The 57671-nt window shown below is 44.6% G+C and carries 51 protein-coding genes and 1 tRNA gene (1 of these 52 running past the window's edge); 44 read left to right on the top strand and 8 right to left on the bottom strand.

What is annotated here, in order from left to right:
- The 5 genes from dnaN to ASD24_RS16315 all read right to left on the bottom strand — a co-directional run.
- Positions 1-817, bottom strand: the 5' portion of a protein-coding gene (gene dnaN / locus ASD24_RS16335) for a DNA polymerase III subunit beta (RefSeq protein WP_056697577.1). It extends 326 nt beyond the left edge of the window; the window shows 817 of its 1143 coding nt (coding positions 1-817); its start codon is at positions 815-817; its stop codon lies off the left edge, out of view.
- Between the two features lie 221 nt (positions 818-1038).
- Positions 1039-2385, bottom strand: coding sequence for a chromosomal replication initiator protein DnaA (dnaA, locus tag ASD24_RS16330; protein WP_056697575.1), 1347 nt, complete (start codon positions 2383-2385; stop codon positions 1039-1041).
- 822 nt (positions 2386-3207) lie between these two features.
- Positions 3208-4743, bottom strand: a complete 1536-nt coding sequence (gntK, locus tag ASD24_RS16325; RefSeq protein ID WP_442952595.1) for a gluconokinase — start codon at positions 4741-4743, stop codon at positions 3208-3210.
- Between the two features lie 76 nt (positions 4744-4819).
- Positions 4820-6181 carry a GntT/GntP/DsdX family permease gene (locus ASD24_RS16320; protein WP_056697567.1) on the bottom strand — a complete coding sequence of 454 codons (1362 nt, stop codon included), beginning with the start codon at positions 6179-6181 and terminating at the stop codon, positions 4820-4822.
- A 297-nt stretch (positions 6182-6478) separates the two neighbouring features.
- On the bottom strand, positions 6479-7153 hold the full coding sequence (locus ASD24_RS16315) for a GntR family transcriptional regulator (protein ID WP_056697564.1): 675 nt from the start codon (positions 7151-7153) through the stop codon (positions 6479-6481).
- 683 nt (positions 7154-7836) lie between these two features.
- Here ASD24_RS16315 and rpmH point away from each other — a divergent pair.
- The 12 genes from rpmH (at position 7837) to ASD24_RS16255 (ending at position 20106) form a co-directional block, all read left to right on the top strand.
- The gene (gene rpmH, locus ASD24_RS16310) at positions 7837-7971 is read left to right on the top strand and encodes a 50S ribosomal protein L34 (protein WP_024629517.1); all 135 of its coding nucleotides are present in this window, start codon (positions 7837-7839) and stop codon (positions 7969-7971) included.
- A gap of 419 nt (positions 7972-8390) precedes the next feature.
- Entirely contained in the window at positions 8391-8741 is a 351-nt protein-coding gene (gene rnpA / locus ASD24_RS16305; RefSeq protein WP_056697560.1) for a ribonuclease P protein component, read from the top strand.
- A 74-nt stretch (positions 8742-8815) separates the two neighbouring features.
- A complete protein-coding gene (locus ASD24_RS16300) occupies positions 8816-9694 on the top strand; it encodes a YidC/Oxa1 family membrane protein insertase (RefSeq protein ID WP_056697557.1) in 879 nt (292 codons plus the stop codon).
- Positions 9691-10392 (top strand): RNA-binding cell elongation regulator Jag/EloR, encoded by a 702-nt coding sequence (gene jag, locus ASD24_RS16295; RefSeq protein WP_056697556.1) that lies wholly within the window; start codon positions 9691-9693, stop codon positions 10390-10392. The genes ASD24_RS16300 and jag overlap by 4 nt, the downstream gene beginning before the upstream one ends.
- 171 nt (positions 10393-10563) lie before the next feature.
- Positions 10564-11940, top strand: a complete 1377-nt coding sequence (gene mnmE, locus ASD24_RS16290) for a tRNA uridine-5-carboxymethylaminomethyl(34) synthesis GTPase MnmE (protein ID WP_056697555.1) — start codon at positions 10564-10566, stop codon at positions 11938-11940.
- A gap of 223 nt (positions 11941-12163) precedes the next feature.
- Positions 12164-14053 carry a tRNA uridine-5-carboxymethylaminomethyl(34) synthesis enzyme MnmG gene (gene mnmG / locus ASD24_RS16285; RefSeq protein WP_056697554.1) on the top strand — a complete coding sequence of 630 codons (1890 nt, stop codon included), beginning with the start codon at positions 12164-12166 and terminating at the stop codon, positions 14051-14053.
- Complete coding sequence (gene rsmG, locus ASD24_RS16280; RefSeq protein ID WP_056697552.1) at positions 14053-14775, top strand: 16S rRNA (guanine(527)-N(7))-methyltransferase RsmG; 723 nt, start codon at positions 14053-14055, stop codon at positions 14773-14775. Before mnmG ends, rsmG begins: the two co-directional genes overlap by 1 nt.
- A 710-nt stretch (positions 14776-15485) precedes the next feature.
- Positions 15486-16304, top strand: coding sequence for a nucleoid occlusion protein (gene noc, locus ASD24_RS16275; protein WP_056697550.1), 819 nt, complete (start codon positions 15486-15488; stop codon positions 16302-16304).
- 167 nt (positions 16305-16471) lie between these two features.
- Positions 16472-17233: a ParA family protein gene (locus ASD24_RS16270; RefSeq protein ID WP_056697605.1), complete on the top strand. Its 762-nt coding sequence runs from the start codon at positions 16472-16474 to the stop codon at positions 17231-17233.
- Positions 17226-18074, top strand: a complete 849-nt coding sequence (locus ASD24_RS16265) for a ParB/RepB/Spo0J family partition protein (RefSeq protein WP_056697549.1) — start codon at positions 17226-17228, stop codon at positions 18072-18074. The genes ASD24_RS16270 and ASD24_RS16265 overlap by 8 nt, the downstream gene beginning before the upstream one ends.
- Before the next feature lie 148 nt (positions 18075-18222).
- On the top strand, positions 18223-19377 hold the full coding sequence (locus ASD24_RS16260; RefSeq protein WP_056697548.1) for an aminotransferase class V-fold PLP-dependent enzyme: 1155 nt from the start codon (positions 18223-18225) through the stop codon (positions 19375-19377).
- Positions 19378-19605: 228 nt separating this feature from the next.
- Positions 19606-20106, top strand: coding sequence for a DUF4446 family protein (locus tag ASD24_RS16255; protein ID WP_056697546.1), 501 nt, complete (start codon positions 19606-19608; stop codon positions 20104-20106).
- Here ASD24_RS16255 and yyaC read toward each other — a convergent pair.
- Positions 20081-20686 (bottom strand): spore protease YyaC, encoded by a 606-nt coding sequence (gene yyaC / locus ASD24_RS16250; protein ID WP_056697544.1) that lies wholly within the window; start codon positions 20684-20686, stop codon positions 20081-20083. The two genes, ASD24_RS16255 and yyaC, sit on opposite strands and share 26 nt — an antisense overlap.
- A gap of 151 nt (positions 20687-20837) precedes the next feature.
- Here yyaC and ASD24_RS16245 point away from each other — a divergent pair, with 151 nt between their 5' ends.
- From ASD24_RS16245 to ASD24_RS16230, 4 genes are all read left to right on the top strand, one after another.
- On the top strand, positions 20838-21101 hold the full coding sequence (locus ASD24_RS16245; protein WP_056697542.1) for a DUF3343 domain-containing protein: 264 nt from the start codon (positions 20838-20840) through the stop codon (positions 21099-21101).
- A 14-nt stretch (positions 21102-21115) separates the two neighbouring features.
- On the top strand, positions 21116-22036 hold the full coding sequence (locus ASD24_RS16240; RefSeq protein WP_056697540.1) for a mechanosensitive ion channel family protein: 921 nt from the start codon (positions 21116-21118) through the stop codon (positions 22034-22036).
- Positions 22026-22235, top strand: a complete 210-nt coding sequence (locus tag ASD24_RS16235; RefSeq protein WP_056697538.1) for a DUF951 domain-containing protein — start codon at positions 22026-22028, stop codon at positions 22233-22235. The genes ASD24_RS16240 and ASD24_RS16235 overlap by 11 nt, the downstream gene beginning before the upstream one ends.
- Positions 22236-22379: 144 nt before the next feature.
- Positions 22380-22470 (top strand) — tRNA-Ser (locus tag ASD24_RS16230).
- A 447-nt stretch (positions 22471-22917) separates the two neighbouring features.
- On the opposite strand, the gene ASD24_RS16225 is transcribed toward ASD24_RS16230, so the two are convergent.
- Positions 22918-23112, bottom strand: coding sequence for a YjzC family protein (locus ASD24_RS16225; protein ID WP_056697536.1), 195 nt, complete (start codon positions 23110-23112; stop codon positions 22918-22920).
- A 204-nt stretch (positions 23113-23316) separates the two neighbouring features.
- Here ASD24_RS16225 and rpsF point away from each other — a divergent pair, with 204 nt between their 5' ends.
- The 27 genes from rpsF to ASD24_RS16090 all read left to right on the top strand — a co-directional run bounded on the left by rpsF (position 23317) and on the right by ASD24_RS16090 (position 55197).
- Positions 23317-23610: a 30S ribosomal protein S6 gene (rpsF, locus tag ASD24_RS16220; protein WP_024629534.1), complete on the top strand. Its 294-nt coding sequence runs from the start codon at positions 23317-23319 to the stop codon at positions 23608-23610.
- A gap of 50 nt (positions 23611-23660) precedes the next feature.
- Complete coding sequence (gene ssb, locus ASD24_RS16215; protein ID WP_017691432.1) at positions 23661-24146, top strand: single-stranded DNA-binding protein; 486 nt, start codon at positions 23661-23663, stop codon at positions 24144-24146.
- A 56-nt stretch (positions 24147-24202) separates the two neighbouring features.
- Positions 24203-24475 (top strand): 30S ribosomal protein S18, encoded by a 273-nt coding sequence (gene rpsR / locus ASD24_RS16210; RefSeq protein WP_056697535.1) that lies wholly within the window; start codon positions 24203-24205, stop codon positions 24473-24475.
- Positions 24476-24722: 247 nt separating this feature from the next.
- Complete coding sequence (locus tag ASD24_RS16205; protein WP_056697533.1) at positions 24723-25313, top strand: M15 family metallopeptidase; 591 nt, start codon at positions 24723-24725, stop codon at positions 25311-25313.
- Between the two features lie 737 nt (positions 25314-26050).
- On the top strand, positions 26051-27046 hold the full coding sequence (locus tag ASD24_RS16200) for an ABC transporter ATP-binding protein (RefSeq protein ID WP_056697602.1): 996 nt from the start codon (positions 26051-26053) through the stop codon (positions 27044-27046).
- A 14-nt stretch (positions 27047-27060) separates the two neighbouring features.
- The gene (locus tag ASD24_RS16195) at positions 27061-27993 is read left to right on the top strand and encodes an ABC transporter ATP-binding protein (RefSeq protein ID WP_056697531.1); all 933 of its coding nucleotides are present in this window, start codon (positions 27061-27063) and stop codon (positions 27991-27993) included.
- Between the two features lie 5 nt (positions 27994-27998).
- Entirely contained in the window at positions 27999-28961 is a 963-nt protein-coding gene (gene opp4B, locus ASD24_RS16190) for an oligopeptide ABC transporter permease (protein ID WP_056697529.1), read from the top strand.
- Between the two features lie 27 nt (positions 28962-28988).
- Positions 28989-29894 carry an ABC transporter permease gene (locus ASD24_RS16185; RefSeq protein WP_056697527.1) on the top strand — a complete coding sequence of 302 codons (906 nt, stop codon included), beginning with the start codon at positions 28989-28991 and terminating at the stop codon, positions 29892-29894.
- A gap of 19 nt (positions 29895-29913) precedes the next feature.
- Positions 29914-31740 carry an oligopeptide ABC transporter substrate-binding protein gene (locus ASD24_RS16180; RefSeq protein ID WP_056697524.1) on the top strand — a complete coding sequence of 609 codons (1827 nt, stop codon included), beginning with the start codon at positions 29914-29916 and terminating at the stop codon, positions 31738-31740.
- Positions 31741-32041: 301 nt separating this feature from the next.
- On the top strand, positions 32042-32932 hold the full coding sequence (locus ASD24_RS16175; protein ID WP_056697522.1) for a D-alanyl-D-alanine carboxypeptidase family protein: 891 nt from the start codon (positions 32042-32044) through the stop codon (positions 32930-32932).
- A gap of 154 nt (positions 32933-33086) precedes the next feature.
- Positions 33087-35501: a S9 family peptidase gene (locus ASD24_RS16170; RefSeq protein ID WP_056697520.1), complete on the top strand. Its 2415-nt coding sequence runs from the start codon at positions 33087-33089 to the stop codon at positions 35499-35501.
- 325 nt (positions 35502-35826) lie between these two features.
- Positions 35827-37401 (top strand): MFS transporter, encoded by a 1575-nt coding sequence (locus tag ASD24_RS16165; protein WP_056697518.1) that lies wholly within the window; start codon positions 35827-35829, stop codon positions 37399-37401.
- A 265-nt stretch (positions 37402-37666) separates the two neighbouring features.
- On the top strand, positions 37667-38701 hold the full coding sequence (locus ASD24_RS16160; protein ID WP_056697517.1) for an LCP family protein: 1035 nt from the start codon (positions 37667-37669) through the stop codon (positions 38699-38701).
- A gap of 176 nt (positions 38702-38877) precedes the next feature.
- Entirely contained in the window at positions 38878-39303 is a 426-nt protein-coding gene (locus ASD24_RS16155; protein WP_056697515.1) for a CBS domain-containing protein, read from the top strand.
- A 175-nt stretch (positions 39304-39478) separates the two neighbouring features.
- Positions 39479-39781, top strand: a complete 303-nt coding sequence (locus ASD24_RS16150; protein WP_056697513.1) for a MazG-like family protein — start codon at positions 39479-39481, stop codon at positions 39779-39781.
- A gap of 5 nt (positions 39782-39786) precedes the next feature.
- Complete coding sequence (locus tag ASD24_RS16145; RefSeq protein WP_056697599.1) at positions 39787-40695, top strand: DUF2232 domain-containing protein; 909 nt, start codon at positions 39787-39789, stop codon at positions 40693-40695.
- Positions 40696-40706: 11 nt separating this feature from the next.
- Complete coding sequence (locus ASD24_RS16140; RefSeq protein WP_056697511.1) at positions 40707-42695, top strand: DHH family phosphoesterase; 1989 nt, start codon at positions 40707-40709, stop codon at positions 42693-42695.
- Positions 42692-43135 carry a 50S ribosomal protein L9 gene (gene rplI / locus ASD24_RS16135; protein WP_056697509.1) on the top strand — a complete coding sequence of 148 codons (444 nt, stop codon included), beginning with the start codon at positions 42692-42694 and terminating at the stop codon, positions 43133-43135. The genes ASD24_RS16140 and rplI overlap by 4 nt, the downstream gene beginning before the upstream one ends.
- A gap of 1 nt (position 43136) precedes the next feature.
- A complete protein-coding gene (dnaB, locus tag ASD24_RS16130) occupies positions 43137-44498 on the top strand; it encodes a replicative DNA helicase (protein ID WP_056697507.1) in 1362 nt (453 codons plus the stop codon).
- Positions 44499-44834: 336 nt separating this feature from the next.
- Positions 44835-46121, top strand: a complete 1287-nt coding sequence (locus tag ASD24_RS16125) for an adenylosuccinate synthase (protein WP_056697506.1) — start codon at positions 44835-44837, stop codon at positions 46119-46121.
- 186 nt (positions 46122-46307) lie between these two features.
- A complete protein-coding gene (locus tag ASD24_RS16120) occupies positions 46308-47072 on the top strand; it encodes a hypothetical protein (RefSeq protein ID WP_056697504.1) in 765 nt (254 codons plus the stop codon).
- Positions 47073-47706: 634 nt separating this feature from the next.
- The gene (locus ASD24_RS16115) at positions 47707-49239 is read left to right on the top strand and encodes a M23 family metallopeptidase (protein ID WP_056697503.1); all 1533 of its coding nucleotides are present in this window, start codon (positions 47707-47709) and stop codon (positions 49237-49239) included.
- Positions 49240-49544: 305 nt separating this feature from the next.
- Positions 49545-50264 carry a response regulator YycF gene (yycF, locus tag ASD24_RS16110; protein WP_056697501.1) on the top strand — a complete coding sequence of 240 codons (720 nt, stop codon included), beginning with the start codon at positions 49545-49547 and terminating at the stop codon, positions 50262-50264.
- Positions 50264-52114 (top strand): cell wall metabolism sensor histidine kinase WalK, encoded by a 1851-nt coding sequence (walK, locus tag ASD24_RS16105; protein WP_056697499.1) that lies wholly within the window; start codon positions 50264-50266, stop codon positions 52112-52114. The genes yycF and walK overlap by 1 nt, the downstream gene beginning before the upstream one ends.
- Positions 52098-53378: a YycH family regulatory protein gene (locus tag ASD24_RS16100; protein WP_056697497.1), complete on the top strand. Its 1281-nt coding sequence runs from the start codon at positions 52098-52100 to the stop codon at positions 53376-53378. The genes walK and ASD24_RS16100 overlap by 17 nt, the downstream gene beginning before the upstream one ends.
- A 262-nt stretch (positions 53379-53640) precedes the next feature.
- Positions 53641-54384: a two-component system regulatory protein YycI gene (yycI, locus tag ASD24_RS16095; RefSeq protein ID WP_056697495.1), complete on the top strand. Its 744-nt coding sequence runs from the start codon at positions 53641-53643 to the stop codon at positions 54382-54384.
- A gap of 6 nt (positions 54385-54390) precedes the next feature.
- Positions 54391-55197, top strand: a complete 807-nt coding sequence (locus ASD24_RS16090) for an MBL fold metallo-hydrolase (protein WP_056697493.1) — start codon at positions 54391-54393, stop codon at positions 55195-55197.
- Here ASD24_RS16090 and ASD24_RS16085 read toward each other — a convergent pair.
- Positions 55166-55378, bottom strand: coding sequence for a hypothetical protein (locus tag ASD24_RS16085; protein ID WP_056697491.1), 213 nt, complete (start codon positions 55376-55378; stop codon positions 55166-55168). The two genes, ASD24_RS16090 and ASD24_RS16085, sit on opposite strands and share 32 nt — an antisense overlap.
- Positions 55379-56238: 860 nt before the next feature.
- Here ASD24_RS16085 and ASD24_RS16075 point away from each other — a divergent pair.
- Positions 56239-57507: a S1C family serine protease gene (locus tag ASD24_RS16075; RefSeq protein ID WP_056697487.1), complete on the top strand. Its 1269-nt coding sequence runs from the start codon at positions 56239-56241 to the stop codon at positions 57505-57507.
- Positions 57508-57671 lie beyond the last annotated feature (164 nt).

Below are 57671 nucleotides of genomic sequence, written 5' to 3'. Positions count from 1 at the left end.
TTAATTTTTTGGTATCCAAAACCAGTTCTGTTTTGTACGACGTTGGAATAATTCTAGAAGTATCCGGATATGTGCCATCCAGAATACGGGAGTAGAACAATACGCGGTCAATTTTGAACAAAACTTGATTGTCAGCTACAACGATATCAACAAGCGTGTTTTGGTCAGGTACGATTTTGCTAAGTTCGTTTAGCGTTTTACCTGAAATTACGACATTGTTAAAACGGATACCCTCTGCATTATCCAGCATAGCTGAACGAGTAGCAAGACGGTGGCGGTCTGTTGCCACAAATTTCAACTCATTATCAACTAAACTCCACAGTACACCTGTCAAGATTGGAGTCGTTTCATGTGTGGAAATGGAGAATACCGTTTGCTTGATCATATTTTTCAGTAAATCTCCAGGGATGGAGACCGTTTGATTTTCTTCGATGCTCGGCAAAACAGGGAATTCTTCTGGATCAAGACCTACGAGCTGAATCTCGGTAGCCCCTGCTGAGATAAAGGTGTTGAAGTTATCTTTGACTTCCATGTGTACTTCTTGGGAAGGCAATTTCTTGATAATTTCGACAAAGAATTTGGCTGGCAATACGACGCTGCCGGGTTGATCAACTTGAACAACACTTTTATCACCATCTTCCAGAGGGATAAATGATTGGATGGAGATGTCAGTGTCGCTTGCTGTCAACGTTACACCCTGATGATTCACATCAAATTTGATACCGCTCAGGATGGGGATTGTTGTTCGACTGGAGATTGCTTTAGACACATGCTGAATGGACTCGTTTAAATAGCTTTTCATTATGCTGATTTTCATGGTTTCACTCCTAGCGAGTTTTTTGGGATGTTGAGGTATTGATTTGTGTTTTTCAAAAGCCGAAGGCGATGGTTCGAAAAAGCGTATTTGTAGATGATATCTTTAAGATCTTTTTAGTAATAATAGTAATAGGGGCACTGAATATGTGGATAAGTGGGGTTAAACCCATAAAATTAAGCCTATCCACATGTGTACACGTTGTGCATAGGCTTGGGACTTGTTCAGGTTGGATTCTTTATTTTTTCGGTTAAGTTGTTGATAACTTTATAGAGATCCTGATCGTTTTTAATCGATTGGGATATTTTTTCGTGCGCATGAATGACTGTGGTGTGATCTCGTCCTCCGAATGCTTCCCCGATCTTGGGCAGAGAAAAATCAGTCAATTCACGTGAAAGATACATGGCAATCTGTCTTGGAAAAGCAACGGCTTTTGTACGCTTCCGTGCTTTGAAATCTTCTAGCTTAAGGCTGTAATACTCGCCGACCTTTTGTTGGATGTCTTGAATAGTGATCATTTTAGGACGGCTGGAAGGAATAATATCCTTCAGCGCTTCAGCAGCCAGATGAGATGATACATCTTGGTTTGTTAACGAAGAATAGGCTACAACCCGAATCAGGGCACCTTCGAGCTCACGAATGTTGGTGTCAATCTGATTGGCGATGTACATCATCGCTTCATTTGGAATATCGAGATTCTCTGCACGGGCCTTTTTACGCAAAATGGCAATCCGCGTCTCCAGATCTGGAGGCTGAATATCTGTAATTAACCCCCACTCAAAGCGGGAGCGAAGCCGTTCTTCCAGCGTTGGAATTTCCTTAGGTGGTCTATCGCTTGAGATAATAATCTGTTTCCGTTCCTCATGCAGCGCATTAAACGTATGGAAAAATTCCTCTTGTGTCGATTCTTTTCCCGCTAGGAACTGAATATCATCAATAAGTAGAATATCGACGTTACGATATTTGTTACGGAAGTTCTCCCCACGGTTATCACGGATGGAGTTGATGAACTCGTTCGTGAATTTCTCAGACGACAAATAAACAACCTTGCTACTTGGGTCATGCTCCAGAACATAGTGTCCAATAGCATGCATCAAGTGGGTTTTGCCAAGTCCTACTCCTCCGTATAGGAAAAGAGGGTTATATGCTTTTGCGGGCGCTTCAGCGACCGCAAGCGATGCGGCATGGGCAAAACGGTTGCCAGGGCCAATGACAAAAGTATCGAATGTATATTTTGGATTCAGCATGCTCAGTACCGCTTCTTCTTGCACAACCTTAGGGGTTGGTGCCGGCAGTTGCGGATCCGGTTCAGCAGGCTTGTTCTCCTCAATGACAAATTTCACATCGACTTGCTTGCCGAGTAGCTCATATACCGTCGAACCTACCAGTTTGGTATAGCGACTCTCCAGCCATTCGACGGCAAACGTTGTCGGTGCGGAAATGACGATGGAACGGTCATTAAGCTTCGTCGCTTTGGTTGCTTTGAACCAGGTATCGAAGCTTGGTTTGCTGAGTTTGTTTTGTATGATTGATAAAATTTGCTGCCATAAATCAGAAGTATGGCTGTCCACAGACTGTCACTCCTTTTACATGTTCCAAGTGTGGCTTAAGCCATGTTGCAGTGTCGAAATACGAGATATATTGCCTGAATTTATCCCCAAACCCCCGCAGGTCGAAAACAAAAAAAGAATGAACAACGGAAAATTGTTCACAACTTTATCCACAGGCTGTTGATAATATTATGGGTCAGATCACATATTCACATCCAAAAGTAATACAATCATAGCAAAAGAAGCCCCGCATTTCAACGTATCGCGTGATTTTATCCACAAATTCAATAACTTGTGTATAATTTTTAACCACAACACAATATATTGTTTATAAATTGTTTAAGTTTCGACATGGCAACCCCAAAGTCGAAATTATTTTATACACAGGTTATCCGTCAAATGATGCCAAAATGTGTGCAAAATTATTCTTCCTTTGTGAATAACATGATTGTGGATAACTACAAAGTGAATTTGGGTTGTTCCAGACGCCGAAACTAATTAGGGTTGTTCCTCGCAGATGTTGCTGCTCTTTAAGAGGCTTATTGATTATTGAAAAGAAGGTATCTGTAAGGTGGAATTCCTTATCATGATTGCTGAGTTAATCAGATAGAGATCCGACATGAGGATGTACATATAAATGAGGCCAAAAAGAGGCAGAAGAGGGTTGCCTGTATAAGATGTTCTTTAGATAGAAGTTGATCGAAATTGCGACAAAAAGCGATGGAGACAGTAATAGAGGAAGAAGAGATATCATTTACATATTGTAAAAGAGGAAGAGCCAACAACCGATCGGTTGTTGGCTCTTCCTTTTAGAATGCGAAATAAGTCAGATCAGCGAACCATCTATAGATGAGCAGCAGGCATCTTACGCTGGAATTCAGCAATATCGGCATATTCCTCTTCTAGCTTGCGAGAGATGCGAATATAGATGGGCAGCAGCTCTTGATAGAGGGTGGCATGTTCTTTAATTGGTGTATGACGATGGGTTGTACCCACCATTGAAGAAACGGCATGAAGTGACTTGATTCGACCTGTTGCGTAAAGGCCAAGGACAACAGCCCCAAGACAGGAGCTTTCGAAGCTCTCAGGCACGACCACTTCTTGATTGAATATGTCAGACATCATCTGGCGCCATAGCGGAGAGCGCGCAAAGCCACCTGTAGCCTGAATAGAGGTAGGCTGTCCAATCTGTTCTTCCATCGCGAGCAGAACGGTGTAGAGGTTGAAAATAACCCCTTCAAGCACTGCACGTATCATATGCTCTTTCTGATGGTGGAGGGTTAAGCCAAAAAATGATCCACGAGCGTCTGGATTCCATAATGGGGCGCGTTCGCCCGAAAGGTACGGATGGAAGAGAAGCCCTTCAGACCCAGGAGTAACACGTTCAGCAATTTTAGTTAGCACGTCATAGGAGTTAATGCCGAGCCGCTTCGCGGTTTCTACTTCTGACGCTGCGAATTCATCGCGCACCCAACGGAACAGCATGCCACCGTTATTGACGGGACCACCGATAACCCACAGATTCTCTGTGAGTGCGTAACAGAACGTCCGACCTTTGGGGTCGGTAACTGGGCGGTCAACGACCGTTCGAATAGCACCACTGGTGCCGATGGTTGCAGCGACAACACCAGGCTCAATGGCATTTACGCCGAGGTTGGACAATACCCCATCACTTGCCCCAATTACAAAGGGGGTAGAGGGGGAGAGAGCCATTTTTTCAGCCCATTCTTGATGCATTCCCTCTATTGTATGTGTGGTAGGTACGAGTGTGGATAAATGACCTGGCGTAATGCCTGCCATTGCAAGAGCCTCCGCATCCCAGTCCAGTTGCTCTAAATTGAGTAGTCCGGTGCAGGAAGCGATAGAGTGATCGACGATATATTGTCCGAATAAACGGAAGAATAAATACTCTTTTATAGATATAAATTTAGCTGTGCGCTGAAAAAGATCGGGTTCGTCATGACGTAGCCACATTAATTTGGTGAGGGGAGACATCGGATGAATGGGTGTACCTGTCCGAAGGTAAATACGATGTCCCACTCCGTTCTCTTGCAGCTTGGCTGACCAAGCTGCACTTCGATTATCAGCCCAGGTGATGCAACGGGTTAGCGGTTTGTCGTCTTGTCCCATCGCAATGACACTATGCATAGCTGAGCTGCAGGACACAAATAAGACTTGCTCGGCCGGAACACCGCTTAGATCCATGACTCCACGCACAGAGCGGATGGCAGCCTGCACGATCTCCTCAGGATCTTGCTCAGCAACATCAGGGGCAGGTGTATAGAGTGGGTATTCTTGCGTCGAGGTACTAACGACTTCACCCTGTTCCGTGAATAATACGGACTTGGTACTGGTTGTACCGATATCTATTCCAATCATATAGTTGGTCACGTTGATCTAACCTTCTTTCTCCGGTTACGGAATTGAATCTAAACTCTCTATAATGAATTTTCATTTATACCACTGTACTTAGCAGCAAAATAAAGATCAGTCCCACGACGGATAATAGTGTTTCCATAACAGTCCACGTCTTGAGCGTCTGTGCGACACTCATATTGAAGAATTCCTTGATCATCCAAAAGCCTGCATCATTCACATGAGACAATACAAGGGAACCTGCGCCAGTGGCGAGTACGACCAGTTCGATGTTGGCACCTGGCGTAAGTGCAAGAACCGGAGCCACAATGCCAGCTGCAGTTGTCATCGCAACGGTCGCTGAACCAGTAGCTACACGAATCAGGGCTGCAACAAGCCAAGCGAACAGGATCACATTAATGTTGGCATGGGTAGCAACCTCGGCAATTGCATTACCTACACCACTGTTGATTAGTACCTGTTTGAAGGCACCACCGCCACCAATAATGAGAATAATGGTCGCCGTAGGCGCCAGACATTCGCTGGTGAAGCGGGAAAGATCGTGCTTGGTGAAACCACGTGCAAAGCCGAGTGAAAAGAGGGCGAAGACAACAGAAATAAGTAGGGCAATGATCTCATTGCCGATAAACTCACTAAACACTGTGAAGCCACTTGTAACATTGGGGTCAATGATACTTGCTATTGAACCGATCAGCATTAGAATAACCGGCAGCAAAATGGTAAAGAGCGTAATGCCAAATCCGGGCAGGTTATTGCTTGTTTTGGTAGCAAACTGCTCAGCCAGCTCTGCGGGTGGTTCAGTGTGTACCCTTTTGCCGATAAACTTACCAAACAAGGGTCCTGCAATAATCGCTGTCGGAATACCTACTATGAGGGAATACAAAATCGTCTTTCCCAGATCTGCGCTGAACGCTTCAATTGCAATCATAGGCGCCGGATGAGGGGGAACGAGACCATGTACTGTGGATAAACCAGCCAAAATAGGAATACCAATCTGCAGCAAGGACATATTTGTTTTACGGGCAACGGTGAAGATGATCGGGATCATCAGAATGACACCGACTTCGAAGAAAACTGGGATACCTACGATAAAACCAACGATCATCATCGCCCAGTGCACACGTTTCATACCAAAACGATCTACCAGTGTAGTAGCGATGCGTTCAGCTCCACCAGATTCAGCCATCATTTTGCCCAGCATAGTACCGAGACCAATAACAATTGCAATGGTACCAAGTGTGCCGCCAAGACCACCAGTAATAGACGAGATTACGTCAGCGGGTTTCATACCTGTAAGTAAACCGAGCATTAATGCAGATAATAAGAGGGTGATAAATGGATTCCATTTATATTTGGAGATCAATACGATTAGAAAAACAATGGCGATTAATGTCCATACCAGTAAAGTTGCATTATGGGATAGTCCAAATAGAGTGCTCATGCTGTATGCTCCTTCTTCTCATGTTGTATATAACGCTTACAAATAAATGACGGGCACGTATACAATAAAGAAATAACTTTATGTATGCCCTTAAATAAAAAAGCAGTGGTTAGTTCCCTTTAATATGCCTCAAAAATGAAAATAAATCGCATTTTGTATACTTGTCGACAACTTAAAGTGCAATCATTCATTTCGAAAATGATTGCAATCTCAGTACAAACCCCATTATCCATCAAATTCTAGAGGGAAAGTACGTTTGGAAGAGCTTGACGATCACAGTGGTCAGCCGTGCGATCATCATATATCAAAGCTATCGTGTAAAGTTTTGCCGGAATCCTTGAAGTATTGGCGTACGCCCGCCTGAATTAAGCTTTTGTCTCCAGACTCAAGGGCTTGAATTAACAAACGGTGTTTCTCAATTACAGCGCTTACTTTCTGTTCACCTTGATTAAATACTTCCTTCGTTGTAAGTAACATGACCGTCATCACAACATATCGGATGCTCCGCCAGAGATGTGAAATGCGAGAATGCTCAGCGGCTTCAATAATCGTCTCGTGAAAAATTAGATCCTGGTAAGCAAATTCAACCGCATCTTGATGGCGTCCAGCCAGCTCCATTTTGTCGATGATATTATGGAGTTGTGTAATTAATTGTTCTGGAACGGCACTTGCTAGCCGTTGTTGGACAAAGCTTTCAATTAGAAAACGGACATCATACAACTCTTCGACGTCTTTAATTTTCAATCCGAGGACAACCACGCCCATTCGTTCCAGACGAATTAGTCCTTCATTAGACAATGTTCTCAAAGCCTCACGCACAGGTGAACGGCTACTGTCAAAATCAGCGGCAATGCGATTCTCTGATAAAACCTCTCCAGGACGAAGGGTTCCGCTAATAATACGCAGCCTTAGTTCGCAGGCAATGGCTTCCCCTCGGGAAGCACCTTGCAACCAAGAAAATGGAAACAGCATAATGGGTAACGCTCCTATTCAAATAATCAGTTCCTATTGATCATAGCATAACCGTTTATCGAATGAGCATATGTGATCATAATCGACAAGAATCATAAGGCGACAAGTAGTCATCATTAAGGTCAGGGAAATACCAATAAGTATACTTGTATACAAGATGTATTTGTATCCTACACCTTTCTTGAAAACTTGTAAACCTCACCGTTAAAGCGGATACATTCAATTTTAAATATACGCAGCAGAGGGAAACATTTTACGAGAAAATCTGACATGGAAACTTCGTCGTTAATTCGCAAATAAAGATTACCCCTATTGAAATGGACACAAACAAGTCAGATATTTTTATATCATTATCCACATGTGAATAACTCAAAAGATTATAATAATGAGGTAATGATCAATATTTTGAGGTGTGGATAACCTGATATCACGATAAACAGTGATTTTAGGAAGGTGGGTGGGGATAACTTTTTGGCGAGTTAACCGTATGTGCCAATTGGAAATTCCAGCTGTTTAGGAAGAGTGCCCAATCGTAGATGACAACGGCGTTTAGAAAGAGGGAGGAGTCGTATGGGTTTCAGTTGACTTTTCCAGTTGTACGTGGTTAAATATATAAAGGTGTTTTCTGTGAAGATGAAAATGATTCATCACATAAGTATTTCCTTGTAAGGAGGTGCAATACATTGAGACCTACATTCAAACCGAACGTTAGCAAACGTAAAAAAGTTCATGGTTTCCGGAAAAGAATGAGCACGAGCAACGGCCGTAAAGTTTTGGCTGCACGTCGCCTGAAAGGCCGTAAAGTCCTGAGTGCTTAATGCATGTGAAGACCACCGAGGTGGTCTTTTTTTTCTTAATATCAGATCAATTCGGACTTGATGCTTCTACAGATCTGGTCTGAATTGACTTCGAAGAGTCAGAATGCACAACCTTAATGTATGTTGAATGTTCTCGAAAGCGTACTTTCTTTTCGGAAACATACCTTAATATATATAGGACAATTATGTTTTGGCCGAAATGACCGATTCATATTAATCCAGGGTCAATGCTTGCTCTTAGTGCAAGTAATTCATATTTATCGCAATAGAATGAGCGTCCAATTCAGGTACTCAGTCGTCATTGATTCGTGATGAAGTTGTGATTAAGACAGTTTACTGTCATGCAAGAAAGCCTATACTAAATCAGTAATGAGGCCTCCGTCAATACATGATGGTGGAGAACAGCAAGGAGAAGCGCCGTGTACAAAAGACTGCGTTTACGAAACCGGGCGGACTTTAGCCGCGTATACCGGTATGGGAAATCGTTTGCCAATCATCAGTTTGTGGTGTATGGCTGCCGCCGTAAAGATACTGAGCAATTCCGAGTAGGCGTATCATGCAGCAAGAAAATCGGAAACGCTGTCGTACGCAATCGGATGAGACGTATGATTAAGGAAATTATACGGCATCGGGAGAAAGAGATTGTTACGCAAATGGATCTGATCTTTATTGTCAGAAAAGGTGCGCTGGACATGACCTATCAGGAGATGGAGAAAAGCCTGATGCATGTGATGCGTAAGGCGGCTCTTTTGAAGCCTAATAAAAGGTAAGCCTTGGTTTATTTGTCCTCCTAATTATGGTATGATTTACGGTGGAATGGAATGGTTAAGAGAGGGGTTATGAAGTGTCGCGATTGAAGACATCAAAGGGGAAGTGGATTCTCCTCATTGCAGTTATTGCAATGGTCTCTGTATTAGCTGGATGTGCTCCGCAAGGAGCCGGGGTTACTACAGAAGATCTGAAGAACAGTGATTCATTCTGGCAAAGTAATGTAGTTTACTGGTTCTCTTATGCACTCGATACGTTCGCAGAATGGTTCAGCGGCGAATATGGACTAGCTGTCTTAGTCATGGTGCTTATTGTGCGGACATTGATTTTACCATTGACGATGAAGCAAGTTCGCAGCTCCAAAGCAATGCAGGCAATTCAGCCGCAACTTAAGGAGATTCAAGCCAAGTATAAAGATACACCTGAGAAAGTTCAGCAAGAAACGATGAAGTTGTTCCAGGAGAACAAAGTTAATCCGATGGCCGGGTGTCTGCCTCTTATCATTCAGATGCCGATTTACATCGCACTTTATAACTCCATTTACGGAAACTCCAGTCTAAGAACTCACGATTTTTTGTGGCTTCAACTCGGAGAACCGGATCACCTGTTTATTTTGCCAGTGCTCGCAGCCATCACTACATTCATTCAAACATGGATGATGATGCGTATGAACCCAGCACAGCAGATCGGTCCAATGCAGTTCATGCTATGGGTGTACCCGATTCTGATCTTCGTTATGTCGTATCAGTTCCCGTCCGCCTTGCCGCTCTACTGGTTCTACAGTAATATCTACACGATCGTACAAAACTATTTCCTTTACCGGAATAATGATAAAGTCGTGGCTGAGGTCAACGTGAAGCAGAACAGCTCTTCCAAAAAAGGAGCTAAACGCAAAAACGGTGGCAAAGCGACCGTCTCTGGAAAAGGGTCGAAAGGGGCCAAAAAATCGAAATGACCAAAGTCATTGCGTCAGGAAAAACCATTGAAGATGCTGTAAACCAAGGATTGACTGAGCTTGGCGTGAGCCGGGACAAGGTCGAGATACAAGTGTTAGAGCAGCCGTCAAAAGGATTCCTGGGTTTGATCGGAGTAAAGGCGGCGAAAGTAGAAGTTAAGCTTCTCCCTGTACCCGAAGTCGTATCAGAGCCGATCAAGCCAGCTGCGTCTTTGTCTCAGATGCATGAAGCATCTGAGGATGTCGTAGCTAAAAATCCCTATGAGGAAGCGGCTGCTTTCTTAAAAGAAGTGGCAGCAGGTATGGGACTGGATGTTGAGGTGCATATCAAGAAACAGCGTGATGGACATGTCTTCAATATTGCTGGAGAAGATCTCGGCATGATCATTGGCAGACGTGGGCAAACGCTAGATGCTCTTCAATATTTAACAAACATTGTAGCCAATCGTTATTCGGAGAGTTTCGTACGCATTGTGCTTGATGCAGAGAACTTCCGTCAACGTAGACGGAAGACACTGGAGGATCTGGCTGAGCGATTAGCTGGACAAGCCATTCGTTCTGGTAAGGAAGTTGTACTAGAGCCGATGCCACCACTGGAGCGCAAAGTGATTCATGCGAAACTGCAAAATAACCCGCAGATTAAGACATATAGTAAGGGCGAGGAGCCCAATCGGCGTGTGGTCATTATGACGAAATAACACTGAATTGAAGACGCAATGGCTGCCTGCCCGGTGCAGAAGCCATTGCTTTTTTCGTACAAAAGCCTTTTATATTTAACTACCCATAAGGTAAGCGTAAGCCTTTTATTAGAAATGATATGGCGTCCAATCCTGGGCGGCAATTTGAAAATAGAGCAAGGAGAGATAACCATGATCAGTGATACGATCACAGCAATATCAACGGCTGTCGGAGAAGCGGGAATTGCCGTGATCCGGATCAGCGGCCCGGATGCAGTATCAGAGACAGAGAAAATTTTTCGCAGTAAAACACCATTAACACAGGCTGAATCCCATACCGTTCACTATGGTCATATCATTGAACCAGGTACGGGAGAAAAGGTTGAAGAGGTACTAGTTACCGTAATGCGAGCACCGAGATCATTTACAACAGAAGATGTGGTGGAGATCAGTGCCCATGGTGGTGTTGTATCTGTCAAACGCGTAATGGATCTGTTGCTCCAGCTTGATATTCGTCTGGCTGAGCCGGGTGAGTTCACGAAGCGGGCGTTTCTTAATGGGCGAATCGATCTGTCACAGGCAGAAGGGGTTATGGATCTCATCCGTTCCAAATCAGACCGTGCTTTCTCCGTTGCTCTGAAGCAAGTGGAGGGCAAGCTATCTAGTAAGCTTCGTGATCTAAGGCATACACTGGTCGAAACGCTGGCGCATATCGAAGTGAACATTGACTATCCGGAGCATGATGTGGAGTCACTCACGGCTGATTTTATTAAGGAAAAATCCAGTCTAGTCATGACTGAAATTGATAAATTGCTAGTCACCGCTGAACAGGGCAAAATACTGCGTGAAGGGATTACAACGGCCATTGTTGGACGACCTAATGTAGGGAAATCCTCATTGCTCAATGCACTGGCTCAAGATAATCGAGCAATCGTCACAGATATTCCGGGTACAACGCGAGATGTTATTGAAGAGTTTGTTACAATTAATAATATCCCGCTCAAGCTGCTCGACACAGCCGGCATTCGTGAGACGATGGACGTCGTTGAGAAGATTGGTGTCGAACGTTCCCGCTCTGCAGTTAATGATGCTGATCTTCTATTGATGGTCATTAATGCGGCTGAGCCTCTGCATGTGGATGAGATTGAATTGTTGGAACAAATCCGCGGTAGACAATCAATTATCATTATGAATAAAATGGACTTAAATCCGCAGGCAGATCGCGATGTGTTGCTTCGGTATATTCCTGAAGACCGCATTGTTCCCATGTCGGTAAAAGATGATCTCGGTGTAGATCGCTTGGAAGAAGCAATCTCAACATTGTTCTTCAGCGGTAAACTGGAGTCGGCGGATCTCACATATGTTAGTAATGTGCGTCATATTGCGTTGCTCAAAAAGGCCAAACAGTCTCTTGTAGACGCATATGAGGCAGCAGAACAGTTCATTCCTATTGATATGATTCAGATTGATGTGCGACTGGCTTGGGAGCACCTGGGTGAAATTGTAGGAGATACAGCACATGATGCATTGATTGATCAGATTTTCTCCCAGTTCTGTCTAGGAAAGTAAAATTTGCAGGCTTACACGTGTATCAAAAAGGTGTATGATAGATGAGTTCAATCCCTATCATAGGTGTTGTATTTTAGATTTAGATGAACAATGACCCATTGTTTTGATATAGATGTTACGGATTTTTCAAAATTCAATTTACGATTAGGCAGTCAGACGTCTAGTTGTTAGAACCGATCGTACATCAGTATAAGTGTGCGACGGTATAAGGGGGTAAACAAGAATGGCTTTTGATGGCGGTAGTTATGATGTTATCGTCGTTGGCGCAGGACATGCAGGTGTAGAATCTGCACTAGCGGCAGCACGTATGGGTTCCAAAACGCTGATGATCACAATCAATCTGGATATGGTGGCCTTCATGCCATGTAATCCATCCATTGGTGGACCGGCAAAAGGGCATGTTGTGCGTGAGATTGATGCGCTCGGTGGTGAGATGGGGCGAAACATCGACAAAACGTTTATTCAGATGCGGATGCTGAACACAGGTAAGGGGCCGGCAGTGCACGCACTGCGCGCTCAAGCAGATAAGTTCTCTTACCAGCACAAAATGAAAGAAACGATGGAGAATGAACGTAATCTGACCATGCGCCAAGGTATGGTGGATCGTCTTATCGTTGAGGATGATCAGTGTGTAGGCGTAGTAACACAGACTGGCACAGAGTATCGTGCTAAGGCGGTTGTCCTGACTACAGGAACCTATCTGCGCGGTAAAGTAATCATGGGTGAATTGATGTATGAAAGTGGACCAAACAATCAACAGCCATCACTCAAATTGTCCGAGCATTTGCGTGAGCTTGGTTTCGATCTGGTTCGTTTCAAAACAGGTACACCACCTCGTGTGCACAAGGATACGATTGATTTTAGTAAAACCGAAATCCAACCAGGCGATGACGAGCCGAAATTCTTTTCTTACGAAACAGAATCTTCTGACAATGAGCAACTGCCTTGTTGGCTGACATATACATCTGTTGAAACTCATCAGATTATCAACGATAATCTACACCGTGCGCCAATGTTCTCGGGTGTTATTGAAGGTACGGGGCCGCGTTATTGCCCATCCATTGAGGATAAAATTGTTCGATTCAGCGATAAACCGAAACATCAGATTTTCCTTGAACCAGAGGGTAAAAACACATCGGAATACTATGTGCAAGGTCTATCTACAAGTCTGCCAGAGGACGTTCAGCTGGCTGTTCTACGTTCCATTCCAGGTATGGAAAAAGTAGAAATGATGCGTAACGGCTATGCGATTGAATACGACGCAATGGTACCTACACAGCTCTGGCCTTCACTCGAAACAAAACGTTTACCAGGTCTGTTCACTGCAGGACAGATTAACGGTACATCTGGGTACGAAGAAGCAGCAGGTCAAGGTGTGATGGCGGGTATTAATGCGGCACGTAAAGTGCAGGGGAAAGAGCCGGTTGTGCTTGATCGTTCGCAAGGGTACATTGGGGTTCTGATTGACGACCTCGTGACAAAAGGAACCAATGAGCCATATCGTTTGCTGACATCACGTGCAGAATACCGCTTGTTGCTTCGTCATGATAACGCAGATCTTCGTTTGACTGAAATTGGCCATGATATTGGATTGATTACAGAAGAACGTTATGCGAAATTCCTCGATAAAAAAGCTAAAGTAGATGCTGAAGTTGAGCGTTTGAAAGTAGCAAAAGCACGCCCTGTGGACGTCAATGCGAAACTTGAAGAAGCAGGTTCAACACCAATTCAGGATGGAAGCACATTGCTGACCTTGATGCGTCGTCCTGAACTGGGGTATGACTGGATCGAGCAGATCTCTCCATCCGAAGTTGAACTGACTGCTGATATGAAGGAACAAGTCGAAATTCAAATCAAATATGCGGGTTATATTGAGAAACAATTGATCCACGTGGAACGTTTGCAAAAGATGGAGAAGAAGAAAATTCCGGATACAATTGTATATAATGAAGTTCACGGACTTGCGATGGAAGCGAAGCAGAAACTCTCTACGATTCGTCCAATCTCGATTGGGCAAGCTTCCCGTATTGCGGGCGTTACACCAGCGGACATCTCCATATTGCTGGTCTACTTGGAGCATTATAACCGTGTAACCGCAGCAAGGGGACAATAATGGACGCTATCCAACAGCAGCTACAGTTGCGCTTGAAAGAACATGGATTAGAGCTGAATGAACTTCAGCTGGAACAGTTTGAATTATACTTTCAGGATCTTGTAGCCTGGAATGAAAAGATGAATTTGACAGGTATCACAGAGCGGGAACAGGTATATACGAAGCATTTCTATGATTCAGTATCGCTTGCTTTTTACACGGATATTTCCAAGGTTCAAAAGCTGGCCGATATCGGATCAGGAGCTGGTTTTCCGGGATTACCACTTAAGATTTGTTTCCCACATTTAAAGATAACCATCGTTGATTCCTTAAATAAGCGTATCGGTTTCTTGCAGCATGTGGTGGATCGGCTTGGTCTGACAGACGTTGAACTGATCCATGGACGAGCAGAAGAGCTTGGACGTAAAGAGGGGTATCGGGATAGTTATGATCTCGTTACGGCACGAGCCGTTGCCAAGCTAGCTGTATTGAATGAATTCTGCCTGCCATTTGTACGCAAAGGTGGATTCTTCGCTGCTATGAAGGGTGGCGACCCGCGCGAGGAAATGAAGGAAGCAGAGTTCAGCTTCAACCAGTTGAAGGGACGAGTAAAAGCAGTTCATCCATTCCAGCTACCGGTGGAAGAGTCTGAGCGTCATATTATTCTCGTTCAAAAGTTTGATAAAACACCCTATAAGTATCCACGTAAACCAGGTACACCAATGAAAACACCTTTGGTGTAATTACAGGTAGCTCAAGTTTAAGAACAATAGTGCATCTTTGTTAATGCAGCGCATTAGCAGGGTGCACATTTTTTTTTGTGAATGTGAATACAGTTCAGGAATAGATTATAGCAAAAACGAATAATGATTGAAGATTACGGTGTAAGGAGATTACATTATTCATCTGAGAGTAAGTTGTTTTTTAGGTTTAAGCTCGTTCGTGGAGTGGCGGACTGGATTGGAATATAAAATCGAAGATGTGACGCTTTTGTCAATTGAAGAGTGATATTTAATGGATGTAGATCGTAGCCATGTGAAAAAGAAACTACAGTATGATGATGTTTCACGTGAAACATTCTTCTTTTCTATAATACATAAGTGAAACGACTTACCATAATATCGAAAGAAATACCCTCCGAAAAGTAATTATCCCTTCCGTATCGTTCAATTTGAATGAATAAAAAGCAGGAAAATTAAGAGCGTTTAAAGAATAGGTAAACATAGGATTATGATAGAAAAGATGATAGAATAGAAGTATCCGATCCTGTGGTTCAGAGATCATAGATTGATATAGATGAATAGACATTTCATACAGTAAGTCATTGAATTAGGATGTGTTAGTACAGGCAAAACTTATTCGAAAAACGACGGTATATATGGGGTCGCATATTGAATAAGAAGCACCTGCATTATAGCAGGAGCTATTACGAAACTAGGTGGTAATATACGGAATGAAAGAACAATTTTCGAAGTTGTTTGGTTTGGCGGATCGCAATAACGGAGACGAGATAAAACAAATTCCGGTCAATGAAATTGTGAGCAGCCCGTATCAACCCCGTACGATCTTTGATGATGAAAAAATTGACGAGTTGTTGCAGACGATCAAGACACATGGGGTTATTCAACCTATTGTCGTCCGCGTACGAAATGGATCATATGAGATTATTGCCGGTGAACGTCGCTGGCGTGCAGTTCGAAAGCTTGGTCTGGATCATATTCCAGCCATTGTACGTGAATTCAACGACTCACAGGCTGCATCCATTGCATTGATTGAGAACTTGCAGCGTGAAGGACTAACATCGATCGAAGAAGCGGTGGCCTATCAGAAACTAATTGATTTGCATCAGTTGACACAAGAGAGTCTAGCACAGCGTTTGGGTAAGAGTCAGTCGACGATTGCCAACAAGATTCGTTTGTTACAGCTTCCTGAAGGTATTAAAGCAGCTCTAATGGAACGGAAAATCTCCGAACGACATGCAAGAGCGTTACTTTCACTAGATACAGAAGAATTACAGATGAAGCTGCTTGCTGAAATTATTGAAAAAGAACTCAATGTGAAGCAAACGGAAGCACGTGTTGCCTTCTATAAGGAATCTTCTAAAATCAAAAAATCGAAACGCATTTCATTCACCAAGGACGTTAGACTTGCACTGAATACAATTCGCCAATCGATTGATATGGTTTCCGGATCTGGTCTGGATATCAAAACGAAAGAAGAAGACCATGAGGATCATTATGAAATCGTTATCCATATTCCGAAACGCAAATAATTGAAGCTTCAGGCGGCAATGGGCCGCTTTTTCTGTCTATAGCACGGAGAATGACATTGATAGAGGAAATGGTAGTTGTTGTTGTGTGGACGATAGCCACCTGCTTAGTGTTAAATGTAGCTTATTACCTACAAGAAAAGACTCCTATTTTATTTGAGGTGAAGGTATTGTCTAAGATTATGGCCGTAGCAAATCAAAAGGGCGGTGTAGGGAAAACGACAACATCTGTTAACTTGGGTGCAGGACTGGCTTCACTCGGGAAAAGAGTACTACTTGTCGATATAGACCCTCAGGGGAACACAACCAGCGGAGTCGGAATCAATAAAGCAGATGTGGCTAATTGCATATATGATGTCATCATTAATGAAGTTCATCCTCAGCAGGCTATTGTAGAAACTCAAATCGAAGGCCTTCATATTATTCCTGCAACCATTCAGCTCGCTGGAGCCGAGATTGAATTGGTATCTACGATATCACGCGAAGTTCGCCTGAAAAAATCACTCGCCATGGTGAAAAATAATTATGATTACATACTGATCGATTGCCCACCATCCCTTGGCATGTTGACGATTAACTCGTTGACCGCTTCCGATTCGGTGATCATTCCGATTCAGTGTGAGTATTATGCACTTGAAGGTTTGAGCCAACTGCTTAACACCGTTCGTTTGGTTCAGAAACATCTGAACACCTCTTTGCAGATTGAGGGCGTGTTGCTTACGATGTTTGATGCGCGTACGAATCTGGGCATTCAAGTCATTGAAGAAGTTAAAAAGTATTTTCAGCAAAAAGTGTATTCAACGATTATCCCACGTAATGTTCGACTTAGTGAAGCGCCATCTCATGGACAGTCTATTATTACGTACGATCCCCGTTCCCGGGGAGCAGAAGTATATCTAGAGCTCGCAAAGGAAGTGATATCATATGAGTAAGCGGCTCGGAAAAGGTCTGGATGCCCTCATTCCATCGCTTTCAATTAATGATGATGACAAAATCGTTGAGATCCCGATTAGTCAATTGCGGGCAAACCCTTATCAACCTCGTAAAGTATTTGATGAGGATGCAATTCATGAGTTGGCAGAGTCCATTCGCCAGCATGGGGTAATACAACCGATCATTGTACGTACCGTGTTGAGAGGATATGAGATTATTGCCGGTGAACGGCGTTTCAGAGCTTCTCAATATTGTGGAAATGCCACTGTACCAGCAGTAGTTCGCAATTTCAGTGATCAGCAGGTTATGGAAATCGCACTGATTGAAAATCTTCAGCGTGAGAACCTAAATGCCATGGAAGTTGCAGTTGCCTATCAAGGGTTGATGGATCAATTCGCCTTGACTCAAGAAGAGCTTTCCGTAAAGGTGGGTAAGTCTCGATCCCATATCGCTAATTTCTTGAGATTGTTATCTTTACCGGATGAATTGAAGGATCATGTTTCACGTGGAACACTCTCAATGGGTCATGCTCGTGCCATTGTAGGTGTGAAGGATCTTGATATGATGAAACAACTTGCTAAACAAACCATTGAGCAACAGTGGAGTGTGCGAGAGTTGGAAGAAGCAGTTCAACAGTTGGATCGCGCTAAAGCAATCGAGGGCAAAGCGAAATCTAAACTGAAGAAGAAGGATCCATTCATTGATACAGTGGAGGAGTCCCTTCGAGAGCGGTTTAAAACAACTGTGAAAATCAAGCATAGCAACAAGGAAAAAGGTAAAATTGAGCTCAACTACTACAGCAAACAAGATCTAGAGCGGCTACTCGAACTGCTGCAATAGACGATGTTTCACGCTCGATAACAACATGCGGGGCTTTCTCATGGGATGACATATCGCCTCTGTACGATGGAGCAACGATATGTCATATTTATTTATTAGGGTGAAATGCAGGCATTACGTTTAATGAATAAGCAGAGGTGGTTATGAGGTGGAGAGAGTCATCTATCTAGATCATGCTGCAACATCATGGCCTAAACCGCCTACTGTTGGTGAAGCAATGATGCAGGCTTTGGATATAGCGGGAGCTAATCCCGGTAGAGGTAGCCATCGGATGGCTGTTCAAGCGAGTCGCGTATTATTTAGCACTAGAAAGACATTATCCACGCTGTTTGGTGTGAACAATGCAAACGATATCTCACTCGGTTCTAATACGACAGAGGCTTTGAATATTGCGATTCAGGGATGGTTACGCGAAGGGGACCATGTTATTGCAACTATGGCTGAACATAACTCTGTGCGACGTCCGCTGGAGTACATGCGTAGATCACGAAATGTAACCGTAGATTATGTAAAGGTTGATGCTATGGGCACTGTTGATCTATTGCAGCTTGAGAAGATGTTTCGACCGAATACCCGACTGGTTGTCTGTACACATAGCTCTAATCTGTTGGGTAGTATTTTACCAGTTGGTGAAATCTCTCAGATGTGTCGGAAACGCCAGATTCCTTTACTTGTAGATGCTGCTCAAAGCGCTGGAGTGATGCCTGTTGATGTGAAGCAACTTGGCATTGATATGCTTGCCTTTCCTGGTCACAAAGGTTTGTTAGGTCCACAAGGAACCGGTGGACTCTACATAGCCCCAGAGTTAGACGTGCAACCTCTGCTGCATGGCGGGACAGGAAGTCAATCTGAAGCCATAGAGCAACCTAATGTCCGTCCCGATCGTTATGAAGCTGGTACACCCAATACGGTAGGCATGGCTGGTCTTGCTGCTGGTGTGAAGCATGTGATGGAATTAACACCTGAACGGATCTACCAACATGAATGGGAATTAACACAGTTTATGATGGAAGGGTTAGTCTCTGTACCGGGAATCCGAATGTTAGGCCCAGAAGTTGGGCACCCACGAACTGGATTGTTATCCTTTACGGTAGAAGGACATGATTCAGCCCAACTCGCTTTTAAACTGGATCGACAGTATAACATTGCAGTTCGTTCCGGGTTTCACTGTACACCTCTTGCACATGAGTCCGCAGGTACTACACGTAGTGGAGCGGTTAGAGCAAGTGTAGGGTATAACACAGTCCAAAGTGATGTGAACACTTTAATTGAAGCTGTGCACGAAATAACAAGATTTAAATAAGTCGCATGGATACATCATCGTTAGGCATGTTACGATCTCAATCCATGACATAAAGAGAGTGGATATACCCGGGTACGCATCGCTTGGTTATACGAAGGGGCTTAGGGAATCCTAAGAGGAGTTTTTGTATTTCCGGGCTGATCGATCAGGTGATTTCGTAATATAGGCATGATGCTACAGGATACAGACCTTAATCTGAACAAACAAACAGAGGGGTAGTTACACTACATGGCTGAACTAAATGAGCTGATTCTGGAACAATTGCTATGGATTATTGGCGGAATGGCATTACTATTGGTAATCTTGCTGGTGACTAGCATTGCACAGGGTGCAAAGTTGCGTAAGTTTAAACAGAAATATGAAGCGATGATGTCTGGCACAGGAGTAGAAGATCTGGAGACGTTGTTAATTAATCTGAAGATTCAGATGGATAGCATTGAAGATGAACACAAGCTGCAAACGAATCAGCTACAAGCAGTCATGCAGAAATTGACCCATATGCAGGGTAAAGTAGGGGTTAAGCGTTATAATGCTTATGGTGAAAGAGGTAGCGATCTAAGCTTCTCCATGGCAATGATTAATGATAATCAAGACGGTATGATCCTCACAGGTCTTTATAATCGTGATGGTTCGTATGTCTATGCTAAACCTCTTAAAGGGGGAGAGTCCACGTATACACTTTCCCCTGAAGAGAAAGAAGCGATTACTCTGGCACAGCAAGCAGAGTAGAGCGAGTATGCCATTCTCGAATGGCCGAGTAAAGACTGCTGGATATAATCTCAGACATGCGCATAACTAAACTGAGCCTTGTATTCTGCAGAACAAAGTATTCCATAAAGCCGCCGACGTTAACGATACCTGTCAGATGGATATCGCCGACCGGCGGTAATTCTTTATTTACGCCAGCTCCAGGCTTCAATGGTCCATTTACCACCTGAATGCAGCCAACACTAGAGGATTGTCCAAGACAAGCATCAATTCCGATAACGTATGGATTATGGTGTGTGGCTTGGATTTTGTGAAGTGTTTCTTGTAGATTCATAGCATGTACAGGTTCGTCTAGTGTGCCATAAAGGTGAAAGAGAGGGCTGTCCCATTTAGCAAGAGCTGAACCTACTAATGGGCCTAAGCAGTCCCCGGTAGATCGATCAGTACCGATGCATACGATTACAACATTTTGTAACGAGTGAGCTTTATAGAGATGGAACATTAAACGATGAATAATAGCAGAGTGTACGCCAGGATCGGTATGAGGAATTTTCAAGCTGGTCATATCTTGGGATGAAAAAGAATGCGAGATGGGTTTCATAGGATCTATCCTTTCCCCTTGAAATGGTAGTAACAGTATATGGAAGGATAGAGCGTTTTATACTTGGTCAGGACAAGCTTTTTCATGAGAAGGTTATGATGTAACCCAATGAGGGTAAATTGGAGCTAAGTAAGGTTGAAGGGAGCCGGTCATGGACGAATGGTTAGATGATTGGATGTTGATTGCGTTTGATTCTACTCAGCAGGCACTACGAGCGGAGATGTTATTAGAATTTGCTGAGATTGAGATCGACTTATTTCCAACACCGAAGGAGATTACAGCAGGCTGTGCACTCTGTATTCAGTTTCCTAAGGAAGATGTGTTGAGGGTGCAACAGATCATTCGGAATGAGTTCGTGGAGATTCGAGGCCTCTATTTCAAAAACGAAGACAGCTATGATAACATACCGATGTAGAGGGGGATGGATGAATGTGGTCGTTTAAGTATATGACTGCTCCTGCTTTAGAATCAGCTCTAAGCTGGACAGATCAATTATGGAACAAAATCGCTGATGCAGATATGTGGTTCAATATTTTATTCAGTTCCCTACGCATTATACTTATCTTTATCGCTACTCGGATTGTTATTAAAATTGTATCGCGTATTATTGATCGCAGTATGCAGCAGAAGCAAGAAGGTCGGCTTCGTGTCAACCCTCGCAGATTTGTTACTGTAGGCGAGTTGATGAAGAATGCAACCTCCATCACATGTAATTTCATTATGATACTGCTTGTATTATCGGAGATTAATGTGAAGGTTGGGCCATTACTTGCCAGTGCGGGTGTACTCGGGCTAGCAATCGGTTTTGGGGCACAGGGATTAGTGAAAGATGTTATTACGGGTTTCTTCATTATATTAGAGGATCAATTCGCTGTAGGAGATGTCATTCAGACTGGTACGTATAAGGGAACGGTTGAGGTAATTGGACTCAGAACGACTAAGTTGGTGAGTTGGCAAGGTGAGGTGCACATCATACCCAATGGTACCATTGCCAGTGTAACGAACTTCTCGATGTCCAATTCATTAGCCGTGGTGGACATTCCAATGAAGGCTGACCAGAGTCTGGATGAATCGGTGAATTTGGTGAAGCGAGCGCTGGTGGGGATTGAGAATCGTGATCTCAACATTGTGAAAGTTCCAGATGTACTTGGAATTCAATCGATGTCTACCTCAGAGTACGTTGTTCGCATCGTTGCAGAGTGTATGCCAAACTCCAGATCTTCTGTAGAACGTCAGATTCAAAGTGATGTGAAGAAATCACTGGAGTATCAAGAGATGAGCAATCAAGCAGTGTTAGAGCAGGCAGCAGGTCAAGAACAGGATGAGGGGGATGGCACAGGTGGAGCGTAAAATTTTTCAGCTCGGGGACATCGTGCAGATGAAGAAGCAGCATCCATGCGGAAGCAATGAGATGGAGATCATTCGTATGGGAATGGATATCCGTATCAAATGTGTAGGGTGCAAACACAGCGTGCTAATTCCAAGAGCGAAGTTTGAGAAAAACATGAAAAAAGTGCTGCGGTCAGCAGAAGATCTAGCTGAATCATGAGTAGACCGTAAGTAAATCATGAGTAAATCGTAAGCAGAATGAAGGATATGAAGTTGAATAGATTATACCTAAAATAGCGGTTACATGCAGGCAGGGCTAAGTGTTGCGTTCTGTAAATGATCATGCTATAATCAATATTGCTGCGGAAAGGTACCCAAGAGGCCCAAGGGGGCTGACTCGAAATCAGCTAGGCGTGTCACAGCGTGCGTGGGTTCGAATCCCACCCTTTCCGCCACTTCACTTGTACATGATAAAACATTCGATTACTCAACGAAGTGTTGAGTTATATAAGAAGAAAGTCTTCCTAATATGGAAGGCTTTTTTTGTTTGCTCATTCTTTTTTGATAAGACAGTAAAAGCAATGGCATGAAGTGAAGCAACCACCAGTGACTGTGACCACAAAATAAAGAGCCCCTAAGGGCTCTCTATCCGGCAGTGCATTCGGTTAGTAGGAAACAATCTGGCGTAAAGATCAGAAACCTTGGCGTACTGCTGAAGCAATACTCGTGCTTAGGACGCAGGGTCTTACACACAACCACTTGCTTCTTATATTACGTGATGCATTTCCAACAAAGAATGTTCGGCTTCGTTGTCCAACGGAACCACACCTCTCTCGTGCACCGCCTGATTGTATTATGTGCTTTATTTCGTTTTATATACGTTGAGCTGAAAAAAAGTTTACTTAGTGGACACGAGCTTTCGTCAGCTTCTTCCACTTACGATTATGATTGCTTGTCTCTGGGAAGGGCTCACCCTTTTGCAGCGTTACTCGCTTTGGATTGTTGATTTCCGTGTGAAAGCTCTTCTCACCGACCTCGGTGTACTCGCCATCATTTGGAGCTTTGTCTCCTGGTTCAAATTCAGTTCTTTCGCCCATGATATGAAAACCTCCTTGGCCTAATGTATTTCGTTGTAGCTTCTGTAGTGTGCTCCATAGTAGGGGTGATCATGTGCCATATATAAAGGGAACGTTTGCTTGCATTATGGTTCTGTATTTGTTATATTAATATAGTTCGAGTTTGTGCTCGTTCCTTGCTCTCAACCTAGATTGAGGGCCAGAGTCCATAAGGAGGTGAAAATTATGCGCAAATATGAAGTGATGTACATTATTCGTCCTGACGTTGAGCAAGAAGTTGTTCAAGCTACAGTCGATAAATTCCAAGGCATCATCTCCAACGGCGGTGGTGAAGTTACAGCTCACGACGTTATGGGTAAACGCCGTCTTGCGTATGAGATCAAGAAATTCCGTGATGGTGTTTATGTTTTGGTACACTTCACTGCTGAACCAGCAGTTGTTACTGAACTTGAGCGTCTCATGAAGATTTCTGACGAAGTAATTCGTTATCTCATTACAAACGACGTTAAGTCTGCTTAAGACAAAACTCGTGATCGACGCACCAATACGCTCTGAAGGAGGGGATTACATTGTTGAACCGTGTCATTCTGATCGGCCGGTTAACCCGGGATCCTGAGTTGCGTTACACTCCAGCAGGAGTAGCAGTTACGCAATTTACTTTGGCAGTGGACAGACCGTTTACAAGCCAAGGGGGAGAAAAGGAAGCGGATTTCATTCCGGTCGTAACCTGGAGACAGCTTGCCGAGACTTGTGCAAACTACTTGCGCAAAGGACGCCTGGCTGCAGTCGAAGGACGCATTCAAGTACGGAACTACGAGAATAACGAAGGAAAACGTGTATACGTGACCGAAGTCATTGCCGATAATGTCCGTTTCTTGGAGTCAGCTAACCGTGATAATAGCGGTGGCGGCGGTGGGCAACCTATGCGTGAAGAGCCTTCTTATGGAGGCGGCGGACGCGCGAACAATAACAATAATTCGCGTAGCAACAATCAGGATCCTTTTTCCGATGACGGAAAACCGATTGATATATCGGATGATGATTTGCCATTTTAACATGAGCTGATACTCTTAGGAGATATGGGTTACATGATAGGAAAGGACTGAAAAGCATGGGCTTCAAGCAAAGAGAAGGCGGAGACAACGATAAAAGACCGGCACGTCGTGGCGGCCGTAATAAACGTCGTAAAGTGTGCTTCTTCACAGCAAACAAAATTACTCACATCGATTATAAAGATACGGACTTGCTTCGTAAATTTATCAGCGAACGTGGAAAAATTTTGCCACGCCGTGTAACAGGTACTAGCGCTAAATATCAACGTGCTTTGACGATTGCAATTAAACGCTCCCGTCAAATCGCATTATTGCCATACACTACTGAGTAGTCTTACTCAGCATGGATAACAAGCAGTCGGCTTATAGCCGGCTGCTTTTTTGCATATTCATTAGTTACTTACTAGATGCAACGAAACAATCAAAGCTTTTACTGATTAGATAAACGAACCTCCATAAGAACTGCGCTTGCGTATAGATTTCCACTAAATTGTGCATTAGGAAAGTCCGATGTTATGATATAAGGTATAGGCTGAGTTAAGGTGGCTATATTAAAGTTCAACACATCAGGAGATTATAATGAACAAATCAAAACGTAAAAAACAGCAAAAACGGAAAGGTCGTCTGCGGTTCTGGCTTATCGCTACTTTGCTCCTTGTCGTTGTATATATATGGCTTCAGCAGAAAGATGATGTATATGAAATATGGCCGGGAAACCCGCAAGATGTTATTCCCATTACAGGCCTTCATCCCCTTGTTGCTGAGAGTGAGGAGCTATTGGTTCGAAAAGCAGCCAGGCGCGGCATAGATGTTGTCATTACTCATGGTTATCGAAGTATAGAGGAACAGGATGCACTGTTCGATCAAGGGCGTTCAAGTGCAGGGAACATTGTCACCAATGCCAGGGGTGGAGAATCTTATCACAACTATGGTTTAGCTATTGATTTTGCCCTTCATACACCCCAGGGGGAGATTGTATGGGATATGGAGCGTGACGATAACGGTAATGGTGAGCCTGATTGGATGGAGGTTGTTACAATCGCAAAAGACCTCGGATTCACATGGGGAGGGGATTGGGCTAACTTTCCCGACTACCCTCATTTACAAATGGATTTTGGCCTGAGCATTAATGAGTTAAAGCGAGGTAAACGACCGCCGGATATGCCTTAATTAATATTATTAATATGCAATGATACGTATTATTATTAGTAAAGTCCTGCATTTTGCAGGGCTTTTTTCATTGTTTTGTAAAAAAAATGATAAAAGATGACAATTAGTCCTTTACAGCAGTAAATAAAAAAATTTATACTATAATAACTAGAAATAAACCACTGATTCGATATAAGGGTAGCCAATATCATATTTGTATATATTTGTTTGCAAGTATGCGTTTACTTTTGAACATCAACTACTAACCACACGTATCATAAAGTTAACATGTGAGCTTAATATAAGAGACTACTTCGACTATATATCACACGTATTTACACTCTGCATGTAATGTTAATGTCATATTTTAGATTTTCCAAACTCTATCTGATGTAAAACTTTCAAACGTCCCCCTCCTCTAATGCTGTAAACTCCTTAATATTTACCTTTTTAGCATAGCTAATACCCAAAACTGTAGTATAAAAAACATTTATTCCAAAAATCTCAAAATAAGCATTGACGTCACCTAAATTTACACGTATGATTACATTAATTATTTTGCTATATAATCCCGGTAGGAATGCTCAACATTAATTGACCAATGGTCTAAATTGAAATACAAAAATTTAATTCATTTGCTGAATTCGTATTTTGTATAAAAATTTGTTCGTTGTCTTCAAAAACATGGAAATATACAGTGGATGCATTCATCTATTGATGAAACATTCTACGGAAATTTTGGGGTTAGGGTGATTGATTTGAATACAGACCTATTGGAAGTCAGAAATCTAACTACATCTTTCAGAATTGAAGATGACTATTACGCAGCAGTTGACCACGTTAACCTTACCGTTAAGAAAAATGAAGTGTTAGCAATTGTGGGAGAGTCCGGATCGGGAAAGAGTGCATTTGCCTTCTCACTTATGGGATTGCACAACAAAGCAAAAATTGAAGGTCAAATTTTGTATAAAGGGCAGGATATAGCTAATATATCTCCTAACAAATTAAACAAACTTCGTGGTAATGAGATGGGGATGATATTCCAAGACCCATTATCAGCACTAAATCCTCTAATGATTATCGGCGAACAGATCGAAGAGATCCTGACGCTGCATCAACCTAAGCTTTCTTCCAAAGATAAGAAAGTGAAAGTTATTGATCTGCTTAACCAAGTCGGAATTCCACGACCTGAGCATATTTATAAGCAGTACCCTCACGAATTATCAGGCGGTATGAGACAGAGAGTTGTTATCGCCATTGCGATTGCCAATAAACCTGAACTGTTGATCGCCGATGAGCCAACTACCGCACTGGACGTTACCATTCAACTACAAATCCTAGAACTTATTCGCGATCTGAAGAAAGAGATCAATGCAGGCATCATCCTAATCACTCATGACCTCGGTGTAGTAGCTGAGATGGCTGACCGGGTTGCAGTAATGTATGCAGGTGAGATTGTTGAGATTGCAGATATCTATACCTTGATGAGCAATGCTAAACATCCATATACACGTTCACTTTTAAATTCTATCCCTACGATTACAGATACAGATGAGAAGTCGAAGCTACATGTCATTCAAGGCATCGTTCCTTCACTTAAAAACCTTCCTCGCCAAGGGTGCCGATTCAAGGCTCGAATTCCATGGATTGATGATTCGGCTCATGAAGAGAACCCACAGATGCATGAAATTGCACCAGGTCACTTTGTAAGATGCACCTGTTACCAGCACTTTCATTTCCCTGATCAAAGCTGAGGAGGAACAACATAATGGCATTACTAGAAGTAGAAGGACTCAAAATACATTTTCCGATTCGTGGTGGCTTGCTCAAGCGCGAGATTGGAAGTATCAAAGCAGTTGATGATGTCAGCTTCTCCATCGAACAAGGACAAACCTATGGACTTGTTGGGGAATCTGGTTCTGGTAAAACGACGACAGGAAGAGCCATTATCGGTCTGAATCACGTAACAGCGGGTAAGGTCATGTTTAATGGCAAAAATCTAGCCACAGAACGTCGTAAAGATCGGCAGCTTCAACGTGATGTGCAAATGATTTTCCAAGATCCGTATTCTTCACTTAATCCGAAGAAGCGGGTTATTGATATCATTGCCGAGCCACTCCGTAACTACGAGCGACTGACGGCTACGGAAGAGAAAAAACAAGTAAGAGAATTACTAGAGAAGGTCGGGCTTAGTCCTGAATCCATCTACAAATATCCACATGAATTCTCGGGTGGTCAACGTCAGCGGATCGGAATTGCGCGGGCAATCGCCTTGAAGCCAAAACTGATTATTGCAGATGAGCCTGTATCCGCATTGGACGTATCGGTACAAGCCCAGGTGCTAAACTTCATGCAGGATATTCAAAAGGAATTGAATTTGACCTATCTGTTCATTAGCCATGATCTCGGGATCATAAGGCATATGTGTGATCAGATTGGGATTATGTATAAAGGTCGATATGTGGAGCAGGGAACAACCGATGACATTTTTGAGAATCCACAGCATATCTATACCAAACGTCTTATTGCAGCTATTCCGGATATGGATCCAAGCAAACGAGAGGAAATGGTTGCCTTTCGTAATATGGTCAAGTCAGAGTACGAGAATTCATATCGAAACTTCTTTGATGAGGAAGGGCTTGCATACTCGCTCCAATCCATTTCTAATACTCACCGAGTAGCTCTACCTCAGAAAGGTTGAAGACCATGTGGAAAATAATAGTACGAAGAATCATGATTATGATCCCTCAGATCTTTTTGCTCAGTCTTTTGGTCTTCTTGATGGCCAAGGCTATGCCAGGGGATGCACTAACCGGTTTGCTTGATCCAAGCATTGATCCTAAAGCATTGGATGAACAGCGGGAACGACTTGGACTTAATAATCCATGGTATGTACAGTATTGGGACTGGATCAGAAATGCCGCTCAAGGTGATTTTGGACAATCCTTCCGATTTAAAATGCCGGTTATGGATCTCATTGGTCAACGTATAGCGAATACATTCTGGCTCGCTTTTGCAACACTTGTTTTCACGTATTTAATTGCGATTCCACTTGGTATTATCAGTGGTCGTTATAATGACACATGGTCTGACCGATTAATTACGGGTTATACCTATCTAGGTTTTGCAGCACCTCTATTTATTTTTGCACTCGTTATGTTATGGATTTTTGGTTTCCACTTTGGCTTATTCCCGACCGGAGGCAGCGTAGCACCTGGACTTACACCAGGAACATTCGAGTACATTGCTAGTAAGTTCTATCATTTGTTATTACCGGCATTATCTATGGCATTGATCACTACGGTATCCACTGTTCAGTACTTGCGTAGTGAAATTATTGATATCAAGCATAAAGAATTTGTTCTTACTGCTAGAGCCAAGGGTGCCTCGGAATCACGAGTGTACAACAGACATATTTTGAGAAACTCTCTACTACCGATCGCCGCATTCTTCGGTTATGAGATTACGGGGCTTATCGGAGGAACGATTTTCATTGAGAGTATATTCAGTTATCCGGGCATGGGGCAGCTGTTCCTTACCTCAATCTCTCTTCGAGATTTTAGTGTTGTAACAGCGCTTGTCCTACTATTTGGTATAGCTACAATTCTAGGATCATTGTTGTCTGACATTATTCTGGGATTGGTAGATCCGCGTATTCGGATTAAGTAAGAACTTGAAGATTTCGGGGTGAATAAGATGAGCAAGACCAATGATGTCGTTATAACTTCACAGAAGATTGATAAAAGCCCCTCTGGCTTGAGTATATTGTGGAGAGAAATCGTTCGAGATAAGGTTGCTCTGGTCTCACTTATATTTTTGGGACTGGTTTTAATAATAGTCTACGGGACAGCTCTGTTTCTGGATCAAGACGAAATCGTAAAAGTAGATCTGTTCGCTTTGTATGAACCGCCTTCTGCGCAATATTGGCTCGGGACTGACTACGGAGGTCGTGATGTATTCGGACAACTAATCATCGGTACGCGTAACTCACTAACGATTGCAATTCTGGTTACGCTAATGACAGGTTTCATAGGGATTGTGATTGGAGTAGTATCCGGTTACTTCGGAGGCTTTATCGATAATATATTTATGCGTATTGTTGATTTCTTCAGCATACTTCCGTTCTTGATGATCGTTATTGCGTTTGTTACAGCAGTACCCAAATATAATATTGTTTCGTTCTCGCTAATCATGACTGCTTTCCTATGGATGGGGATTACTAGATTGATCCGATCAAAGGCGTTGCAAGAGGGAGAACTAGAATATGTAAAAGCATCAAAAACAATGGGATCATCCCATCTGAAGATTATCTTCTCACAGGTACTTCCCAATCTGAGTTCGATTATCATCGTAACGATGACGTTGAACCTCGCTGCCAACATTGGCCTCGAATCAGGGTTGTCTTTCCTAGGGTTTGGTTTCCCTGAAAGCACACCTAGTCTTGGAACACTCGTAAGCTATGCTCGTAATCCGCAAACCTTGGAATTTAGATGGTGGATATGGCTACCTGCGTCACTACTGATCCTAGTATTGATGTTGAGTATAAATAATGTCGGACAAGCTCTGAAGCGTGCGACTGATGCAAGACAAAGAAGAGGTTAAAAAAAGGGAGGAAAGGTTCATGAAAAAAGGATTTTTTTCACGGGGTATATTTTTCACAATGATGTTGGTCTTCGTACTGGTGCTTGCAGCATGTAGTTCAGAGAAAGAAGCAACTCCAGCGCCTACGGCTAACCAAGGGGAAGAGAAAACGGAAGAAAAGCCTGCTAATGAAGAGGGCGTTTACTCCATTGATGATTTTAACAATGCTAAAACGAATGAAGGTACAGCGATCGAAGGCGGATCAATTACTTTTGGTCTAGTATCTGATACAGCTTTTGAAGGTACACTGAACTATAACTTCTATTCTGGTAACCCGGATGTCAAAGTTCTTGAATGGTTCGATGAGGGTTTGCTAACTTGGGATAAAGACTATGTCTACACCAATGATGGTGCAGCAACATATGAAACGTCCGAGGATGGCAAAACATTTACATTGACGATCCGTGATAACGTGAACTGGCATGATGGTAAACCGGTAACAGCTGAAGATCTACAATTTGCTTATGAAACTATTGGTAGCAAAGGTTATGATGGCCCTCGTTACGATTCTAGCTTCACCAGTGTAGTAGGTATGGATGAGTTCCATGCAGGTACTGCAGACACAATCTCTGGTATTGAAGTGCTGGGAGACAAACAAATCAGCATTACGTACAAAGAATCCACACCGTCCCTGTTGACAGGTGGTGTATGGACGTACCCACTGGCTAAACATATCTTCGGTGATATGGATGTAGCGAAAATGTCTTCTTCCAAAGAAGTGCGTGAAACTCCAATTGGTTTTGGTCCATTTAAAGTTGAGACCATCACTCCAGGTGAGTCTGTAACTTATGTGAAGAACGAAGATTACTGGCGTGGAGCTCCGAAGTTGGATAAAGTAACTTTGAAAGTTATTAACCCAACAACGGTTGTTCAAGAATTGAAATCTGGAGGCGTAGACCTCGTAGATGCGTTCCCGACAGATCAATATAAAGACAATGCGGACATGTCTAACGTAGAATTCCTTGGTAACATTGACCGTGCTTACACGTACATCGGTTTCAAATTGGGTACATGGGATGAAGCAAACGGTAAAGTTGTAAGCAATGCAGATGCTAAAATGGGCGACAAAAACTTGCGTAAAGCAATGTGGATGGCTGTAGATAACGATCAAGTTGGTAAACGTTTCTACAACGGTTTGCGTTGGAATGCAACAACTCTGATTCCACCATCTCATCCTGAGTTCCACGATTCTAACAACCCAGGTGTTGCATATGACCCTGAAGCGGCGAAGAAATTGCTCGACGAAGCTGGTTATAAATTAGAGGGTGAGTTCCGTACCAACCCAGATGGAACACCACTAGAAATTAATTTCATTTCAATGACGGGTGGAGATATTGCACAGCCGCTGGCTCAATATTATGTTCAGTCATGGGCTGCAATTGGTTTGAAAGTGAACCTGGAAATGGTTGAGTTCAACAGCTTCTATGACCGTGTAGGTAATACTGGGAAAGATGATCCAAACGTTGACGTATATCAAGCAGCATGGGGCGTTGGTATTGACGTAGATCCTTCCGGATTGTATGGTCGCGATGCATTGTATAACTTCCCTAGATTCTCTAGCGAAGAAAATGACAGATTGCTGGCAGCAGGTGTATCCGCTGAAGCATTCGATGTAGACAAGCGTAAAGAGATCTACAACGAATGGCAGCAGTACATGGTTGATGAAGTTCCTGTATTCCCAACACTGTATCGTGCAGTTGTCGTACCTGTTAACAAACGTGTAATGAACTACGCAATTGGTGACGGTACTGGCGTATACTTGAATGAATTGGCTGTTAATGCGGACAAAGCAGTTGTAGCTGAGTAAATCTAAAGCTGTGCACGATCTAAAGTGCCACGATTAGAAGCAAAAGTTAATTTCACAATGATCTAACATCGATTAAGGATTGGGGTCCTTCGTAACAATCGATGCTTGGATCAATGAATCATTCTTCTAGGATGTTATAAAATGAATCATCTAAACATGGATTTTTACACTCTGGCATGGGTGTAGGAATCCATGTTTTTTATTTGATGACAAAAAAATAAAAAAAATTTAACTTTTTTTCAAAAAAGTGCAGACAAAAAGCTTCTTCACTTCGTCTATATAGGTAAGAGGTGAATACGTAATGAAAAAGTGGTGGAAACGTGCAGGTATGCTGTTAGCTCTGCTTATTATTATATATTTAGGTGTGAAACCAGACATGCTGGTAGGCAAACCGGGAATTAAGGCGGAATCTGCTGTGCTGATGGATATGAGAACAGAGCAGATTTTACTCGACTTTAATGGTTCGGAAGGAACAGCTCCAGCAGGGGTCAGCAAGTTAATGACAGAATTGCTTGTACTTGATGCAATTACTAACGGAGATATCCATTGGGAAGATCCGGTTACAGTTAGCCTGTATGCAAGCTCGGTTGGTGGAAGTCATCTAGCCTTGAAGCAAGGGGAACAGTTTACGGTGCGTGAGTTGTTTCAGATTGTAGCCGTTTATTCTGCGAATGATGCGGCAGTTGCACTCGCTGAACATATCAGCAGCTCAGAACAAGCCTTTGTGTCTGCAATGAATAAGAGAGCTGCGGCTATTGGGTTATCAGATACGACAGTATTTACGAATTCAACCGGACTAAGCGAGAAGCTGCTGGGTCCTAATCGTCCTGAAGCCATTCAGGGGCAGACTGTGATGACCGCTATAGATGCATGTAAGTTAGCAAGATACCTCATTACAAACTATCCTCAAATATTACAAACCTCCAGTCAGATGCAGGTGTCCATTCATCAGCGAGGCATGTATATGAGTAATACGAATTGGATGTTGTCCTCCCTAGGTGGCCCATATGCTTATGATGGCAATGATGGATTGAAGACAGGATATGACGAGGCTACAGGGTACCACTTTGTTGGAACAACGGAGCGCAATGGTAAACGATTGATCTCGGTTGTATTTGGTTCCGAAAGCCGGGAAGGACGCTTTGTGGAAACGAAGAAGTTGTTCAACTACGGGTTTTCCGGCTCGCAGTAATCTACCACAATCATGTAATGGGAAATCGGATGCCCATCATGCCATACCGGCTGTGTCAGATGGGCGTTCTTTCCAATATAAGCTTACTCATGATAAGATGGATTTACGGAATATTCCATAATACTATGAATTTCACTTATAAGGGGGAAACGAATTGAACTCAATTAGCAAGAAGGTATATGCACTAACGCTAAGCATGGCAATGTCTATTGCCTTGATTCAGCCTGCAGTACAAGCTGCGGAAGCTGTTAAACCTACAGCAACTGTTGCAGAAACGATCGCTTCAAAAGCATCACAAACGCTACAACAACTGGGATACATAGATAGCACAATAGAATCAAACACGCCGATTACTCGTGCAGAGGCAGCAGTCATTTTACAGCGTGTACTTAAACTGGATGCACCAGCTTCACTTACTGGTTTTGCGGACGTATTAGCGAGTGATGAGGCTGCACCGGCAATTTATGCTTTGAAGCAGGGTGGGCTAATCCAAGGGAAAGCAAAAGGTTATGCTCCAGATGCACCACTGACACGGGCACAGATGGCCTCTTTGTTCACACGGGCATTTGAATTAAAAGACAACGGTATTCAGGTTGTATACAGTGATATGAAGCAAATTCCAGCAGTTCATGTGGAAGATGCTGTACGGATCAAGCAACATTTTATTATTGAAGGTTCTGCGTTTAATGCCAAACAATCGGTAACTCATGGAGAGTTCGCTGATGCTCTATATCTTGCGCTAGGACTGGATGTGAAGTCTGAGGGTCTTACACCGCTAGAGGACTTCTTCAAACAGCCTGCTCAGGCAGGATTCCAGATGTCTCCGGATGGTAAACATCTCGCTTACTTGGAGCCGTGGAATAACCGCATGAATATTGTGGTTAAGGAGAATGGACAGGACAAGTCTATTCGAGTTACGAGTGAGTCTGAACGGAGTATCATGGGATTTGGATGGGCAACCGATAATAAACTGCTCTACATCAAGGATGCGGCGGGAGACGAGAATTACCACATCTATGTGACGGATATCGATGGCAAAAACAATAAGGATCTCACACCATACCCTAACACCAGAGCGACTCTGATTGATCCGCTCGAAGGTGTGCCAGATGAAATTCTGGTGGCCATGAATAAACGTGACCCTCAAATCTTCGATGTATATCGCATCAATATCAATACAGGCGAGGCCATTCTTGCTGCAGAGAACCCAGGAAACATTACGGGCTGGCTCACAGACCATGAGGGTAAAATTCGTGTGGCTGTATCCAGTGATGGCAATGTATCTTCATTGATGTATCGTGAATCCGAGGATAAGCCATTTGAGCCGTTGTTAACAACGAAGCTTGGAGAGACTTTTGCGCCAGTTATGTTCACGTATGATAACAAAAATATTTATGCAATCTCCAACTTGGATCGGGACAAATCAGCTATCGTTGAGTATAGTCCTAGCACCAAGCAAGTAACCAAGACGATCTTCGAAAATAAAGAAGTAGATGTCACAAGTTTTGTACCATCCAAAACGCAAGGAACCATTCTTGCAGCTATTTACGAAACGGATAAAGTAAACTATGAATATTTCGATGCTGAATTCAAAAAGCTGATGGAAGACATCAAGGCTAAGGTACCAGGCAAAGAGATTAGCCTGTCCAGCATCAGTGAAGAAGGTCAAGTATTATTCATTTCTTATAGTGATAAATCGATGGGCACGTACTACTTCTATGATTCGGTGACGGGCAAGCTGGATAAACTAGCCGATGCTGCGCCATGGATTGATGAGGACAAAATGTCCGATATGAAACCAATCTCGTACGAGTCACGTGATGGATTGACCATCCATGGATATCTGACATTGCCTAAGGGAGTCGAAGCTTCCCAGTTGCCACTTGTCGTTGTACCACATGGTGGACCTTGGGCTCGTGATTCATGGGGATATAACCCTGAAATCCAATTCCTCGCTAGTCGTGGCTATGCTGTGCTACAGGTAAACTTCCGTGGATCTACAGGTTACGGTAAGGAATTCCTGGATGCAGGCAATAAACAGTGGGGCAAAGCGATGCAGAACGACATTACAGACGGCGTAAATTGGTTGATCGAAGAAGGAACTGTTGATGCAGACCGAGTAGCAATCTATGGTGCATCTTATGGTGGATATGCTGCTTTGGCTGGTCTGGCGTTCACTCCAGACGTATATGCTGCTGGCATCAGCTATGTTGGCCCTTCCAACATCTTCACTTTGCTGGATTCACTGCCACCATATTGGGAATCAGAGCGCAACATGTTCTATGAGCGTGTAGGTGACCCAGAGAAGGATAAGGAGCTGCTTACGGCGATCTCACCTCTATTCCATATTGATCAGATGAAGGCACCTTTGTTCGTCGTTCAAGGAGCGAATGACCCACGCGTTAAACAGGCTGAATCAGACCAGATCGTTGAAGCGCTACGTGAGCGCGGGGTAGACGTACCTTATATGTTAAAAACAAATGAAGGTCATGGCTTCGCCAATGTAGAAAACCAGTTGGATCTGTACAGAGCGATTGAGAAATTCCTCAATCGTCATCTGATGAAGTAATTCAGGCAAGGTCATTAACTAGATCAGATTAATACTCAATATCGCAGTCTTGTATAGGCATAAAAAGAGACGAATACTATAATACTTGAGTACCGCCCTCAGATTCTACGGAATCGTTGGGCGGTATTTTTTTTATATATACGGTGTAATATTCGCTTGTAATTATATATTTATAAATTGACATAACAAATGTATTTGATTTAAAATGACCAGTGAGTCATAATTATTCTTAAGTGTTTAATATAGATGTAACAGTTCAGTTTATGTGCGTTTAATAAAGTCCGTTTATCTCGCTAAATTATATGTGATCGGGAGGTAACACAAGATGCAGAAACAAATGAAATGGCCGTTAATTCTGTTTGCAGTCGGGGTATTTATGGCGGCACTGGATAATGGGATCATTACATCGTCTCTAACGACGTTGAATGCCTCATTCGGGGTATCACCAACTTGGGGTGCGTGGACGATTACATTATATACTCTCGGTCTTGCTGTGAGTGTGCCTATTGCAGGTAAGCTTTCAGACCGCTATGGTCGTAAGAAGTTATTTCTGATTGAAGTAGCTTTGTTTGGCATCGGGTCTTTACTCGTCGCATTAAGTACATCCTTTACGTTCTTCCTGATTGCTCGTGTTATTCAGGCCTTGGGCGGTGGCGGGATCTTCATCATTGCAAGTTCCTATGTACTCAGTAAATTTCCAGCAGAGCGGCAAGGTACAGCATTGGGCTTACTGGGAGGTATGAATGGGGTGGCTGCCATCCTGGGGCCAAACGTCGGTGCTTTTATTTTGGATATGACAGGGAACTGGCACTGGTTATTTCTCATCAATGTACCGATTGCAATCTTGTTGTTCATCGCGGGTATACGTTATATTCAGGATGAACAGGAATTGAACCGTGCAGCAGTGGACTGGAGTGGGATTGCAGTTCTAACCCTTGGTGTGCTCAGTCTCATGTACAGCTTCAGTAATTTGGATGGCGTAAATATGCTGCAAAGCGTAGGTTCACCGATGTTTTACGGGTTTTTCTTGTTGGGTGTAATTGTTCTGATTGTATTCTACTTTCTTGAGAGAAGGCTCGAAGGATCAGGACGTGAACCGGTTGTGTCCACACAGTTGCTGGGTATTGCGTCCTTCCGCTGGACACTGCTCATCGCCTTTTTCTCAGGCGCTATTCTAGCTTCGGTCATCTTCATTCCTGGCTTCGTAGAGCAGTATCTGGGTGTGTCTAACACAGCCTCAGGTTACTGGTTTACGCCACTTGCGCTGGCTTCAGGGATTGGGGCAGGAGGTGGCGGTTATTTGGTGGATAAGAAAGGACCAATCTGGACGTTGTCTGTGGCAGGGCTTCTGTCGGCAATTGGATTCCTGTTATTCCCGTTATGGGTTGAGCATATCTGGCAGTTCGTTATCGCGAGTACACTTGTAGGTATCGGATTTGGTATGATGCTGGGTGCTCCAGTAAACGTGCTTGTGACGGAACAGGCAGGTGAGAACAATAAAGGGATTGCCGTGGCAACCAGCTCGTTATTCCGCCAGATGGCGATGGCCATTGCTCCTACGATCTTTGCAGGTTTTCTGGCACGTTCGTTCTCTAACCTGGGAACTAATATTCAGGATGGTTTTGCTGATCAGGGAATACAAGTATCTCCTGAGATGCTTCAACAATATACCTCAGGGGGAGCATCAGGTAGTGATGTCTCAAGTCTGACTGAGGGGTTATCACAGATTGACCCTGGCATTCGAGACACTATACTGCAGGCTCTCCACGTGACGACAGGTCAAGGATACAACGGCCTGTTCTGGTCAGCAGTTATTTTCAGTGTATTAACCCTGGTAGCTGCATTGATTACAGGGGTTCTGCGAAATAGAGAAAAGGGGAGCGCTGTAGATCTCTCTTAAGTAAATTTATGATTGAGTTTATAATTTTGAATATAACATCTAGTGATCAGAACAGTTCCTTTATGCGGTTTATATATGGAGCTGTTCTTTTCAATTTAACCGGATTGTAACTTTTACTCATGTAGCAATGTTTACAATAGAACGAGCGTTAGCGGTGCTTTCGAATGATATAGAGAAAACATTAGAGAACGCCGAGTCATAAGCCGTTAGGCACGTTTAATGGTAGGTAGGCAATTCATTTTTATAGTGAAGAAGGAATCGACGGATGACAAGAAGAACTAAAGAAAAGAAGAAGAAAAGAAGAAAAGGTCTATATATAACTCTCGTTTCGCTCGTGGTTTTGTTAATTGGCGGGTATTTGTTCCGTCAGCAGCTAGCTGTTGCTGCATTTGATCTTTTTTTGGCAAATTCAGTTGAAGATCAGTTGTCTCGTTCTTATGTTCCGCAGGAAGGCAATAATACGCCAGATCCGACGGTGTATCGTAAAGAGCCATTTTCTGTACTTCTGCTCGGTTCGGATAAACGCGCGTATGAGAAAACAAGAGGTCGTTCCGATACGGTCATCTATGCGGTTGTGCGTCCTAAGGAATCTCGTGTACTTCTCGTTTCGATCCCACGTGACACATATGTGCAGATTGTGGGTCGCGACGCGAATAAGGATGGGGAAGACGATTATGACAAACTGGCGCATGCCTATGCATTCGGAGGGGAGAATATGTCCATCAATACGGTGGAGAAATTCTTAGACGCAGATGTAGGGTATTATGCTACCATTAATTTTGATGGAATCAAAAGAGTCGTGGACGCGCTTGGCGGGGTGAAGCTGCCGATTGAAGAGGACATCGTGAATAAACATCCGGATCATGTGCAATTCACCATCGAAGGCGGTAAACCAATCTATGATGGTCAAGAAGCGCTGTACTATGTTCGATATCGTGAGGACAGTGACTTTAATCGTACCAAGCGGCAGCAGATATTCCTGAACTCGATGGCGAATGAGATGCTGAATCTCAATTCAATCAGTAAAATCCCAGAGCTACTGGAGATTATGGGAGATAACTTCCAGACAGATATGCGTCCATCCTTTATCGTTGATCTGGCGAAACAGGTGCTGACACAAGAGAAACCACAAATTTCTAGCTTCACGATTCTAGGTGAAGGTATGCGCAAAGACGGGATCTACTATGGTAAAGCGGATGAGAAAGACGTCCAATATGCCAAAGAGCTGATTACCAACTGGATGGATGAATCGACCCCAGCCGGCGCCTTGATGATACCAGACCGGCAGAAGATCGAGTAACGAATTCCATACAGAGGCCTGATTATAATCAGCAGTACGGCGTTTATTTGCGGGCTGCTGTTTTTTCTTTTTCAGAAGAGCGACGAGACCTTTTGGAACATCTTACGTTTTGAAACGTATAATATGGGTTGAGGATTAGTTGTAAGTCGAAATTCGTGAGGGGGATACGTGAGGGTATGAACATCGCATTTTTTTTGCTGCCTAAGCAAGAGGTTACGTGTGTAACATCGGATTCTACTCTGCGGCAAACATTGGAACGGATGGAGTATCATCGCTTCACAGCGGTGCCCATTTTGAATAAGGAAGGCAAATATATAGGTACGGTCACTGAGGGTGATCTATTGTGGTACATGAAGAATGCCGAGGGAAAGATCACATTTGAAAACGCTTCAAAATTCCTCCTTAAGGAAGTACCACTTCGCCTAGATATTAAGCCTGTATCCATTAATGCCAATATGGAGGATCTTATTAACCTGGCTAAGGTTCAGAACTTTGTACCTGTCGTCGATGATATGGAACGCTTTATAGGCATTGTCCGTCGTAGCCAAATCATAGAATATTGTGAAGGCATTGTAGCTAAGGAATCCATGAAGGCAAAATAAGAAATTAAAAACGTTACTGGCACAGGGATAATCCGAGCCGCTCAGTACCATGTTAAACAGTGGGAGAGCAGAAAAAGGTGGGTAATTCCCTTCGCATAAGGGAACATTTTGTAGCCCCCCTTTTTATGTTATAATGGAGAATAAAGCTTTTTCGGGGAGAGTGACTTTCGCCAATATGCCTAAAGAACTGGATGTAGCCAAACGCGCTAAAGTGATTGAGTGGCTGAAAACCGAAGTACTTGACCAAGTGTCTCGATTGTTCAAAGCCTTGTGGGAAGGCAGTACTTCCCGAATCGGAGACAGTCTAGCCAGTCTGATGATGAGTAGTTACATATTGGGCCGCAGGCTCGGTATTCCTTTCAAGGATCTAGATGCACTGCTTGTGGAAAAGCTGAAGAAGCACAAATCGGAAGGTCACCAATTGGAAGATTGGTACCAAGATATATCCGCGCTTGAAGATCATATGCGTAAGAGGTGAATTTGTTGAATTTTAGCTTTAAATCAGTTATTTGGAGCGTTGTGTTTCTGCTCTTGTTACTATCGCTTATAACGCCTTTATCGGTGCTCACGGTATTTTTCATGCTCGTACCAGGTGTGATTCTGTATGCGTACCTATCGGTTAAATCGTTTGTCGTGCATCTCATCCCAGTCGCCATAATATTATTCATGATTGAACCGTTGTATCTCATATTCTTAGTTGTGTTTACGGTGCCAGCAATCGTAATGGGGCATGCCTTCAAAAAAGGAAAATCAGCTCTGTTTGCCTTCCTGGCGGGCAGTGGTGCAATCTTGGCTGAATACTTGTTGATGCTGCTGATCGGGAGCGTTCTGTTCCATTTCAATCTGTATAACTATATTGAGGACATGGTGAAACTGGCTACGGAGCCACTGACAGCTTCAGATGGACTGGTCAATGGATTTGTATGGACGCCTGAAATGACAGAGGATGTGGCCAGACGAACGCAGCTCTTAATTCCGTTCGCTCTCGTAGTGACTGCACTTGTGATGTCGCTCATTACACATCTCATTGCACGTCCAATTCTGAATGTAATGGGTGTGAGTGTAGCTAATTTCCCGCCAGCACGTGAATGGCGCATGCCTCGTGCTCTCATATGGTATTACTTCCTTGCACTGATCTTTACGCTCATGTCTGGTGAGAATGATGGGTCGTATTGGTCGATGATTGCGGCTAACTTGTCGCCATTAATTAATCTCGGCTTCATGATACAAGCGATAGGCTTCTTCTTCTTCCTTTCTCATGCGAAGAAGTGGAATCCAGTTATACCGTATTTACTTGCGGCTGCGGTCTTCTTCATTGGTCCGCTACGAATTATCGGAGTTATTGATCTGGTGTTCCCGCTTCGCGAGGCAATAACGAAACCAAAACGTTAGGGTGATGAGTCTTGCCTAAATTTCTGAAGAAACGCTGGCACGGCTACTATACCGTATGGGCGTTCATAATGCTGCTACTGCTAGTTATGTTGGTGACCATTTATAACTGGACGCTTGGTTTGGTTAGTCTACTTCTGGCTTCGGCGCTGGGGATCGTCATGATTAAGGCGGAGCTAGCGTTCCGTCGAGAGTTGAATGACTACATTAATGGACTGTCTATTCGGATCAAACGAATGGAAGGCGAAGCCGTAGGTATGCTTCCATTCGGCATTGTGTTGTACAGTGAGGATCGTACGGTAGAGTGGCATAATCGTTTCATTGCAGATATGTTCCATGAAAAAACAATGGTAGGTAACCCGCTCCAAAACTTGTTTCCCAATCTTCCTCAACCAAAAGAGAAAAAAGATGGAACCAAGGAGCTGACCAGGGAACTTCATGATGAATTCCAGTTGGATGACCGGTATTACGGTGTAATTCATAATCCGCAGGAGCGGTATGTGTATGTCTACGAGATGACAGAGTTAGCTATTCTTCGTGATAAATATGAAAATGAACGTATGGCACTGGGGATCTTAGTGCTTGATAATCTTGATGAAGCAGCGCAAGGCATGGATGATCAGCAGCGAACCGCGTTAATCGCGCGTGTAACGAGCGAGATCACATCCTGGGCTAAGCGTTATGAGGTATATCTGCGACGCTTGTCCTCAGATCGGTATCTTATGATGCTGAACTATAAGTCGTTGCAAGAGTTGGAGCAGAGCCGATTTGTTATTTTGGATGAAGTTCGTGAAATGACTGCTGACCTCAAAGTTCCAATGACGCTCAGTATCGGTCTAGCCTTTGGATCGGATAGCATTGGAGAAATGGGAGAGCTTGCTCAATCAAGTCTCGATATGGCACTTGGTCGCGGTGGTGACCAGGCTGCCGTGAAGTCTGGACAGCGCTTGTCCTTCTATGGTGGTAAATCGAATGCTGTTGAGAAACGCACACGAGTAAGAGCAAGGGTCATTGCTCATGCGCTGCGTGATCTGATGCAAGAGAGTGACCGTGTGCTCGTTATGGGGCATAAAATTCCGGATATGGATGCAATCGGTGCCTCTATTGGTGTATGGAAGGCGGCTAGTTTATACAATGTAGAAGCGCGAATCGTCCTTGATGGGCCGAATCCATCAATTGAACGCATGATGGAGCAAGTGAACAAGGATGAGAAGCTGTCCAAAGCATTTGTATCGCCTGAACAAGCAACACAGATGATGACTGAGCATACGTTGCTGGTCGTGGTGGATACACACAAAGCTTCGATGACAATGGAACCGAAATTAGTGCAAGCAGCTACGCGTGTAGTAGTTGTGGATCATCATCGCCGCGGAGAAGAATTTATTAATGATGCGGTACTCATCTACTTGGAGCCATACGCTTCATCGGCTGCGGAGCTAGTGACCGAGCTGTTGCAATATATTCATGACAAAGTGCAATTTACACCCCTTGAAGCAACAGCACTGTTAGCGGGAATTACGGTGGATACGAAGCATTTTGCATTGCATACAGGTTCACGTACATTTGAAGCAGCGGGCTTTTTACGTCGTAGTGGTGCAGACACCATCATGATCCAACGCTTGATGAAAGAGGATCTGTCAGAATATATTGCTAAGGCAGAAATCATAAAGCATGCTAAAATGGTATATGGGAACATTGCGCTGGCGGTCACAGACCCTGGCAGCAAGATTTCACAGATGATGATCGCCCAAGTGGCGGACACATTGCTGAACATGACCGATGTCGTTGCATCATTTGTGATCAGTGAGCGCCCAGATGGGCTAATTGGCATCAGTGCTCGATCACTGGGACGGATGAATGTACAGGTCGTTATGGAGAAACTTGGCGGTGGCGGACATTTAACCAATGCTGCTGTACAGCTTGAAGGTACGTTGGGAGAGGCAGAAAAACGGCTGATGAACGTACTTGCTGAAATCGAAAAGGAAGAGGGGCTGTTCGAATGAAGGTCATTTTTATAAAAGATATGAAGGGTCAAGGCAAGAAAGGGCAAGTGAAGGAAGTATCTGAAGGTTATGCACAGAACTTCTTGTTACCACGGGGAATTGCTCGTATAGCAACAGACGGAAACATGAAGACGCTGGACAACCAGAATGCGGCTGAAGAGAGACGCAAACAGGAAGAGAAGGCAGAAGCAGAAGCACTAGGCAAAAAACTCGAATCAGAAGTGACAGAGCTTAAGGCGAAGTCCGGCGAAGGTGGCCGTTTGTTCGGTGCAATTACATCTAAACAGATCGCAGAAGCTCTTGCAGCTAAAGGTCTGAAAATCGATAAGCGTAAAATTGAGTTGGACGAGCCTATTCGTACTCTCGGTGTAACGCAAGTATCTGTCAAGATTCACCCTGAAGTGAAGGCAACCTTGAAAGTACAAGTAACGGAGGAATAAGATGGGCGGCGAAATGTTATTCGACCGGATTCCCCCACAGAACCTGGAAGCCGAACAGGCTGTGCTGGGTGCAATCCTGTTGCAGGGCGAAGCTCTGATTACAGCGATGGAACGGGTGCAAACCGAGGATTTCTATGACAAGCCCCATCAATTAATTTTTGAAGCGATGATTCAGCTGGGTGAGGGAAATCAACCGATTGACCTCGTAACACTAACTTCGCTTCTGAAGGATAAAGGTGAGCTTGAGGACATCGGCGGCGTTAGTTATCTGGCTAAGCTGGCTCATGGTGTACCTACAGCCGCGAACGTAGACTATTACGCTCAGATTATTGAAGAGAAATCGATGCTGCGTCGTCTGATTCGTACAGCTACGCAGATTGTTAGCGAAGGATATACTGGCGGTGAAGACGTTGCTGGCATGCTCGGTGAAGCAGAACGGCGCATTTTGGAGATCTCTAACCGGCGTTCCAGTAGCGGTTTTATTGCCATTCAGGATGTACTCATGGAGGTATTCGATAAAGTCGAGACGCTGCATCAAAACCGTGGAACCACGACGGGCATCCCGTCCGGATTTATCGACCTCGACAAAATGACAGCCGGATTCCAGCGTAGTGACTTGATCATTGTAGCTGCGCGTCCTTCAGTAGGTAAGACAGCCTTTGCTTTGAATATCGCTCAGAATGTGGGGATTCGCGCGCAAGAGACGGTAGCTATCTTCAGTCTGGAGATGTCAGCCGCACAGCTTGTACAACGGATGATCTGTGCGGAGGCCAATCTGGATGCGGGGGTTCTGCGTACGGGTGAATTTAAAGGTGATGAGGACTGGCAGAAGCTAACGATGGGCATCGCTGCGCTAAACGAAGCAGATATCTATATCGATGATACGCCAGGGATTACGGTGGCCGATATTCGTGCCAAATGCCGTCGCCTCAAAAAGGAAAAAGGCCTTGGCATGATTCTAATCGACTATTTGCAACTCATTAGTGGACGTGGTAAAGCAGGGGAGAACCGTCAACAAGAGGTATCCGAGATTTCACGTACACTGAAACAGATTGGCCGGGAACTGGAAGTTCCGGTTATTGCCTTGTCTCAGCTAAGCCGGGGCGTAGAGCAACGTCAGGATAAACGTCCGATGATGAGTGACTTGCGGGAATCGGGATCGATCGAGCAAGATGCTGACATCGTAGCTTTCCTGTACCGGGACGATTATTACAATCAGGAAACCGAGAAGAAAAATATTATCGAGATTATTATTGCTAAACAGCGTAATGGTCCGGTAGGCACGGTGGAATTAGTGTTCCTGAAGAACTTTAATAAATTCGTAAACTACGAGAGGGCACATAACGACGCCTTCGCCATGTAGTATTGAACACGCACGATAAGGAACCGGGGTTAGCCGTCAGACATGTTTTGACTGGCTTCGCCGGTTTTTTGCGTCGGAATATAGCGTAAATTCCGAACATTATAGTTTTACTATATCTAATTGTTCGCTATTTGATTTGACTTTGAAAAAAGGTACTGGTACACTAATACTGCTGCGTTAAAGCAGCGAAAACCTTCCTTTGGATGTAAATTGAAGGAAATTTTCACTGTCCGTTAGCACGCTTCTCCGCTGGTGTTTTTCACTTAAATTCCTGCCGAGATAGAGGACGGACAGACCAATACAAAGGTGCGCAAGGCACCCACGGAGGTATGTACTATGTCAACGGTAGTTGTAGTGGGAACGCAATGGGGAGACGAAGGTAAAGGTAAGATTACGGACTATTTAGCAGAAACGGCAGACGTGGTTGCACGTTACCAAGGTGGTAACAATGCAGGGCACACGATTCTGATCGACAACAAAAAATATAAACTAACGATGATTCCATCGGGTATCTTCTACACGGACAAAGCGTGTGTAATCGGTAATGGTATGGTGATTAACCCGAAGGCACTTATTGAAGAAATTAATTATATTCATGATAATGACTTCACAACGAAGAACCTGTCCATCAGTGAACGTGCTCATGTCATCCTGCCATACCACATGGTATTGGATGCACTGGAAGAAGAGAGCAAAGGTCCAAACAAAATTGGTACAACCGGTAAAGGTATTGGCCCAGCTTACATGGACAAATCAGCTCGGATTGGTATTCGGATGGTCGACCTGCTTGATGCGGAAGATTTCGAACTGAAGCTGCGTCATCTGGTTAAAGAGAAAAACCGCATCATCGAGCAGGTTTACAACGGTCAACCTGTCGATGTGGAAGAGATTCTGAAAGATTACCTGGGATACGCAGAGATCCTGCGTCCTTACGTACGTGATACATCTGTTGTGCTCAATGAATATATCGATGAGGACAAAAAAGTATTGTTTGAAGGCGCACAAGGCGTGATGCTCGATCTGGATCAAGGGACGTATCCGTTCGTAACTTCATCCAATCCATCCGCAGGCGGCGTATGTATCGGTTCTGGTGTAGGCCCAGCCCGCATTCAGCAAGTGATTGGGGTAGCTAAGGCATACACAACGCGTGTAGGAGATGGCCCATTCCCAACGGAGCTGCATGATGCGATTGGTGACCAAATTCGTGAGACTGGACACGAATACGGTACGGTAACTGGACGTCCGCGTCGTGTAGGTTGGTTCGACAGCGTTGTCGTTCGCCACGCTCGTCGTGTTAGCGGTATTACAGGTCTGTCCTTGAACTCACTGGACGTTATGACAGGTCTAGACACCGTTAAAATCTGCACAGGTTACAAATTCCGCGGTGAGGTTATCACTCACTACCCAGCAAGCCTCAAAATGCTGGCAGAATGTGAAGCAGTATATGAAGAAATGCCAGGCTGGAGTGAGGATATCACTGGAGCGAAGAAGCTTGAGGATCTGCCTGTAAACACACAGAACTATGTAAAACGTGTATCTGAGTTGACGGGTATTCCAATCGCGATCTTCTCTGTTGGTCGTAACCGTGAACAAACGAATCAAGTACTTCCAATTTACGAATAAGCATTATTGAAGCCTCAGTGGTCGCTACTTTAGCGGTCACCGAGGTTTTTTTCGTATACACAACAATTCATAATGATGAGAACCGATTATATTCCTCTAATTTCCGTCAATACTGATTAACAGTAGAGTGATAGACCCGAAGTGAAGCAAGATGAACGGGTGGGAAATTGGAGGGAGAGATCGGAAATGAAGCTGCTTCAATGGTTTGTAAAAATGGTGCTTACCGTTGTGTTGATCAGTGCACTGACCTTGCTGACGACCGGACTAATTGTACAGTCTTATGCTAAATCGCTGCTTGCAAGTTTTAATATTCAGTGGGAGGGTCAGCCTTTAGGGTTGGCAGCTATGTTTCAAGGCATGATCGGTGGAAAATCTGGAGAGGACAAGAAGACAGAGATTGAACCACCAGATCAGCCTACAGGAGCAGAAGAAGAACAGGTGCCGGAGAATGCCACTTCTGTAATGGGGAATGGCACAGATGACGATCCAGGGAGTACAGAACGTGATACCGAGGTGTCTCTAGGTGGCGACCAACCGAATACATCAACTGGTTCCGGTTCTGGTGAGAGTAGCGGAAATGAGTCTAATTCAGATGAAAGTTCAGGCGTAGGTGGGACGACAGGTGGTTCTGTAGGTAGTACAGGGGAAGGTGTTGCTTCCGGCAACGGAACAGGTGGAAGTTCTAATGGAACTGCACCGACAGGTAATGATGCAATTGTTGTATCGCCAGATGACATCACAGGTGTGAAGGATAAATTGCCGCTGGAGGATAAGGAGAAAATCTTCAGCTTATTGATGGCTAAGTTACCCCAGAAGGAAATGCAACAAATTTCCGGTGCTATGGAGGGTGGATTGACGGAGCAGGAATTACGTGAGATAGAGCAGGTAATCTCAAAGTATCTGACCAGCGAAGAATATGATAACTTAATGGAAGTACTGCAAGCAGAGTGAACAGTAGGGTAGGGCGAGGAATGTTCCTCTTCCGATCTGAGATACTCGCGGTATTTCTGCGAATCTTACTGGCATATATAAGAAATGCAACAGGGCGACTGCCCTAGTAACGCAACCGAAAGTAGTGTTTCATATAAAGACGATATCCAATGGAGTCGTGGAAGAAATTACTTGGCATAACTAGCTGTGATATTAAGGCATCCTATAGCAGGTTACGATACAAAATCCCTTATCAGAGTTCCTCTGGCGAGGGATTTTCAGGTTGTGTTTTTATGAAAGAGAAGTCATATTTCGGTGGGTCTTAGAACCTAGTCATAAAACTTGATGAGAAGTACATAGTTTCTTAATATTAAGGGGAAGAATGAAGCCCGAATGACCTGCCACCATATGGATAATACAGGAAAACCAAGCGGGGCGCGGCTTTGCGCTGTGATGGCTACAGTTGAAAAGAGTGTAAAACCTGTGTTAAAGTATACGGGTGCGACAAAAGGTTAAAATTTTGACACTTTTACGAGCGCAGCTAAAGTCCTGATTTGCGGACACCCAGATAGATAGATCAACAAACATGAGACACACACGATGGGTGATGTCTTGACAGAAATGCGAGCCTAGAAGTGCTGAAAAGGAGAGAATCATGAAAGGTTTCAGAGGCATACGCCAACCGGGCAAAAACCGGGAACACGAACAATCCGGGGAACACCGGACGGCCGAAGACAAAAACAACATGAGCATGTCCAACTTCAGTGTTAAACAGAAGCGCGTTCAAGCTTCGCGCAAATGGATCATCACGACAGCATGTGGATTGTTTATTGCTGCATCGGTCGGATTTGCAGGGAAACAGTATGTTGCAGCCAACACGGTTCCGTATTATAACGTAATCGTCAAAGGACAGGCTATCGGCAGCATTACAGACGAAGCGCAATTACAGCAGCTATTTGCAGACAAAACAGAGGAATACCAAAATAAATATCCACAAGCGGAAATGGTACTTAATACGGACGGCATTACCACCGAAACGGTAAAAGCATACAAACCGGAGATTAACAGTGATGAAACACTGAATAAACTCGACGATATGCTTACGGCTTACGCTAAAGGCGTGGAGCTGAAGGTCAACGGTGAAGTAATCGGCATTGTGAAGGATCAAGCAACAGCAGATGCGATTCTTGAGCAAGTGCAAAGCAAATACATATCGGCATCGGCTGTGCGTAGCTCGCTCAAGACGAAGTCGGTATCGGCGAACTCTTCGAAGAAAGCTGAAGGGCCAAGTACGACGTTGAAATCCGTAGATATCAAAGAAGATGTTGAGACGGATGCAGTTAAGGCAGATCCAAACAAAATATGGGATGTTTCTGAGGCGGTTAAAGCATTAACGGTCGGTAAAGACGCGCCTGTAACCTATGTGGTACGAGAAGGAGATACCATCTCTTCCATCGCTGCCAAATACGAGCTCACACAAAGTGAGATTCGTAAAAATAACCCTGGCATTAAAGAAACGTCTATGCAAATTGGAGACGAGCTGACACTTACGGTTCCAAAACCGGCGGTTACTGTGAAATCAGTCGAACAAGTTGTTGAGCAGATCGAGATCAAACCACAGGTTGAAGTACGTAAAAGTGCTGAGCTAAAAGCAGGGATAACCAAAGTGGTACGTCCAGGTCAAAGCGGCTTGAAAAATATGCAATATCGGATCACGAAAGAAAATGGCGAAGTTGTCCAAGAGGAATGGTTAGGTCAGGAAGTGGTTAAGTCAGCAGTGACTGAAGTCGTTCTTAGCGGTACGAAAGTAGTCGGCGAAGGTACGGGCGAGTTCGCATGGCCTGTCTCCGGCGCAACGATGAGCAGCAGCTTCGGTGAACGTTGGGGTCGTCAGCACAAAGGTGTAGACCTTGTTGGGAACCGGGATGTGAAATCCTCGGATGAAGGTGTAGTGACGTTTGCTGGACAGAAGAGCGGTTATGGCAATGTTATTATCGTTAACCATCGTAACGGGTACGAAACATTATACGGACATCTGAACAGCATTGGTGTTAAAGTTGGACAGATCGTCGAAAAGGGCGAGAGTATCGGTGTAATGGGCAATACTGGACGTTCAACAGGAACACATCTGCACTTCGAGATTATTAAGAATGGTACGGCAGAGAATCCAATGACATACTTGAACTAGTAATTATATTAAGAAGAAAATTCCGCGATATGCTTGTATCAAAATGTGGATTTTTCTTGTCATGAAGGTCAGCTTAGGCTGGCCTTTTTTCTATGGATCACTTCAGATATGTAAAAAAATTTCATTTTGCCGCTGATCGATTGCCAATCGGGATGTGACGCTGGTTCAGGTATGATAAACTATATATGTTCAACCTAATAGGATAGACAACTAAGATGAACAACTAACGATGATGACAGAACAACTTATATAAAGAGATAGACCGCATATGCGGATCAAGCAGGATACAGGGGTGAATACAGTCGATGCAGGGGAAGATTTTGGTCGTGGACGATGAACAGCCTATTGCAGACATTCTGAAGTTTAATTTGGAAAAAGAGGGATATGAGGTCATCTGCGCTTTCGATGGGATTCGTGCCGTCGAACTGGCGTTAGCCGAGAAACCGGATCTCATGCTACTCGATCTGATGTTACCAGGCAAGGATGGAATGGATGTATGCCGTGAGGTGCGTGCACATCTGGAAATGCCAATCATCATGCTGACTGCGAAGGACGGCGAGATTGATAAGGTGCTCGGTCTGGAGCTGGGTGCGGATGATTATGTAACGAAGCCTTTCAGCACAAGAGAGCTGCTTGCACGGGTGAAGGCACAGATGCGCAGAAGGCAGAAGCCGGCTATTGCGACGGAAGCGCAAGAGGATGAGAAGCAGGTTATGCGGCTGTTCGACTTGGTGTTTGATATGGACATGTATACAGCGTACAAAGGCGGAGAGCCGCTGGATCTGACCCACCGTGAATATGAACTTCTCTATTACATGGCGAAGCATTCGGGCAAGGTGATGACACGGGAACATCTGTTACAGGCCGTATGGGGATATGAATATTTCGGGGATGTGCGTACTGTGGATGTAACGATCCGTCGTCTGCGCGAGAAGATTGAGGAGAATCCGAGCAAACCGGAGACGATTCTGACGCGCCGTGGATTAGGTTATCTGGTGCGTAGTCCCAAAAGCGTGGGGATATAATGGGGCGATTCTCGCGATTTTCGTTCTTCCGAACGATTCAGGCGAAGCTAATTATCATATATGTACTGCTGATTCTAATTGCGATGCAATTGATTGGCGTTTATTTTGTCAGCGCGATGAAGAATTCTCTAACTAGTAACTTCACCGAGGATCTACAGGCGAGAGCGGAGATGCTGTCGGTGCTGGTGGGAGAGACGATGGCAGGCGGCGAAGTGGAGGCTGGCGAAGACAAAACGGAAAATCTGCGCGTACTAGTGAACAATCTGTTCAATATTAACGGGGCAGAGATTCAAGTGTTGGACGCCAGTGGTAAGGTGCTGACCACCTCACTAAGCTCTCATTCAGACTATGTTGGGCGAAAAAATACACAGACCGTTGTCAGCCGTGCGTTGCAGGGCATTCGAGACAATGAGGAATATATCGTTGATGAGGACAATGTCCGCAAAAAGGTGGTTGCCAAGCCGGTATTGTCCGGCGGCAAGATCATTGGCGCGGTATATATTGCCGCATCAATGAATGAGTTATATGCCACCATGGAGGGCATTAACAAGATTTTTATTTCGGGCATTCTTATTGCCCTTGTGTTAACAGCGGTGCTCGGCGTCATTCTATCCCATACGATTACACAACCGATCAAGGAAGTGACGAGGCGGGCAACAGCGGTGGCTGAAGGTAACTTTGACCAACAGACCCCTGTATTCGGCACAGATGAGATCGGCCAGCTCAGCCGGGCATTTAACTATATGACCAGCCGTTTGCGTGACGCACTCTCTCAGAATGAAGAGGAGAAAGAGAAACTGACCTCTATTCTGACCAATATGAGTGATGGTGTAGTTGCAACAGACGAGTATGGCAAAGTTATTCTAGTCAATCGCCGTGCAAGTAGCATTCTGGGAATGCGTCCGGCAGATATTGAGGGCAGGCACTTCGCTGTATTGCTCGGTATCGATCCTGAGGATGCGGAAGCACTCGCGAGCGGCTTCACAGGTTCAACCCTGTTGCAGATTGCTCCTGCGGGTCAGGAGGAGCCTGTTGTCATTCGTATGACGTTCACGCCTGTTCACAGGCGTGAGTTAGGAATTACCGGAACGATTGCGGTTCTCCAGGATGTCACGGAACAAGAAGAGCTGGAAGCATCCCGGCGTGAATTCGTGGCGAATGTATCCCATGAGCTGCGTACGCCGCTGACCACCATTAAGAGTTATGCCGAGGCGCTTGATGATGGTGCACTTGAAGATCCACAGCTCGCTGGGCGGTTCGTAGGCGTTATCCAGAATGAGACAGAGCGAATGATCCGCCTGGTTACGGATCTGCTACATCTCTCCAGGCTAGACTCCAAAGAGGCTCTTCTGCGTAAACAACCTACGGATATTCTGGAGATGCTGGAGGAAGTGACGGATCGATTCTCATTCCAGATGCATCAAAAGGATATTCAGCCTGTATTATCGGTGGAGCGTGATCTTCCTGCGGTACCGCTGGATCGGGATCAGATTGATCAGGTGCTTGATAATGTCGTGTCCAATGCGCTGAAGTACACACTTGAGGGTGGTAGGATCACGATTGCAGCACGCAAAACGAATGATCAGACGCTCGCAATCTCGGTAACAGATACGGGAATGGGTATACCACAGCGGGATTTGGATCGTATATTTGAACGGTTTTACCGTGTAGATAAGGCTCGTTCGCGTAGTATGGGCGGAACAGGGCTTGGGCTATCCATTGCCCGGGAAATTGTAAAAGCGCATGACGGCAGTATTACGCTTGAATCAGAGCTGGACGTTGGGACAACCGTAACATTCACATTGCCGATGCGTGATGAAGGAGGTGAGCACCGTGAAGGAACGGATTAAATCACTGGTGCTTACCACACTCGTTGTTGCCAGCTTAGTTCAGAGTTACTTTCTAATCTATCGTCTACCAGGCGGTGGGGATTCGGTTGTGACATCTGAAACGAACTATGTAAAGACCGAGAATATGGGTCAAGAGCGTAACATTGAGGAATTAATTTTTCCGGATCAGATGATTATTCATCTAGGTGAGGATAAACATACTGTGTTTTACCCAGGCAATACGTTCTATCAATTGATCTTCTCACGGCTGCAGGGGCGAACGTTTGATGATTTTCAGCGTCGTAGTGTGCAGTCTGTGAACTGGGATCAGATTCGGAAGGACAACCCTGGCTTTGAGCTGTCTTTCAAGGAGGGTATTCCGGTGGCTTTGTTACAGCGAGTAATGCGACTAGGCACGGATTCCCTCTTCCAGGGAGAGACGATTAACCGAATTTCAATCTATACCGCCAAAAATGAAACCAAGGCGCATGCACTATTCTTCAGCGCCAAGGGAGATGTCGTTTACGAGGCTACGCAGGCTGACCTAACGGTACAGGATGTGCAGCAGCATGTGGACTTCGGCAGCAACTGGACGCCTTATACGCTGATGGATGGTCGCTATTATATTCCTTCCGAAGCTATTGAGACGATTGAGGCGAGTATGCCAACAAGCCAGTTTACGGTAGAGCAGATGCAGCGCAGCTTGTTCTTCGACCCTAGCATGACCCGGAATATTCGGGAAAAGGATGGGTCAGAGATTTACACGGATAGTAAGCGGAGTTTGCAAGTGAAGCAGGATCAACGATGGATTAGTTACACCGATCCAGCTGCACCACCTGCGGGACAGATTGATGCGGCCAAGGACGCCTTGTCTGCGGTGGATTTTGTCAATCAGCATGGGGGCTGGAAAGGACGGTCGCGTCTGATGCTGGAGACAGCGGATAACAAAACACAGCTTCAGTTCCAGCAATATTACGGTAGCTTTCCGATTATGGACTCGATGCAATTCCGTTTCGGTACGATCAACATGGAAATGCGGCAGGAGACCGTATCCAGCTATGAGCGTTCATTGGAGTATCTGAACGAAGGTACGGAGACGAAACAATCGGTCAAGCTGCCTGGCGGGGACAAGCTGAAGGCACTCATACAGAAGGTAGCTGGTGCGAATCGTGAGGTTGTAGATGTATATCCAGCGTATAGACCGTCTGCGATTGAGGATGGTCTTAAGTTGATCCCGGTATGGGTGATTCGCTTCGGCAATGGGGAGGAAACGACGGTTTCTTAATAGTTCGTAGAGTGGAGCAAAGAGCTAACGAATCTGACACACCTTAAATGGCGGAATCAGCATAGGAGCAGAATCTAACGAACCTCAGCGATGCTATTGTCGTAGAGTACCGGTGAAAAGCGATAGAAAGGTCTATACATGCTAGAAATAACGTCTCTCCAATTCGTTAGATTACAAATTTGCCGAAAATGGAGCTAATAAGACGTGTGGAGTTCGTTAGCAATCAAGTATTTCATTTAGTTAACTGGTGGAGGTGAATGTTTTGGATTGGGGACGGGCGAAAAATGTATTAATCTATGCCTTTCTGTTACTGAATCTAGTGTTGGGATATCAGATCTGGATGGATGCACGGGAGACGGCCGGAGCCAATCTGGACTTCACCTCGCTGGCGGATAATACACAGCAGGCGATGGAAGAGAAGGGGATTCAGGTGCTCGCTCCTATCCCGAATGAAACACCGAAGCTACCGAAGCTGTCCTATGAATTTATAGAAGAGGACGAGGCAGGTATCCGTGTTGAGCTGGAACAGCCTGTAGACAGCAAGCTAATCTTCTCACAAAGTGAGTTAGAGGACGCGCTGCAAGATGAGATTCCGCAGATCGGTACTTACCGACTGGATCAACTGATGGCGGAGGATGGGGCATTTGTCCTTCATCCATTGGTGGATAGCAAATGGCCGCTCTTCAATGTCAGTCTGGAGCTATTCTACAGCGATCAGAAGATTACAGGTTACCTTCAGACTCCGGTGAAGATTACGACAGCGGAGGAGAGCGAGCAGCAGGTGCTTCCGGCGTCGAAGGCGCTGGGTACGCTGATCGAGAACTTTTTGCCTAATGATTCTATTGTCAAAGATATTCAGCTTGGCTATTACGGCCAGTTGTTCAATTCAGATCTACAAGTTGCGATGCCGGCATGGCGATTCGTGCTGGAAAGTGGCGAAGTGTTGTACGTGCAGGGCATCAGTGGGGATGTATTCAGTCCCAAGACAGATAAACCAGGGGAGTAATGAGTTATGGGGATTTATTTTACCGTATTGTCTAGTGGTTCTACAGGAAACGCCACAGTCATACAGCATGGAGGCACATCACTTATGATTGATGCAGGCCTCAGTGCGAAGCGGCTGGATGCACTGTTTCAGGAACGGGAGATCGCAGGAACAGAGCTGGACGGCATTCTGGTCACACATGAACATTCCGATCACATTAAAGGACTAGGCGCGATGTCTCGGAAATATAATTTACCAATCTATGCAAACACGAATACGTGGGCGGCGCTGGAGAAATCAGTTGGGGCAATTCCTGAGGAGAACCGGCGGATCTTTGAAACGGGTGAGAAGCATGATTTTGGCTCGCTCCGCGTGGAGTCCTTCGGGATCTCGCACGATGCAGCAGAACCTGTAGGGTACACGTTCGATGATGGCAGTGAGAAGCTGTCTGTTGCGACCGATCTAGGCTATATGAGCGACAAGGTTCGCGATGCCATCTCGAATTCTGACGTGCTCGTACTCGAATCGAATCATGACGTCGAATTGTTGCGGATGGGACGTTATCCGTGGAATACCAAGCGCCGAATCTTAAGCGATATCGGGCATTTGTCGAATGAAGCGGCAGGTGCAGCACTCAGTGAATTGATGAACGGACGCATCAAGCGCACGTATCTTGCGCATCTCAGCCGGGATCATAATATGATGGATCTGGCGAAAATGACCGTGCGCGATGCGATGGAGAGTCGTGGATGCTTCTATCGGGATCATGAGTTCAAACTCTGTGATACGTATTATGACCGTCCTACACCATGGGATAGGGTGGGTGAGCCATAAAGCTGTCTAGCTCAGCGGCTTTGCGCTCTACTTCCTCGCGGGTGAGAATGCCTTTGTCCACGAGCAGCTCAATGATGGTGCTTAGGGCTAATGTATTGCGGTAGTGCTCTTCTTTGAGATCGGCCAGCTTGGCCGCCATATGAACCTCTTCCATGGCTGTGAGTGTACGTGTGCGTTCCATAAGTAAATCCTCCTTCTAATGGTAGTTCAAAAAGTCCACTTTTGATTACGAAGGATGCCTGCTACCCTTTTTGAAGACACAATTCTATGAACCTTCGCATCCTTCTTTGAACAACCTTTTTACTATTATTGTAGTCAGGCTGGTTGGAAAACATTCCTCTTTTTGCCGCTATAAATGAAAGAAGAAGGCATGTATGCTGAAACAGTAGCTTATCGGATTAGAAAAAGTTTGCCTGAAAGGGTAAATATGCGCTTAGCGAACTGGATTTTGTGGTGATAGATATAGTATGAACCTTTATCGTTAGCTGCAAATTAGCGGAAATTTGCGATATTCTTCGTATTTATGCAACTTTTTCAGATTTAGCGTGTTTAGTATATAAGGAGCACTTGGAAATAGGCTGGAATGTGAGCGAACTGGTGAGTGTATTGGCATATCAAAAAAATGCGAGAGCTTGATTGATAGAGTCACTGGCAGAGTGGGAGATCCATTCTGTTGTACATAGACGCTTCATTTCGTGTACTTGGGAGTGCGGCGATATGCAAAAAAAGATTTTGGAAAATGCAAAAAGCATGGGGAAAGAGCTGGTATTTACGCCACGCACGTAATGGAGGACACAGAACGAAGCTGGAGAAGCGGAGCTCAGAGCTTTCTGAAAGAAAGCTTTATCGCGAGCATTGGTTCGCCTTCATCCCCGGATTTCACCCTTAAACAAAGGGCACAAGAAATCTAGGGCTAACAGCGATCGGAAGCTCATCTGTCGGCGGAGTGGGGTATGTGAGAACACCATCGACGTCCCATGCGACAATGATCAGGCGGCAGTCAGGATCTTGATGCGTGACAACGAAGGGGAGAGGATCACGATGGGATTGTTCGGAGACGATTTTTATTCAACTAAAGTTTCAAGACGCGCCGAACCTGTGCAGAAGGGCAAACTTCAGATTCTCCGCCCAGGAGGGCGTGATCGGTGGCAGAATCCGCGCAGATCACGTTCGGGTATTAGCTCCACGGTCAAAGTAGCCGTGATCAGTTCTGTGATCAGCTCCATCGTTACCGTTACCCTGTTCAGCTTCATCATGCAGCCAGCGTCTGTACCGTTATCTAATGCCACAATAGGCAATGGTTCAGGTGGCGGCGCGCCCTCTGCTCAAGCGGTTGATCCGTACGACCGGATCATTCAGGCAGCTGAGAAGGTGCGTCCTTCTGTAGTGAGCATTGTGAATCATAAAACGGGCAGCAGCCTATCTATGGAGGACTCAGCGTTAGGATCAGGTGTCATTTTCAAGAAGGAAGAGGGCACAGCCTACATTATGACCAACCACCATGTGGTGGAAGGTGCGAGTGATCTTGAGATTGTAACGGTGGACGGCGAGACACATAAAGCAAAGCTGGTTGGTAAAGACCGGGTGAGTGACATTGCGGTGCTGTCGACAGAGGATAAAGGGCTGGGAGCTGTGGCGGAGATTGGCGATTCCAGCAAGCTTAAACGAGGTCAGACCGTACTTGCCATTGGTAACCCGCTCGGTCTGGGCGGTACACTGACATCTGGGATTGTGAGTTATACCGATCGCATTCTACCCGTGTCGATTAATCAGGATGGCGTGTACGACTGGGAGCAGAACGTTATTCAGACAGATGCAGCGATCAACGAAGGTAACAGCGGCGGCGCACTGGTTGATCTGAACGGGAAAGTGGTCGGCATTAATACGATGAAGATATCGGATACGGGCGTTGAAGGTCTTGGATTTGCGATTCCGATGAACGAAGTAATGAAGACTGTCGATTCGCTATTGCTACACGGCAAAGTATCTCGTCCATACCTGGGTGTGTACACTGTCGATCTGAGCAATCCTTACGCTCCGTTGGATGACGAGCAGCGTAAGGATCTAAAACTACCATCCCATGTAGATAGCGGTGTGGTCGTGCTTGAAGCATCGGGGCCTGCATCGGAGGCGGGTATGAAGCTGAACGATGTTATTACTGAATTTGACGGGCAAAAGATTACCTCTACGCTTGATCTTCGTAAGTATCTGTATGATAAGAAGAAAATCGGCGATACGATTGAGGTAACCTTCTATCGGGACGGCAAAGCCGAGAAGGTATCGGTGAAGCTGTCGGATAAACCGGAGTAAAACATATATTAAGCACATGCTATGGTGAGATTGTGTTAGGGAATAAAAGAAAGAGCTGGTCAGGTCGTGGAGTGCACCCCTTAGAATAGACATTGGAAAAACCCCTGGGTTTAGCCGATGAAATTCTAGGGGGTGCATTTTTTATGGCGATTAAAGGACAAAAG

Source organism: Paenibacillus sp. Root52 (assembly GCF_001426865.1).
In the GTDB taxonomy this organism is placed as follows: Bacteria; Bacillota; Bacilli; order Paenibacillales; family Paenibacillaceae; genus Paenibacillus.
Note: the sequence above shows the minus strand (reverse complement) of the source record. Positions and strands in the feature narration are given on the sequence as shown.

Excerpts from the sequence above, each read along its gene's own strand:
- gntK (WP_442952595.1), bottom strand. The coding sequence starts at position 4,743 with ATGATTGGAATAGATATCGGTACAACCAGTACCAAGTCCGTATTATTC.
- ASD24_RS16320 (WP_056697567.1), bottom strand. The coding sequence starts at position 6,181 with ATGAGCACTCTATTTGGACTATCCCATAATGCAACTTTACTGGTATGG.
- ASD24_RS16315 (WP_056697564.1), bottom strand. The coding sequence starts at position 7,153 with ATGCTGTTTCCATTTTCTTGGTTGCAAGGTGCTTCCCGAGGGGAAGCC.
- jag (WP_056697556.1), top strand. The coding sequence starts at position 9,691 with ATGACCAAAGTCATTGCGTCAGGAAAAACCATTGAAGATGCTGTAAAC.
- mnmE (WP_056697555.1), top strand. The coding sequence starts at position 10,564 with ATGATCAGTGATACGATCACAGCAATATCAACGGCTGTCGGAGAAGCG.
- mnmG (WP_056697554.1), top strand. The coding sequence starts at position 12,164 with ATGGCTTTTGATGGCGGTAGTTATGATGTTATCGTCGTTGGCGCAGGA.
- rsmG (WP_056697552.1), top strand. The coding sequence starts at position 14,053 with ATGGACGCTATCCAACAGCAGCTACAGTTGCGCTTGAAAGAACATGGA.
- noc (WP_056697550.1), top strand. The coding sequence starts at position 15,486 with ATGAAAGAACAATTTTCGAAGTTGTTTGGTTTGGCGGATCGCAATAAC.
- ASD24_RS16265 (WP_056697549.1), top strand. The coding sequence starts at position 17,226 with ATGAGTAAGCGGCTCGGAAAAGGTCTGGATGCCCTCATTCCATCGCTT.
- ASD24_RS16255 (WP_056697546.1), top strand. The coding sequence starts at position 19,606 with ATGGCTGAACTAAATGAGCTGATTCTGGAACAATTGCTATGGATTATT.
- yyaC (WP_056697544.1), bottom strand. The coding sequence starts at position 20,686 with ATGAAACCCATCTCGCATTCTTTTTCATCCCAAGATATGACCAGCTTG.
- ASD24_RS16245 (WP_056697542.1), top strand. The coding sequence starts at position 20,838 with ATGGACGAATGGTTAGATGATTGGATGTTGATTGCGTTTGATTCTACT.
- ASD24_RS16240 (WP_056697540.1), top strand. The coding sequence starts at position 21,116 with ATGTGGTCGTTTAAGTATATGACTGCTCCTGCTTTAGAATCAGCTCTA.
- ASD24_RS16225 (WP_056697536.1), bottom strand. The coding sequence starts at position 23,112 with ATGGGCGAAAGAACTGAATTTGAACCAGGAGACAAAGCTCCAAATGAT.
- rpsF (WP_024629534.1), top strand. The coding sequence starts at position 23,317 with ATGCGCAAATATGAAGTGATGTACATTATTCGTCCTGACGTTGAGCAA.
- rpsR (WP_056697535.1), top strand. The coding sequence starts at position 24,203 with ATGGGCTTCAAGCAAAGAGAAGGCGGAGACAACGATAAAAGACCGGCA.
- ASD24_RS16205 (WP_056697533.1), top strand. The coding sequence starts at position 24,723 with ATGAACAAATCAAAACGTAAAAAACAGCAAAAACGGAAAGGTCGTCTG.
- ASD24_RS16195 (WP_056697531.1), top strand. The coding sequence starts at position 27,061 with ATGGCATTACTAGAAGTAGAAGGACTCAAAATACATTTTCCGATTCGT.
- opp4B (WP_056697529.1), top strand. The coding sequence starts at position 27,999 with ATGTGGAAAATAATAGTACGAAGAATCATGATTATGATCCCTCAGATC.
- ASD24_RS16185 (WP_056697527.1), top strand. The coding sequence starts at position 28,989 with ATGAGCAAGACCAATGATGTCGTTATAACTTCACAGAAGATTGATAAA.
- ASD24_RS16180 (WP_056697524.1), top strand. The coding sequence starts at position 29,914 with ATGAAAAAAGGATTTTTTTCACGGGGTATATTTTTCACAATGATGTTG.
- ASD24_RS16175 (WP_056697522.1), top strand. The coding sequence starts at position 32,042 with ATGAAAAAGTGGTGGAAACGTGCAGGTATGCTGTTAGCTCTGCTTATT.
- ASD24_RS16165 (WP_056697518.1), top strand. The coding sequence starts at position 35,827 with ATGCAGAAACAAATGAAATGGCCGTTAATTCTGTTTGCAGTCGGGGTA.
- ASD24_RS16160 (WP_056697517.1), top strand. The coding sequence starts at position 37,667 with ATGACAAGAAGAACTAAAGAAAAGAAGAAGAAAAGAAGAAAAGGTCTA.
- ASD24_RS16155 (WP_056697515.1), top strand. The coding sequence starts at position 38,878 with ATGAACATCGCATTTTTTTTGCTGCCTAAGCAAGAGGTTACGTGTGTA.
- ASD24_RS16150 (WP_056697513.1), top strand. The coding sequence starts at position 39,479 with ATGCCTAAAGAACTGGATGTAGCCAAACGCGCTAAAGTGATTGAGTGG.
- rplI (WP_056697509.1), top strand. The coding sequence starts at position 42,692 with ATGAAGGTCATTTTTATAAAAGATATGAAGGGTCAAGGCAAGAAAGGG.
- dnaB (WP_056697507.1), top strand. The coding sequence starts at position 43,137 with ATGGGCGGCGAAATGTTATTCGACCGGATTCCCCCACAGAACCTGGAA.
- ASD24_RS16125 (WP_056697506.1), top strand. The coding sequence starts at position 44,835 with ATGTCAACGGTAGTTGTAGTGGGAACGCAATGGGGAGACGAAGGTAAA.
- ASD24_RS16120 (WP_056697504.1), top strand. The coding sequence starts at position 46,308 with ATGAAGCTGCTTCAATGGTTTGTAAAAATGGTGCTTACCGTTGTGTTG.
- ASD24_RS16115 (WP_056697503.1), top strand. The coding sequence starts at position 47,707 with ATGAAAGGTTTCAGAGGCATACGCCAACCGGGCAAAAACCGGGAACAC.
- yycF (WP_056697501.1), top strand. The coding sequence starts at position 49,545 with ATGCAGGGGAAGATTTTGGTCGTGGACGATGAACAGCCTATTGCAGAC.
- walK (WP_056697499.1), top strand. The coding sequence starts at position 50,264 with ATGGGGCGATTCTCGCGATTTTCGTTCTTCCGAACGATTCAGGCGAAG.
- ASD24_RS16090 (WP_056697493.1), top strand. The coding sequence starts at position 54,391 with ATGGGGATTTATTTTACCGTATTGTCTAGTGGTTCTACAGGAAACGCC.
- ASD24_RS16085 (WP_056697491.1), bottom strand. The coding sequence starts at position 55,378 with ATGGAACGCACACGTACACTCACAGCCATGGAAGAGGTTCATATGGCG.
- ASD24_RS16075 (WP_056697487.1), top strand. The coding sequence starts at position 56,239 with ATGGGATTGTTCGGAGACGATTTTTATTCAACTAAAGTTTCAAGACGC.